Here is a 54,722-nt window from a genome sequence, read left to right on the forward strand (position 1 = left end):
GCGCGCTCTGTTCGGGCTGGAGGCGAAGTCGGCGCAGGACGTGATCGATCCTTCCGGGCTGGTGCACAGTCAGGCGCTGCAATCGCCCGATGGTGCATTTCGCGTGACGCTGAACGCTTCGGATGCACGGGAAACGCTGTCGTCCCGCTTTCTGGGGCAAGGCATGGGCGGCGGCTACCAGCATATCGCGCTTGATACGGACGATATCTTTGCAACTGCGCAGGCGCTGCGGGATGGTGGCGCGGCGGTGCTGGCGATCCCGGCCAACTATTATGACGATCTGGCCGCGCGCTTCGGCTTCGACGGGGCACTGGTGACGCGAATGGCAGAGCTGGGCATCCTTTATGACGAGGATGCGGAAGGCACGGGTTACTGGCAGCTTTACAGCCGCGCCTTCGACAAGCTGTTCTTCTTCGAATTCGTCCAGCGCGACCCCGGCTATGGCGGCTATGGCGCACCCAATGCCGGGGTGAGGCTCGCCGCGCAGAACCGGTTCCGGGATGAAGGCCCGTTGGACTGACCGGAAGAGCGCCTTTTAAAGCCGCTATATGTGTCCTTGTGCAACTCGGCATGCGCAGCTCGACCGCGTTGTGCGGGTGTGCCAGTCACGCTCGCGATAGCTGTTACGCTGAGCAAGTCGCGCAGCGCAACTTCTCTCCACGGCGGGCGCCCCCTCGATCCGCCAACTTCCGTCTCCATCAACCGGTCGGCGGTAAATGAGATGATCTCACGCAAAAGATCAAACGCATGGTGACCAACTGCACTGCCGGCCGGTGGCTGCAGCGCATTATGGAAAGCACGCGTCGCTCCGGCAACGCACCGTCGAAATCTGAACCATCAACCCGGACACGACCCCCGCACAGTTTGGCTGTGTAGGGCAATTCAAGATCATGCAGTTTGTCGCGATATGGCATAAATTCTGGAAGGGGGCGCTGATGCCTGCCTACCCCAACTGCCATACGCCGCTTGACTGAGATTTCAGTTATTAGTATGAGTGTTTTAGTTTTAATTGATTGCTCAGGGAGTGCGCGTCGCTCAACGTTCGGTTTTATAGCCTGATCGCTTGAGAACGTCGCTCGCATAGCGATCGCCAAACACAACCAAGGCCGCAATCTTACAACGCGGCTGCCTGAGGAGCCTGAATCCAACCATGGATAGAGACGCGATTGCGATAAGCCTCGATCTGATCAATCGCCATTACCAGGAGCCGAACCGGAATCGGTACGAAAGCAGATATTTCTGGGAGGAGCTCTACACGCTGATCGCTGCATCCGGCTTCTCGGCGATCGAGATTCCCTACGAACCGGTTTGGCAATTTGGCGGGCGCAGCGGCGTGCCGTTCAACCGATATTGTGTGAACACCAAATATGAGAGCGCAGACAATTATCGCGCGCTGCTGAGCGCCAGCGGGATCGCCCATGTCACCGGCATAACCTTCGATCCCAACCTGTTCATGCGCAACGATAATCTGAATTTCTATTTCGGCGCGACCAACCATTTCGCGAACGAGGCCCTTGCCCATGCAGCGGACATGGGCGCCGAATATCTCGCCATCAGCCCTTCGCCCTTCCATGGGCGCATCGCGCAATATCATCCTGATCTTGAGAATATGAAAGAGGCCTTTACCGAGCGCACGATCGAGCTGCTGGCGGGTCTTGCCGCCAAGGCGGGGGAGCTTGGCGTCACGCTGGTCCTTCGCAATGAGTATTGGAGTCTGTTCGGCGGCGAGCGGATCCTGCCACTGGCGGATGCTTTGCCCGACAATGTGAAGCTCGACTGCGATACGGCCAGCCTGTTCGTCGCCGGTGTCTCGTCAACGAATTTTCTTGAGGCGCAGATCGACCGGATCGGTTGCGTCCATCTGACCGATACCGACTTCGTCGATGCGCAGGAGGTCTGGAAAACCCCCAACCCGGAATTCCCGAGCAATCACGCAACGCAAGTCTTCCGCGATCCGGGAACTGGTTCGGTCGATTTGGTGCAAATCGCTGCCTTGCTCGACAGGTTGAGCTACCGGGGGCCGGTCATCTGTAGCGCCCGCCAGACGAGAGATCCCTTTCGCGCTCTGCTGAGAACCCGTGCCTTGCTCAACCAATTACAGAAATAAGACGGACGGAGACGCCGCGATGCCCAATATTCGCTATGCCAACATGTGCCACTGGAAAACGATCCCCTACAGGAAGATCGAGAACTTCCGCGAATTCTATTATGAAGACAAGTCCAACAGCGCCTATTATTCCGATTGGGACAATATCCTGAAATATCAGTCGGCGCTTGGCTTCGAAGGGATTGAAATCGCCCCTTGGGATCTGGCGGACATATTGCCGCTGTTCGGTTCGCCCGAAAATTTCACCGCCTTTGCGAAGGATCGCGGGGTGAGCGTGATCGGCATGTTCCACGGCGCGCATGCTTCCCATGCGCAGGATCATTTCGACGAGGCCGTTCGCGCCGGGCGCGAGGCGGTCGATACGATCGTGCGGTTCGGCGGCACCTATATGAACACCTGTCCGACGCAGAATTATTACGGTACGGGACCGTTGAGCAGGGAAGAAGTGCGGCAATGCGCCAAGGTGATGAACGAGATCGGCCGTTACGCGACCGATCACGGGGTAAAGATCGGCCTGCATAACGAGTTCTTCTGCGCGATCAACCTACCCAATCACCGCGAGCTGATCGAACTTACCGATCCGAAGCTGGTTCATTACTGCGTCGACACGGCGCAGATTGCAATCATGGGCGAAGACCTGCTGAAATTCTACGGGGACTATCACGAACGCATCAGCACCTTCCACCTCAAGGATACCGCTTCTGCAAAGCTCCCGGACAGCGTGCGCTACGCGCAGGACCCGGAGATTGCCGATGACGGCACGCGCTGGTTCTGGGAGCCGGGCCAGGGCGAACTTGACCTCAAGGGTCTGTATCGCCTGCTCAAGCAGCATGAGTTCAAGGGCTGGATCTCGATCGAATATGACGGCTCGCCCGATCTGCTCGCTTCAATGGCCATGACACGCTATTATCTCGATAACGAATTGCGGCCGATCTACGACTGAGCGTCAGTCGGCAGACTGTCGGGTATCATCGGGACTTGGGGCAAAAACCTTGCGCGAAGAGAGAGGGCTTGGGAATATGTCGATATTGCCAGCCCTCCCGACGCCGGGGTAGCTCCTCGTCTGGCCCGGCGCCGCGGCTCTATTTTTACGATCCGGACGGGCAAGGTCGCTCTCGATGCAATGTCCGGGCTGCTGCGGTGCACGCTTTCAGGCCACCAGCGCGCCATGAATGCAGAGGCCATATGATCTGGGCAGGCTTCACGGCGGACCGATCCGGAGCGTTCGGAGTGAACTGATCGTGGAAACCCGCTACGGCCTTATCCGGGACGCGTGGCTTGCGAATTGCATGGTGTTTTGCGGCATATGCTGCGCAACGGCGGAGCGATTTCGCCAGCCAGTCACCACGCCTGCCTGGAAAGGCATTGCGGATGCCCACGCGCCGTTGCCTCTCTCTCTCTCTCTCTCTCTCTCTCTCTCTCTTTCGCGCGCTCGTGCACAAGTCCCGACATGACGAGATCATGCAGGTCTCCGCGCGGATAGCCTTGATGCCTGAATCTGTGGCAAGGCGGCGGACAGCAGGGGTGTCTTCACGACCTGTCGCGGTAAATTGTCAGAAGAGAATCATTGCCTTCCACGGATCTATGTCTTCCGTCTCGGTCATGGCTTGATCGACGAAAATTATCGCATTTCCAGCCTGTTCTGGATACATCGAAGAGCAAGCATCCTATGTGATGAAGAACATGAAAGGAGAGGGGCCTGCATTTCGAAGCATCTCCTCTCTTCATGCATTTCACCTTGCCTTTGCGGCGATGTCCCCACGGATGCGATCGTGCTGACCATCCATCGGCCAGAAGAGGATGACAGCGATCTGGACGATCATGATGCCGATCGGCCAGCCATAATAGGACCAGCGGATCGCTGCGCGTGCGCCATCCGTCACCGCTTTGGGATCATAGCCCGCAATGCCCAGCACATAGGCGATGATCGCCGTGCCCAGCGCCATGCCTACCTTGGTCGCCAGGCTGATCCCGGAGGACAGCAGGCCTTCGTTGCGGACGCTGAAAGTCCATTCATGATAGTCGACCGCGTCCGCCGCCATGGTGAAAATGGCGGTCATGGTCAGGCTGACGAGGATCGCTGCAATGAGAAAGGTCGTCAGGAACAGGACGTGTCGGGCCTCTATCCATGGGAGCAGCAGGTGCAGCAGGATGGCGAGCGCCAGCGCTGTGATACAACCCTTGCGGATGCCGGTCCGCTTAAAGATCATCGGCGCGAAGAAGGCGCTGAGCAGCAGTGTGCCCGAGACGGCGGGCAGCAATATGCCGATCATCCAGGGAGCTTTCATCACCTCGATCGCGAAGAAGGCGGTGACGGAGATCACGCAGCCGAAACGCAGGAAATTGAGCGTGCAGAAGAGGAAGGTGACGAGCCAGGCGCGATTGCGCACCATCGCGCCGACCTGTGGCCAGACCGCCCCGTTGCGGGGGCCCTCGTCATGATGCCGTTCCCTGCAACTGAAGAAGAGATTGAGCAGCGCGGCCAGCGTCAGTCCCGCGAAGATGATGGCCACAAGTGCAAAACCAAGCCGTTCATTGCCGCGACCCAGCAGACCAACCAGCGGCATGGTGGCGGCGGTCGCCAGTATCACGGAGATGGACGTGCCGATGGCGCGCGCGCTGCCCAATTGCATGCGGCTGCCGTGGTCGGCGGTCATCATCGGCATCAGCGCCGAAAAGGGCACCGCCAGAAAGCTGTAGAGAATGCCGAGCAACGAGAAGGTGACATAGGCATAGGCCAGTTTCGCGCCGGTGGAAGCGTCAATCGTGGTAAAGGTCAGCACCAGCAGGATCGAAAAGGGAATGGCGGTGAACAGGAAATAGGGCCGGGTACGGCCCCAGCGCGTCCGCGTCCGGTCGACCAGCAGCCCGACGCCCAGATCCACGCCCGCATCGAACAGGCGGGACAGGAGGAAAAGCGTGCCCACGGCCGCCGCCGGCAGCAGCGCGACATTGGTGTAGAAGTAGAGCAGGAAAGCGCCAACGGCGTTCCAGCTGAGGCCGCAAGCGAAATCACCCAGGCCATAGCTGATCTTTTCCCATGGCTTGAGATTGTCGTTAGAGGGCGAGGCCATGGTCGCTCCCTCCGGCATGGCACGCCTTGCAACGGCACTCGTCATAGCGCGTTCCTCACCATCACCTGGCTCCGTGCGCGCGGAGCCTTTTTTCTGTTGAGGGCCAGCCTGGCTCTGGCCCGGTAACCATGTCGAACGTCAAAGGCCGATGGCGGCCCGCACCTTGGCGATGGATTGAGCCGTCGGCATGGTTGGCTGATATTCAAGGCCGATCGCCCCGTCATAGCCGAGCGTGCGGAGCTTCGCGACGGTCTGGCGCCAGTCGATTCTGCCCGTTCCCGGCTCGTTGCGGCCGGGATTGTCGGCAAACTGGACATGCTGCACCAGATGCATGCGGCCCTTCAGCACCTGCTCCATATCCTCGCCCATGACGTTGGAATGGAAGACGTCATAGAGGAGGCGCAGATTGGGGCTGTTCACTTCCTCGATAATGTCGAGCGCGAGCGTGGTACTCGACAGGAACATGCCGGGATGGGATACGATCGTGTTAAGCGGTTCCAACAGCAATATCACGCCCGCTTCCTCAGCCAGCGTCGCGGCCTGCCGCAACGCTTTGACCGCTTCCGCCCGTTGCTCTTCCACGCTGACGCCCTCGCGGGTAAAGCCGGACGCGATAACCAGGGGCGGCCGGCCCAGCATCTTGGCGGTTTCCAGCGTCGCCTTCACGGCCGCCAGAAATTCTTCATGTTGAGCGGGGTCGACCAGGCTGCGGCGCGGACCGACGCAAAAGCTGGTCAGCTTCACTCCTGTTTCCTCCAGCGCGATCCGGATATCCTCCAGGGGCTTGTCGTCCCAGAGGTGGAATTCGACGGCGCCAAGGCCAGATGCCTTGGCCGCGCGGATGCGATCGGCGAAGTCGGGTGCATCGTCCTTGAACAGCCATTCGATGCAGGCGGAGGGAAACATGGATCTTCTCCTTGGGCGCTCCTGATCGCAGGAACTGGGTCCGGTAGAAGAAGGAGAGGCAGTCCCGCCGGCCTAGCCGGGACTGCCTCCGGTCCGATGGATACTATAGAATGTTCATCAGAAACGAACAGTGCCGCGGACGCCATATGTGCGCGGCGATCCATAAACATAGTTGATCAGCAGCGAGCCCCCCGCATTCACGTAGCCGGCAAAGGCGATGGGACGATAGTTTTCGATATTTCGGACGAAGCCCTGAATGCTGAAGCGATCGCCCGGCGAAACCCATTCCAGCGTGAAGTCAGTCTGGGTGAAGGCCTTCTGCCGGGTCGCCAGATCGTTGCTGGGCTGCAGATAATAATCCGACTTGAAGCGGCTGAACAGGCTGGCCGTGACCTTCTGATCGCCGAAATGGAAATCATGGTCATAACCAAGCGCAATCGTCCATTTGGGCGACTGCACCGGCGTATTGCCGCTGAGGTCGAAAGGCTGAAGGCCGGGCGCGTCAGGATCGCTGTCGGTCAGCGTGCCGGTCAGACCAAGCAGGTTTGCGTAGAATTTGGTCAGCTTGGCATTCAGATAGTTGACCGTCGCGGTAAAGCGATCGTTGCGCGACAGCAGGACGGTCGTGTCGGTTTCGATGCCCCAGACCCGCGATGCGCCGGCATTGACGACTTCGGCGCCGACGTTGGTGTCTAGGAAGATCGGGATCTGCTGATCCTTATAGTCATAATAGAAGGCAGCGGCATTGAACTGGATCGTGCGGTTGGCGAAACTGTTCTTCGTACCGATTTCATAGGCAGTCAGCTTTTCTGCCCCGAAGGAGCTGACATTGTCGAAGCCGCCAGCCTTGTAGCCGGTGCTGACCTTGCCATAGACGAGATGGTCGCGCGACGGGGTGTAATCGACGCCCGCGGTCCAGGTGACCTGCCCGTCGTCCAGCGGCGTGGGATGGAAGCCGAGCGATTCATCGGCAGGCGGAGGCGTGGGGCCGCGGCCGAAGCGCGGGCCATAATTGATGAAGAGCGCGCTTTTCTTGTCTTTGGTATAGCGGATGCCGCCGGTGACGCTCAGCTTGTCTGCAATCAGCGGAACGGTTGCTTGAGCAAAGCCGGCCATCGACCTGTTCTTTACATAGGGGCGGTAGAAATAGTTGAGGTAGCTGCCACCGGCCGCCAACGGCAGGAACAGCCCCTGCGCCATATATTGGTTCTCGCGGAAATAGAAGGCGCCGACCTGATAGATGACGCCGCCATCCTCGCCGCCCGAGAGGCGGATTTCATGGCTCTGCGTCTTGGAATTCTTCTCGTAATTCTGGATGAAGACGGTCGGGACATAGCCGTTGAGCGGCTGGCTGACGTCGGACTGCACGTCGCGATAGCCGCCGATATAGCTCAGCGTACCGATCGACCCCACATCGACGTCGAGGCGGCCGCGCACGGCATACTGCTTGATCCGGGTAAAGCCCAGGTCGCCCAGCGGGAAGGATTTGCGCGGCGGATTGAACTGAAGATTGCGCGGTACGCCGCCATTTTCGAGCTGCGGCGTGGAAGGGATGGGATCGATCAGCCCGCCCGCATAGGCCGGGTTGGTGAGCACGCCATTATTTGCGACGACGATGCCATATTGCGCGACGCCGGTGGTGTCCACATTGACATATTCGCCGGCCAGATAGGCGCGGATGCCGTCCGCCGGTTCGGCATAGATGGAGAGGCGGGCGGCGTCGGTATTGCCCGCGCTGCCACGACCGGCTGGAGCGTTGTTGAAATAACCGTCATGTTCATTGTGCATGCCGCTGGCGCGGATCGCAACCTTGTCGCCCAGGGGCAGGTTGACGGCCGCCTCGCCCATGATCGCGTCATAATTGCCGTAGCTCGCCGAAGCATAGCCTGAAAACTCGCCCAATTTGGGCTTTGCGACGACGATATTCAGAGCGCCGGCGGTAGCGTTGCGACCATAAAGCGTGCCTTGAGGGCCGCGCAGGATTTCGATTCGCTCAAGGTCGAAGAAGCTGGCGTTCAACGCAATCGGGCGATTGATATATTCGCCGTCGATATTGATGGTCAGCGCCGGATCGGCGGTTTCGCTATGATCCTGACTGGAAATGCCGCGCACCGAAATCTTGGTATATTGCGTATCGTTGGTGATGTTGAGATCCGGCGCGAGGCGAGACAGGCCGTTGACGTCGCTGACACCGGCCTTGAGCACTGCGTCGCTATCGAACGCGCGCATGGCGATCGGCGTGTCCTGGATGTTGGTGGCCCGCTTCTGCGCGGTGACGATGATATCGGCAATCCCCATGTCATGGCCTTCGTCCGGGCCATCGCCTTGAGCCAATGCGCTGCCGGCAAAGCCGATGCACGCGACGCTTGCCATGAGAATGGTCATGGTTCGAATGTGACGCATTAATCCTCCCTTATGCTTCCCCTATTTAGGGACATTTACGAATTGCAATGTCAGTTTTAATATGAACCCCTGGCGCAGGTCAAGGAATATAAGAACCGTAAGTCTAATTCGGACACAGGCCGGATCGAACATTCCTGAATGGCGCCGGGTCAGATTGAAGAAGGCCAACAGTTTCATCGCTTGCGATCGTGCTGATCGCAATCCTAGGCGTCGCCGGCATGGATGCGCTCGACGAAGGGATGCCTCTGGCGCGGCTGTCTGAGCAGGGGCACCGCGCCATCCAGGTCCTGACCGTAGGCTCCATGGATCAGCCGCTCAATGCGCACGGCAGCGGCATCGACCCTCCGGTAATCTTGACGCTCCGGCTGTGGATGACCACCGCCGATGGCATCGGTTCTCGCCCTGTTCGGACGCGCCCACCCACCCAATTCGCGATTCGCCATGCGAACGACAGCGGCCGGCGTCAGCCTTATGTCAGCGCATAGGGCATATTCCGTCAGTTCCGGCCACCAGTTCAGGCGCGGGACCTTGGCTCCGGCACGCATACCTGCCACGCTGAAGCGGTTTTCAACCCATGACCGCTAGGATCGACGGCCAATTTGGCTATGGCTCTGGGGTCAGTGGAACCGCATGCAGGATCCGGGGTCTCACGCCACATCGCGGCAGATGCGATAAACGGAGGGAACTCATTTTCGTCTCGCGCTCAATTAGCGCGATTTTATCAAGGTTCGGCATCGAACCGTCAGAAGATCAGCTTCACCGTCATCCCCGCGACCAGCGCGTCCGGGTAGCGATCAATCGCCCCCACGCGGTGGATATATTGAAGGTTCGGGCGGATCAGCAGCTTCCCCGTCGCCTGCCATCCATAGAACAGTTCTGCACTCATCTCATCCTTCTGCACATCGACCGTTTGACCCAGCGCTATCTCGTCGCGCTGACGGTCGGCAATGCGCGGATTGACGCGGGCATAGACGAGGCCAAGACCGAAATTGTCCCTGGGCCGGCTGTCCCACAGGCCGCGCGTCACAAAGCCGCCGCTCAGGAAAAACGGCACGCGCGCCGTATGCCGGTCGGACAGGGTGACCGTGCCGAACAGGGACAGGCCGCGATCGCCCGGACCGAAGCGGGCGATCATCTTTTCGCCCATGATCCACGCGCTCCACCTTTCCTGACGCATGGCGGGGGAAAGGCCGGACAGGACATAGCTGTCGTCGTTGATATCGTCCCGCACATCGGGCTTATCGGTGGTATCGACAAGGCCGCCGACCCGGATCAGGCCCGGAAGTCCGCCCTCCTGCTGGCCGAATTTCCAGCCCAGTTCGACCGGCAATACGAAGCTGTCGAAGCGCGGCGCCAGCTGCCAGCCATTGCCGGTCTGGGCGCGAATGCCGTTCACTTCGAAGGCGGCGACGGTGACGGTCAGGCCTCTGGCGATTTCCCGTTTCGCGCGGACGCCCCAGCGCGGGATCGGAAAGCCGGAAAAGCCGCTATTGTAGAACAAGGTGGTCGGGCGCGGGCAGAAGGCGAAATTCTGGAACTGGCAGCCCGAAGGCAGCGTCGCGAAATCGTCGCCCGTATGGTAAAGGCCGAACTTCAGGGCGGTCTTGCCGTCGTTCAACTGCTGCTCATAGCTTAATTCCGCGGGACGCAGATCCTGCCCGCCGCCGAACAGCTCCTGAACCTCGAAAAGGTTGCCGATACGGGTCGCGGTAAGATCCTGTCCCTTGCGGTGGATGATGGTGGCGATAATCTTGCCGCCCTCCAGCCCAAACGCCTTGCCGGTGTCGACCGTGGCGGAAGCGAGCAATTGCTGGGTATAGGCCGCACCCTGATCGCGCCCGCCGGTGATGGAGGCCGCGCTTTCCGAGATGTAGGAGAAGGTGAGGGTGACGCCCTTGTCCTTCAGACGCGTGCGCCAGCCCGGCTTTTTCTCCGCTTTTGCGGCGGGAAGCTGGCCCTGATGGGCGGGCGGCCCTTGGCGAACCGCAACGGGCGCGGCGGCCGCCCCGGCCGGGATGACGATGGCGGGCGGTGTATCCGCGATCATGACGCCGCGCTCCGTTCGGTGGCGCTGGCAAAGTCGGCCAGCATGCGGGCGCTGTCGGGCTGGACGCCGGTGAACAGGGCGAAGGCGTGGGCCGCCTGCATCACCGCCATGCCGCCGCCATTGAGTGTCCGGCAGCCCTTGGCCGCCGCCGCTTCGAGCAGTGGGGTCTGGAGCGGGAAATAGATGATGTCCGACACCCATTGGTCTGCGGTCAGCAGATCGGGATCGAAGGGCAGGCCGGGATGGCTGAGCATGCCGATGGGCGAGGTCTGAACCACGCCATCGGCGCGAGCAATGGCTTCTTCTGCCGTCGCGGCGACGGTGACGGTCGCTTGCGGGAACAACGCTCCCAGTCGCTCCACGAGTGCCGTCGCCCGTTCCGGGGCGGGGTCGAAAACGGCAAGGCGGGTCGCGCCGAGGTCGAGATGGGCATAGCCTACTGCCGCCGCTGCGCCCCCAGCGCCGATCAAGGCGATCTGCCCGCGCAGGCGATCGCCAAGACCCGCGAGGAAGTGCGCGCGATAGCCCGACCAGTCGGTGTTGTCGCCATGCGCCCTGCCGTTGCGGAAGAGGATGGTGTTGACCGCGCCCAGCGCCCTGGCAGCGTCGGACAGGCTGTCGAGATGCGGGATCACGGCCTGCTTGAAGGGATGGGTGACGTTGAGACCGTCAAAGCCCATCGCCCGAAGCATCGGCAGCAACCGGGGCAGGTCCTGCGCCGCATAGTCCATCACCTCGCCGTCGAGGATGCGATAGACCATGGTGAGGCCCAACGCGCGGGCTTCGGTTTCGTGCATTTGGGGGCTGCGCGATCCGGCAATGCCGCTGCCAATCAGGCCACAGAGAATGGACGCGAAGGGTCGCCCCGTATCGCGGACGGGTTGATGGATCATGGTCATGGTCCTCGAAATTGCGTTTTAAGCGGTCTTGGGCAGGCGGATCAGTGCTGCGCAGATACCGGCAAGGACGACCGGCACCGCGAAGATGCCGAAGATCACGGCCAGCGACACCTTGGCCGCCAGCAGGAAGCCGCCCAGCATCGGTCCGATCACCGCGCCGATCCGGCCCACGCCCATGGCCCAGCCGATGCCGGTGCCGCGCGCTTCGGGGGGATAGAGGCTGGTAGCCAGCGGGTAGCAACCGTTGAAACCGCCCTGTACGAACACGCCGATCAGGAAGGCGGTGGCGAGCGTCGCGGCGAGTGGCATGGCAACCGAACCGAACACCACCAGCGCAGCAGCGGCGAGGACCATATAGGTCAGGATCAGCTTGCGCAGGTCGAAGCGCATGGCGACAAGGCCGATCGACGAGGTGCCGAAGAAGGCGCCGATATTGTATATCGCCCCGGCATAGATGGCATCCTTGGCGGGCAGGCCGGCCTCTACCGCGAGCTTGGGGATCCAGCTGATCACGAAATAGAGCGTCATGAAGCTGAAGATGATTGCCAGCCACAGCAATATGGTGCTTGGGCCGCGCCCTTCGGTCAGCAGGCCGCGCACGCCGGCATGGCTGGTTTCGCCGACATGGCGTGGCGGCAGGGCGTCAAGCTGGGGCTGGCCGACGGAAGCGAGCAGGCGGTTTGCCTTGCTGAGAGCGCCCTTGGGCTGACGGCTGAGCAGGAAGGCGATGGATTCAGGCAGCAGCAGCCAGACGAAGGGGATAGCTATGGCGCACAGGATCGCCGCGCCCAGCAGCATCGCTTGCCAGCCATGTGTCGAAACCTGACTGGCGACGACGAAGCCCGTGATGGTCGCGCCGACCGGATAGCCTGCTTGCAGGAAGCCGACGGCAAAGGTGCGATGCCTGGCGGGCGCATATTCGGCGGTCAGCGCCGCCATGCTGGCCAGTACCGTGCCGATGCCGATGCCGACGACGAAACGGCTTGCGATGAGCTCGACGATCGATGTCGCTATGCTCGATCCGAACATCGCGGCGGTCATCATGATGAGCGAGGCGAGGATCAGCTTGCGGCGGCCGAAGCGGTCGGCCAGCGGCGCGATCAGCAGGCCGCCCGCCGCCATGCCGGCGAGTCCCGCGCTGAAGACAATGCCCAGACTTTCGGGGCTGACATTCCAGTCGGCGGAGAGCGCCGGAGCAACATAGGACAGGATCAGAACGTCCATGCCGTCCAGCATGTTGAGGATGAAGCAGATGGCAACGACCAGTATCTGCCGCGCGGTCCAGCTGCTTTCCAGCGGCGACGGGTTTCCGCTGTCCACGGTGACATAGGGCCGCACGGACACGCTGCCGGTTGCCGAATAGCTGGCCATGGTAGAACGCCTTTCATCCTCTCTGGGGCTGCAAGCCCTTGCACTGATACCGGCCCGGTGTCCTGTCGGCTTCTATTCTGCGGGTTCGATCCTCATGACTCTTTCCGCATTGGCCAGCCAGCAGGCGAAACAAAGTATCTTATGCCCTTATGTTATGCCTTCTTCGGGCGGGGCAGGCCCAGCAGAACAGTGCGGGCGATCTCCTCAAACGTCTCCCCTATGATGGCGCGGGGCGATTCCAGATTGCGGTTAATATACACCGGCAGCACGCCGGGGTCTGCAAATTCCAGAAAGCGGACCGTGTCGGCATGCGGCTGCATCGCCGTGAAGCTGTCGACCAGCGCGATGCCCATGCCGTTGGCGACGAAGGCTACCGCGGTTTCGGCGAAGCGGATATAGGTGGCGACGTTCAGTTCCCGGCCTGCCTTGGCGAACATGTCCGCGATGATGCGGCCATGCGGCGTGTCGGGGCGGAAGGATTGCAGTTGTTCGCTGGCGATATCGGCAACGCTGATCCGATCGCGGTCCGCCAGCCGGTGATGACCTGGGACGGCACAGACCATCCGCCCGGCGCCAATCCGGCTGGAGAGGATGTTGGGATGGTCGATCGGGAAAACCGTCAGGGCATATTCGCCGCGCTGAAGGGCGAGATAGTCGGCTGCCTGTTCCACCGACAATATGTCGAACTGGATGGTAAGGCCCGGATAGTTGGCGGTCAGCCGCCCCAGCATCTGCGGCAGGACGGAATGTCCCAGCGAGGGCGATGCGCCGACGCGAAAGGTCTTGTCTTCACCCGTGGCCAAACGCTGAATGACATGCGCGAGATCGTCGAAGCCCTTGTAGATTCGTTCGACCTCTTCGAACAGGATGCAGGCTTCGCGCGTGGGGACCAGCCGTCCGCGCGTGCGGTCGAACAGGCGGAAGTGCAGCTTGTCCTCCATATGCGCGAGCATGCGGCTGAGGCCGGGCTGTGATGTGCCCAGCAGGCGCGCGGCGCCGCTCACGGTCTTGGTGATCATGACCGCGCGGAATATCTCGATCTGCCGGACGGTGAGCATGGGCCTTCGCTTGTTTTCGCAAATCTGAATGGCCGTGCTAAACCAATGCGTGCCTTTATTGTAGTGGAAAGCCGGTCATGCGCCGTCCGGGCATGCCTGTGGCGAGGGCGCGCGTTTTTGCCGGTCGCAGCTCATGAGGTGGCAGGCGGCATCCTTCCCGGAGGGGGCGGTCGGCTTGCGCTGCCATGGCGGTGTCCAGCCGGGAGGAGCCGAACCGCAAAAAGAGGGCGAGGATGGACTCGCGTCAGGCATCGCGGCGACCGATATTTGCGCGCAGGCCAGAGCGGCGAGCGCGAACGCGCTATACCGCATGGCTGAAACGCCGCTCAGCGGGTTGCAGATAGCTGTCGAAGCAGGCGGCGATGCTGCGGGCATAGGGCAAGGCGTCGGGAAACAGCATGATCTCCTCGCCACTCAGGCGGATCAGGCCCAGTTCCTCGAAGCGCGACAGGTCGGGCAGGGAGATGGACGGGTCGAGCCGCACATGCCCCCGGCAAAGCAGTGCTTCGATGATCCGGCCGCGGCGCTGGTCCTCGACGGTGCGGAGCGTGCCGCGAGTGCCGGAAATATGCCCCGCTTCCACCTTTTCGCGCCAGGGACCGGCCTGTTTCTCGTTCTGGACGATGAGATCGGGGAACTGGCTGATCGCGCTGGCGCCCAGACCCAGCAATATGTCCGCCGGATCGTCGGTGAAGCCCTGAAAATTGCGCCTCAGTCGTCCGGCTGCGGCGGCTCTGGCGATGCTGTCCTGCGGCTGGGCGAAATGATCGAAGCCGATCGCGGCATAGCCCGCCGCGGCGAGCGTCCGATGACCCTGTGCCGCCATGGTGAAGCGGGTGGCGAGGTCTGGCAGCGCGCCGGCTTGGATGCGGCGCTGGCGCGGCAGCAGTTGCGGCATATGGGCATAGCCGAACAGGGCGATGCGAGCCGGGCGCAGCCGTACGCTTGCCTCGATCGTGGCGCTGAGGTCTTGAAGTGTCTGGCCCGGCAGCCCATACATCAGGTCGAAGCCGGTCGCGATACCTGCCAGGCCGAGCTGGTCGACGGCGCGCTCGACCGTTTCGATCGGCTGGATACGGCCGATGGCCGCCTGAACATGCGGGGTGAAAGTCTGGACGCCCAGATTGACCCGGTCGACCCCCATGGCCGACATGGTTGAGATCCATTGTCTGTCGAGGCGGCGAGGATCCAGTTCGACCGAGATTTCGGCATGATGGGCGTCGAAGCAGAGCAGCAATTGCTGGAGCAGGCGGACGAAATCGACCAGCGGCAGCGAATTGGGGCTGCCGCCGCCAAAGGCGATGCGCTGCACCCGGCCGTGTCCGTTCAGCCGCCCCGCAATCAGCGCGATTTCGCGCTCCAGCGCCTCGACATAGGCGGCAAGGCGATGCGAACGGTTGGCAGCCCCCGTGTTGCAGCCGCAATACCAGCAAATGTCATGGCAATAGGGAATATGGACGTAAAGGGAGAGCGCGGCGTCCGCCTCCACCCTATCCAGCCGGTCAGCGAGATCTGCCTCGCCCACGTCGCCGCTGAACTGTGCGGCGGTGGGATAGCTGGTGTATCGCGGCACAGGCCGGGCGAGCAGGTCGGGGTGATATGTCCACATCATTCCAACTCAGGAACGCGCCGAATACCCTACCGAAAGCCACGAATTTCCGTGACTTTTGGGGCGTTGCCGAACTCTATTCGGTAACGCGGGAGATTTCGCGACAAAAGGCGCGATGGACATGGTGATAACTCCCTCAGAGGAATCTTTAACGCTTCAGCTGGCATCGGTCGGAAGCGTTGAGAGCAATGTAGCTGAACGGTTGCTTGTCCGTCTTGATTTATCTCAAATTCAATTGGTGATGCTCCAAGTGTTTAGTCCCAGGATGTGATGGCGTAAATTGTCGTCATCAAGGCGGAGGGAGCTATGGGCCAGCTTCTCCACGGCCGCGCCAAGGCCACGCACGCCGTTCGATGCGAGCTACAGTGATCGCAAGGCTCGGTCGCCAATCTCGCGAAGCATGCCGGGTCAGCGAGCAAACCTTGGCTTGAGACATCCTTCGCGAGACTGGAATGAGTTTTGGCCGCTGGCGGCGGCAGTTCAGCATCCTGCTCGCAGTCAAATGGCTGCGGGCGGGCGGGAGCGCTGCTGCGATAATGGTGCCTGCGGAGAGGAGTCAGGGGCGGCCTTTCCTTGGTGCCGCAGCGATCCACATTTATTTCACAGCAAGTCCCTTCCCTTGTGGCTAGACCCCGATGGCTGCGCCTCGTGACCTCAGTCCTGATGCCTCTCATACGATCAAGACATAGGCTGCACCGAGGAGGGCGCAGGCCAGGAGAACGGGGATCATGCCGATCTTGAACCTGAAGACGGCGATCGTCGCGCCGAGCATGAGCACGAGCGCTGCGACATTCAGCGAGGAAAGCACCGGAACGTCGAACCCCCCGCCGGTAAAACCGACCGTGCGGGTGCGTGTGAAAAGCGTGTGGATCGCGAACCAGACGGCGAGATTCAAGATGACGCCTACGACCGCTGCCGTGATTGCCGTCAGCGCCGAGGAGAGCGCGCGATTGCCGCGTAGTCGCTCGACGAACGGCGCGCCGGCGAAGATCCACAGGAAGCAGGGCACGAATGTTACCCAGGTGGTAAGGATTGCCCCGAGCGTTGCCGCGAGGAGCGGGGACAATCCTGTCGCTTCCCGAAAAGCGGCGAGGAAGCCGACGAACTGCGTGACCATGATCAGCGGCCCCGGCGTGGTCTCGGCGAGGCCGAGGCCATTCAGCATCTCGCTTGGTTGCAACCATCCATAGGTGCCGACGGCCTCCTGAGCGACGTAGGCGAGAACGGCGTAGGCGCCGCCGAAGGTCACGACAGCCATCTGGCTGAAGAATGTGGCAATCTTTGTAAAGACATTGTCCGGCCCTGCGAGCGCCAGCAGCGCTATCACGGGGGCGAGCCACAGGACCAGAAGAACTCCCGAAATCTTGAGCGACCAGGCCAGGTTAGGCCGGGCATGCTCGGGCAGGCCTTCGCCAAGCGCCGTATCCGCGTCGTGGACGATGTTGCCACCTGACGATCCGTGCCCGCCCCCGCCCTTGAAGGCTGTCAGGCCTGCCCATCCTCCAAGGTAGCCGCCGATCCCGGCAAGCAGGACAATCAGCGGAAACGGCGCGTCCAGGAAGAAAATGGCGACGAAGGCAGCCGCTGCGATTCCTCGCATCACGTTGTTCTTGAGCGCTCGAGATCCCACGCGCACCACCGCTTGGACAACCACGGCGAGGACGGCAGCCTTCAAGCCAAAGAACAATCCCTCGATAAGCGGCGTCTGGCCGAAGAGCACATAGACATAGCTAAGACCAAGGATGGCGAGAAAACCGGGCAGCACGAACAGGGCTCCCGCGACCAGACCGCCCTTGGTCTTATGAAGCAGCCAACCGATATAGGCGGCAAGCTGCTGTGCTTCAGGACCGGGAAGAAGCATGCAGTAGTTGAGGGCATGGAGGAAACGCTCTTCCCCGATCCACTTTTTCTCTTCCACCAGGATACGATGCATGACGGCGATCTGACCAGCAGGTCCGCCGAAGCTCAGGGCTGCAATGCGCGCCCAAACTCCCACCGCTTCGGCATAAGGAATGCCATGATTGCCGGCGCGTTGCGGCGGCAGCTCCGCTGTTGTGCTGACGACAGTAGTCATGGTGCAGGATTCCTCGTGCTGAAGAATGCATGGAACTGGTTGAGGGCCTCGCCGGCCTGAGCGATGCGCTGAAGATCGTCGTCCGACGTTGCGCACACGCCGGAAAGGATCGCGCCGAGGCCCGGCGTCTCCGGGCGGTTGAACTTGCCATCGGCGATGTCGAGGTCATGAATGATCTCGCCGATGGCGACCAGAGCAGGGTCATCCGCGAGACCGGCGCGCACCACGATGGTCTCGAAGCTGCACCGGCCGTCCTCGTGGGTGAACTCCGCCTCGGCCATGTCGAAGCGAAGCTCCCCCGTCCCCGGCAAATAGCTGCGAGCGTCGACAAACTTGAAGGTCGCTTCGGGATCCACGAACCGGCGAATCAGCCAGGCGCAAGCTATTCGATCGACGTGAACGCCGCTGCGCGTCACCCAGACTTTGGATTTAAGATCGAGCGGTTGCTCGCCAAGGGGTTGTGAGCGGCTGACGTCAGGATGTTCGTAGCGCTGCCGATCGAGCTCTTGGAGAGCCAGTTCTGCATCCTGACGGCGCGACGCTCCGAAGTAGTCGAGCGCGGCGACCTCGCCCATCCGCTTTTGAAGGCGCGCGATTTCGCTTCCGCTTGCCGGGCCCGTTTCCAGCAGGCGCCGGGCGCTTTGAGTGATCTCGTCGTAATCAGTGTTCCGAGCACCATCGAACAGGGCCTGAACGTCAATGTCGGTCATGCCAGCGAGAAAACTGGCTTCAATCAGGATTGCCTCGCCCCCGTTTGCAACAATCTCGTTCAGCAGTTCCTGGAAGGTTGCTTCATGCTCCGGCGCCTTGGGCAGAATATGAACCGCATTCTTGATAGCTACGGCGCCGATCGCTTGAAGCCTGCGCCAGATCTTTACGCGCAGATATTGTGGCTTCGTCGGCAGCTGGTGAAGCAGCGCGATCCACCCGGAATGAGGTGTTGCTCGAATCATGATATGAGAATATCTCAAAGGTGCATCTGTGGGAACAGGTATATCTTATAAAAAATGTGAGGGATTGGCGTTTCTCGAGATGCGCCATGGGGATGGCGGCTGTTTGCGCTGCGACTGCAGCACCAGCCCAGGGAGAGGAGGTGCAGGAGGGGCTGTCGATTTCCGGCGCGATGCGCCTGCGTTATGAAACCATCGACGGGCAAGCGCGGGTTGGTTTCAACAAAAGCGATGACTTGCTGAACCTGCGTACGAATGTGCTGGCGCGATACCGCAAGGCCGACATCGAGGTAGCCGTCGAACTTTACGATAGCCGGGTCTGGAGCGACCGGATCGGCACCCCTGTATCGACCAACGAGGTGAATGCATTTGAACCGGTTCAGGCCTACATCGCGGGGACCTTCCAAGAACCGCTGGGCGCTGGCTCGAAGATTGCAGTCACCGCCGGGCGCATGATGCTCAACCTTGGCTCGCGGCGCCTGGTCGCTGCCGATGATTACCGCAACACCACCAATGGCTATACAGGCATGAAGGCCGATCTTACCGCCCGCAATGGGTGGAAGGGCACCTTCATCTACACGTTGCCGCAGGCTCGCCGGCCCGACGCCCTGGATGATGTTCGTTCGGCCAAAGTGAAGCTCGACAGGGAAAGCTTCGACCTCGTGCTTTGGGGCGGCCAAATTAGCCGAGCAAAGACCATTGGCCTCGCGTCGCTTGAAGTCACTTATTTTCATCTGGGAGAGCGCGATGCCCCCGGTCGACCGACCCGTGACCGCTCGCTGGATACCTTCGGTGGCCGCATGATGTTCGAGCCGCGGTCTTCGCATTTCGACTATGAAATCGAAGCCTTCTTTCAGACAGGTTCGGTCAGCACCTCCACATCAGCATCTGCCCAGCGTCAGAGCGTGGCTGCGAACTTCATCCATGTCGATGGTGGATACACGTTCCCAGGCGCGTGGACGCCGCGTTTGTCGGTCGAATACGATCGGGCCAGCGGCGATAAGCCCGGCGGGAAGTTCGGTCGTTTCGATACCCTCTTCGGTATGCGCCGCGCCGACCTGGCGCCGGCAGGCCTATACAATGCCCTTGCGCGTACCAACATCGAAACGGTCGGTATCCGGTTGGAAGCAAAGCCCAGCAAGCGCCTCGACTGGTTCGCCGCCTACCGGCCCATGTGGCTTGCTGCCCGCCAGGACAGTTTCTCGTCTACCGGGGTTCGTGACGCCTCCGGGCGGTCAGGCGATTTCGCTGGTCACCAGTTGGAGGGGCGCGTGCGATACTGGCTCATTCCCAAACGTCTGCAATTTGAGTTCGACGGCCTGGTGCTTGCCAAGGACCGCTTTCTTCGGGACGCGCCAAACGCCACGGCAGGTAAGTGGACGCGGTATGTTTCCTTCAACCTGATCGCCACCATTTGAACTCTGGCATCAACAGGGCAGAATTCCAAAGAAGTACGGCACCCATTCGCTGCGCCGAACGAAGGCGTCCATCATCTACCGCGCGACCGGCAAGCTGCGCGCTGGCCAGATATTTCTCGGCCAAAGCACGGTCGAGAATATAGTGCGCTATCTCGGAATCGACGTGGAAGATGCGCTCGCGCTCGCCGAGCACACGGAAATCTGAACCACCGGTTCCTCGTCTTCAGAGGGAGCCGGCTACACGGCCCGGGTCAAAACTGCCGTTCGCGGTCTTGGTGCCGAAGGTCGGCTTCCGGCAGCAGTGGTCATTCAAGAGCTTCCAGCATCCCATGTCGGAACGAGCTTGCCGGTAATGGCCAGAGAGAAAACGATGGGGAGGCACAATCAGTCATGCCGGATCGGGGCAAAGGTGCACATTACGGCATCGTCGCAATCAAACAGTCTGATGGGCTCTGTTATGGAACGAGGCTCGACCGGCTCCAGTCTTTGCCGGTGGCATGGGTGTTGGCCGAGGGGCTTGGCCCATCCGCCGCGTTGAAGGATGTCCGTAATCGCTTCTGCCCAACCGATCCCTGTAACGGCAGATTCTGATCGGAACCATCACCCGGCCTCGTCCGTCTCCATCCCGGCGTGAAACGCGATGCGCAACGCTTCGGCAAGGCTCTTCACCTCCAGCTTCTGCATCAGATTTGCGCGATGGATTTCCACCGTCCTCGGGCTGATCCCCAGATCATAGGCGATGGTCTTGTTGGGCAGTCCCTCGACCAGCCCGTCCAGCACCTCGCGCTCCCGCTCGGTCAGCGCGTTGAGCCGCGCCCGTGCTTCCTCTGCCCGGGCATTGGCGCTGCGGTCGGCGACCGACACTTTCCGTGCCGCCTCGACGCAACCCAGCAGTGCCGCCTTCTCGAACGGCTTTTCGATGAAATCGCTTGCCCCCGTCTTCATCGCGCCGACCGCCATGTCGATATCGCCATGGCCGGTCATGATGACCACCGGCAACATCACGCCCCGCGCCCGCAGTTCGCGTTGCACTTCCAGCCCGTCCATATCGGGCATGCGCACGTCGAGCAGCACGCAGCCCGGCTCCAGATCGGCCGCCGCCTTCAGAAAGGGCAATCCGCCCTCGAACAGCCTGACCATATAACCGCTGGTCCTGAGCATGAAGGACAGGGAGCGCCGGATCGCCTCGTCATCGTCCACGACGTAGATGGGATAAGGTTCGCTCATGCTTCGTCCGCCGCGTCCAGAGTGAAGTGAAATTCGGTGCCGCCCCAGGGCGAAGGCTGCGCCCAGATGCGCCCGCCATGCCCCTCGATGATTGTCTGGCTGATCGACAGGCCCACGCCCATGCCCGATGCCTTGGTGGTGGTGAAGGGCGTGAACAGGGTGCGCGACATGTCGGGGTCAAGGCCCGTGCCGCTGTCGGCCACCACCACCTCGACGCGCCCGTCCTCAATCGGCACGGCGGACAGGCGCAGAATTCGCGCCGGGCTGGTCGCCATCGCCTCGACCGCATTTTTGACGAGGTTGATGATGACCTGCTGCAACTGCACGCGGTTGACCAGCACCCTGCCGACGCGCCGGTCGACGCTGATGTCCATATCGATTCCCCGGCTGTCCGCGCCGATGAAGGCCAGCGCCGCCCCTTCCGCCAGCAGACCGCGCAAAGGTTCGGGCTGGCGCATGGTTTCGCCACGCTTGATGAACTCGCGCAGCGAGCGGATGATTTCACCTGCGCGCAGCGCCTGTTTCGCGCTTTCCGCCATCGCCTCGCGCAGCATCTCGCGATTGACCGGCCCCTCCGCGTCCAGCAGGTCGCGCCCGGCCTCCAGATAGTTGGCGATGGCGGTCAAAGGCTGGTTCAATTCATGCGCCAGCGCCGACGCCAGCGTGCCCATCGCCGTCACGCGGCTGGCATGAGACAATTCCGCCTGCAGGTCGGCAACCCGCCGTTCAGCCTGCTGACGCTCGGTCAGGTCGCGGATGAAGCCGGTGAACAGCCGCCGCCCCTGATCCTGCACCTCGCCCACCGACAGTTCGATGGGAAAGGTCGACCCGTCCCGTCGCCTTGCGCTGGTCAGCCGCCCGATGCCGATGATCCGCTTCTCGCCGGTCGTGAGATAATGGTCGATATAGCCGTCGTGCCGCTCCCGGTCGGGGGAAGGCATCAGCATGGAGATATTCTCGCCCAGCACGTCGCTTTCGGCATATTGGAACATGCGCTGCGCCGCCGCGCTGAAGGACACGATCTGCCCATGCATGTCGATGACGATCATCGCATCGGGCACCGTCGCCAGGATCGACCCCAGCAACGCCTGTTCCAGACTATGCTCGCGCTGCGTCAAGCCGTCCGTTTCGTCGTCCGCTACCCCCATGACCGCATCATGCCGCGTCTTCAGTGCGCCAGCAAGACCGGCACGCGCACTTCATGCAGAATCGTACGGGTCACGCCGCCGAACACATATTCGCGCAGGCGGCTATGGCCATAGGCGCCCATGACCATCCAGTCGGGCTTGAGCACGCGGATCGCCGCCATCAGCGCTTCCGCCACCGTGCGTCCATCCTGCGGCCATGTGTGGAGCTGCGTGGCGATGCCGTGCCGGGCCAGATATTCCGGTGCATCGGTTGCCGGGAACGGATATTTGCCCGCTTCCTCGACGGTCACGACATGCACCTCCTGCGCCAGCTTCAGCAACGGCACCGCCGCCCGCAGCGCCGCAGCGGCCTCCTGCGATCCATCCCAAGCGACCAGAGCGCGGCCAGCGGCCATCAGCGCCCTGGCCGATTGCGGCACCGCCATCACGGGCGTCCGCCCCGCCAGTGCCAGATCGGCGCAGATGGGCATCGGATCGCTAAAATCCTTGCGCGTACCTTCGGGCAGTGTGGCGACGATGACGTCGCTCAACTTCGCCGCCGACAGCAGGCCGCGGACGATGTCGCCATCCACCTGCCGCCAGTCCCAGCTTACGCCCTCCCGCTGCAACCGCTCCTCCGTCCGCGCCCGGACCTTCTCGTCAATGGCGCGCAGCTCATCGATCATCGCGGGGGCCAGTGACGCCCCGCCATACATGTCGGCCGCGACGAAATCGGGCAGCATCGTCACCTGCACGCAATGGATGTGGCCATCACTTGCGCGGGCGATGTCGCACGCCGCCTGCAAACGGCTTTCTGCGCCCCGGTCGTCATGAATATGCAGCAGCACCGATTTCATGGCCCTGTCTCCCTAACGCTGACTTGACTTCATCTGGCTAGGCCTGTCGGCCATGGCGCCGCCATCCGGGATAGTCCTTATATCCTTTCCTTCCGCGAAATCCGATTGCAGGGTGATGACATGGACGACGATACGCCTTGAACTTGCCCGCACGCCCGATTTTCCCAACGGATCGGCGGCACGCAGCTATGTAATGCGCCTGCCGCTGGGGAATGACGGGCTGATCGATGAACAGGAATATCGCCATCACCCCGAGTTGGCGACGGTGCGGCGCTTCTGGCCCAACGAGCCGGATCGCCATGGCTGCCTGCTGCGCACCCATGATGGCTGGGCGCTGTCCTATGAACCGGGCGAGGAGGATGATGAAAATTTCTTTCGGCTGGATGCCCACGCAATCCTGCCGGGCAGCTATCTGACGCTGACCGAACCGGACGGAGCACGCCTGCCCTTCGTGGTGAAGGCGCTCGCTGACTGATTCCGCTGTCCTGTCGGCCGGCATACGGCCTGAGCGGAACGCGGCTCCCTCAGTGGTTCAAGAATAAACCTGCGGGGGCGGCAGTCACTTCAACCGCCGCCCCCGTCGCGGAGGATCAGAATTTCATCCCCATTCCGACGCCGAAGACGAACGGGTCCAGCTCCAGCTTGACCCGCTGCACCCCAGCCGCCGTGGTCGTCAGGCGCGCCGTCGTGTCGATATCGATATATTTGACGTCCAGATTTAGAAACAGCCTGTCCGTCAGGTCGATATCGACCCCGGCCTGCCCGGCCCAGCCGAAGCTGTCAGACATATGGACCGTCGTCGCGCCAACTGCGCCCTCCAGCGCGCCCGACGGCTTTTCATTATAGAACAGCGTGTAATTGACACCTGCGCCGACATAGGGCCGGATTCTGCTTTCCGGCAGAAAATGATATTGCGCGGTCAGCGTCGGCGGCAGCACCCAGGTCGAGGCAAGTCTGCCGATCGCGCCGGTCGTCCCGGTCCGCCCGCTGGCGCTATGCTTGGTGGTCGCGGCGATCAGCTCGAACCCGATATGATCGGTCGCCATATAGGTGATGTCGACTTCAGGCATCACGCTGTTGTCAACCTTGACCTTCTCGCCCGGAAAGGCGGGCAGCACGCTGCTGCTTTTCTCGTTGGGCGCCACCATGATGCCGCGCAAACGCACGAGCACATCGCCCTTCGCAAGCCGGGCGGAAGCCGCCTGCGCCGGGGCGGCCAGAAGGGCGCAGGCGGCCGCGCCGCCCAGCAGGATCGTCTTGATTGTCATGGACTTGTCTCCATCCCTGTTGTCATTGATGCCGCTCTGCCCGTCCTGCGCGCTTCCGGCATTGATCCTGCGCAAGCGGAAATTTGACCTTCCTCAATGCGGGAAAGCGCTCGTGCGGCGACCACATGGCGCATGTGGACCTCTCATTGGTCCACGCATTTTCCAGCGCAGGACAACTCTCTGCGTTCCTGCAAAATTCGCATGATCCGGCATTATCAAGGAGTTAATCAAAATTGCGAGAAAGAGGGAGCTGGACCCGGTTCGTCTCAGACGGAAGGGGCTGGACCGCATTTTTTAACGCGGTAGGGGTCCCGGACTTCTCAAGGTCTGCTTTAGGCAGGCGGCCAATTCCGTGCCGCTGCAGGCAGCGGTGCAGCGACGACCGCGTCAGATGTAGGATCACATCCTCCAGCGCAATGTCGCATCGTCCAGCGGAAACCGCGCCTGGACCCGGAGCGCGACAATAGCAGCCTCCTCCCTTGCCGAGAGGACGGCGCTGCGGCGCTCCCGTGGGCCTATCGGCAGGTCTTCGACCGACTGCCGCCTGCGCCGCTTCAGACGGTCTTTCCGTTGATCCCGCATCGCTTCGCGAGGTTTGCGACCGAAGCTTGTGATCGCTGTAGCTCGCCTCAAATGGCGTGCCTGGTGTTGGCGCGGCCGCGAATAGCCTGGCCCTTAGCTCCCTCGCTGTGATGATGACAATTTTCCATCATCACATGCTGGGACTAAACAACTAGCAAGGCCCGTCCGCTGGGTTGAGTCTTATCAAGAGCGGCTGCATCGGTGGAGAGTAATCGGTCGCGATATATCCGGAGATCACTTCGCCCGCGCGCAATCCTGCGTTTTTCCCCTTTATGAAGAAGCTGGAAATGCCGAAGAAATAATAGCCGACCGCGACTGAATCCCCACCATATGCCCCGACGATCTCTTGTTGGCCCCGAAGAGCCAGCGGGCCCCAAACAGTTTCCACGTGAAGAAGCCGCCATCCTAAACGGCCGCGCGTTCCACCCGCGCTGCTCTTGAAGGAAGACATCACCTCCCCCCATGCGGTTGCACCGACGGGTATCGCGATGCGTCCCTCCGCACAGACAGGCGCGTTGACCCGTAATCTAAACCGGTCTCCAGCCTTTGAATTTTTGCTGCTCACTTCATCGACTACGACCAGTTGTACCCCCGTACCGTTAGGCAGCCGTGGACCGTCCGGAACCAACCCGTTTTCGGCAAGTGGCCCGGCTACCACCAATTGCGCGTCGACACTATGAGCCAGAGAAAGACCGATTAGCCACGCGCCCAATTTATATGCACCCATCATTGCGTATCCCCGCCTGCTCCATCCGCTCCGGAGTGAGAGAAGTCGTTCCGACCTATTTCTTCCCCTAAACGTGGTTCTCCGAGGCGAGCTGATATGGCTGGAGCAGCAGGGATTGGTGCCATGACTTGCGCTTGCGAGGTAGCAAACGGAAGGTCTTCATCCAAGATGGCGATGAATGCTGTGCCCTTGGGAATAGTGGCGCTCGTTCCTGTCATGATGAAGCCGAGTGGCCACGAAGTAGCAACGGCACCGATGACGGCGGCGGTTCCCGTCACCCCTTTGTCGTTTGTCGAACCCGTCAAGCGAATAAGGCGGCCTCCAAAGTTCAGGTGGACGGCACGAGCTTCTACGAAGCCCGACTTCCCCCACATCCCTTTATTGTGAACCTCAGCTATCTCCCCTTCTCCCTGTGTCCCAGCCGGAATGATTACAAGCGAATTCAGCATCACAGGAGCTGCTGTTTCGATTGCGAAGCGTTGCCCAACATAAGCCCGCTTTTTCCTGGTGGTCAGATCAGCCAGTATCCGGACCGGTACGACAGTGCCGACGGGCAAATATCTCACGGGACTGACTTCTGCCAGCGGCGTGACGCTCAATTGCGCAGTTGTCGGACTGGAAATTACGCCCGCCATGGACAGCAAAACCAATGGAAGCTTCATCAAGGCCGTTCCCCCTTCGGCTATCGGTCGCCTGCCACGCTATTCGACTGAATTCCTTAAATTAACTGGGATTTTGATCTAGCCCTGATGCATTCGAACTAATCCTGATGGATAGCCGAATAGGAGCGCCGGGAATGAGCGGACGGTTCAGATGGTAGTGCTGCACGGGCAACATCGACCAGAAAATGGCGAACGGAGGTTGGTCGCCGAAGTCCACCCCTTACCGCCATTCACCGATAGGGACATTTACGGATAGGTCTGATTCCGCTGCGGAGTCATGCAGCGGACATGGATATGCGATTTGATCTGGCGCAAAAGGCGCTCGGCGATGCCCAGGTGGCGCGGATGATGACACCGGCGGCGGGCGGCTGCGGCGCAGGCTATTGTGATCGGTGCGAGGTGCGCGATCAGGCGGTCTGCGCCGATCTCGACGCGAAGGAGCGCGAGGCGCTCAACCGGATCGGGCGGCGGGTAACGCTGAAGGCAGGGCAGACGGTGATGTGGGAGGGCGACAGCTCCACCCTCGTCGCCAATGTGATCGAGGGGACGCTCAAGCTCTCCACCTCCACCGGCGACGGGCGGGAGCAGATTGTCGGCGTGGTCTATGCGTCGGATTTCATCGGGCGGCCCTTTGGCGCGCGAACGCCGCATAGCGTCACGGCGCTGACTGATGCGCGACTTTGCCTTTATCCTCGCGGTGCGTTCGACGGCTTTGCGCGGGAGCATCCGCAGCTGGAGCATCGCCTGTTGCAACGGACGCTGGACGATCTGGACCGGACGCGCGCGTGGATGCTGCTGCTGGGGCGGAAAAATGCGCGGGAGAAGGTAGCGACCCTGCTGCTGGACATGGGTCGGCGGTTGCGGGCGGATCGGGACGGGATAATCGAGTTGCCCTTGTCGCGGCAGCAGATTGCAGATGTGCTGGGGCTGACGATCGAGACCGTTTCGCGGCAGATCAGCGACATGAAGCGGATGGGCGTGATCGCGCCGATGGGACGGCGCGGAGTGCGGATTTGCGATGCCGACTGGCTGGGGAGCCTTGCGGAAGGGGAGTGAGGGGCGGCATTTGGCCGTTCGCCGCCGGCGTCAGGCGAGAGCCTATGCCGCGTGTGCCTGGCCGGCTCTCCCCCGACCGGTCCCGCAAGCGGGAGGGGAGGATGATGCGGACCGTTCGATAAGGACATTCCCCTACAGACCCGTCCCGCCACCTTTGACACAGCTCGACGCATGAGGGCGGCGACCGCGCGAAGGGCACCGCAAAGCCTTTGATGGGGGCAGTTATGGAACAACTGGTTTGGAAGACGGGCAGCTGGTTCGCGCTCGCGACGCTCGCCTTTCTGGCTATGCTGGCGGCGGCGGATTTCGGCTTTGCCGTGCATATGGGTATCGCCTGCGCGGCGGCGCTGGCCGCGGCCGTACTGACGATGCGGCATGCCGATTATGAAGCGATTGCGCGGGGATGGCTGAAAATGCCCGCCGATCAGGGCAAATATGACGACGATCCCATTCGCTGGGGCGTCATTGCGACCGTCTTCTGGGGATTGGCGGGGTTTCTGGCGGGGCTGTATATCGCCTTGCAACTGGCCTTTCCGGCCTTGAATCTGGGGCTTGAATATACCAGCTTCGGACGATTGCGGCCGTTGCATACTTCGGCGGTGATCTTTGCATTTGGCGGCAATGCGCTGATCGCGACCAGCTTCTATGTCGTGCAGCGGACGTGCCGGGCGCGGCTGGCCTTTCCGGCGCTCGCGCGGTTCGTCTTCTGGGGATATCAACTGTTCATCGTGCTGGCGGCGACCGGCTATATGCTCGGCATTACCGAGGGCCGCGAATATGCCGAACCGGAATGGTATGTTGATCTGTTGCTGACCATCGTCTGGGTCGCCTATCTGCTGGTGTTCGGCGGCACGGTGCTGCGGCGCAGGGAGCCGCATATCTATGTCGCCAACTGGTTTTACCTGAGCTTCATCCTGACGATCGCGATGCTGCACATCGTCAACAATCTCTCCGTGCCGGTGAACTGGCTCGGGTCCAAGAGCTACAGCGCATTTGCGGGCGTGCAGGATGCGCTGACGCAATGGTGGTATGGGCATAACGCGGTGGGTTTCTTCCTGACCGCGGGCTTCCTGGCGATGATGTATTATTTCGTGCCCAAGCAGGCGGAGCGGCCGGTCTACAGTTATCGCCTGTCGATCATCCATTTCTGGTCGCTGATCTTCCTCTATATCTGGGCGGGACCGCACCATTTGCACTATACCGCGCTGCCCGATTGGGCACAGACATTGGGCATGGTGTTTTCGATCATGTTGTGGATGCCGAGCTGGGGCGGGATGATCAATGGTCTGATGACGCTGAACGGGGCATGGGACCGTATTCGCACCGATCCGATCATCCGTATGATGGTGATGGCGCTGGCCTTCTATGGCATGAGCACTTTCGAAGGTCCGATGATGTCGGTGAAGGCGGTGAACAGCCTGTCCCACTATACAGACTGGACCATCGGCCATGTGCATAGCGGTGCGTTGGGCTGGAACGGCCTCATCACCTTCGCCTGCCTTTATTATCTGACGCCGCGCCTCTGGAAGCGGGAGCGGCTCTATTCGCTGCGGCTGGTCAATTGGCACTTCTGGCTCGCGACGGTGGGGATCGTGCTCTACGCCGCGTCCATGTGGGTCGCGGGCATCATGGAAGGGCTGATGTGGCGCGAATATGGGGCTGACGGCTACCTCGTTTACGCCTTTTCCGAAGTCGTGAAGGCGACCTTCCCGCTCTATCTGATCCGGGCTGCGGGTGGCCTGCTCTACCTCTCCGGCGCGCTCATCATGGCCTGGAATATCGGCAAGACGATCGTGGGCAGTCCGTTGCGAGAAGAAAAGCCGATGAACGACGCCGCCTATGATGCTGCGGCCGATCGGCCGCTGATTGCCCAGCCCGCCTGAAGGAGTATCCGAAGATGGCAACAAAATTCTTCGATCATGGCAGGCTGGAGCGGAATGTTTCTCTGCTGGGCATCGCTGCGCTGGTCGTCGTCGCCATTGGCGGCATCGTGGAGATCGCGCCGCTGTTCTGGATCGACAATACGATCGAGAAAGTGGAGGGCATGCGGCCCTATACGCCGCTGGAGCTTGCCGGACGCAATATCTACATTCGAGAGGGTTGTTACAATTGTCACAGCCAGATGATCCGGCCCTTCCGTGACGAGACGGAACGCTATGGCCATTACAGCCTCGCCGCCGAGAGCATGTTCGATCACCCCTTCCAATGGGGCTCGAAGCGCACCGGGCCGGATCTGGCGCGGGTGGGCGGCAAATATTCGGATGAGTGGCATGTCCAGCATCTGAAGGACCCGCGCGCCGTGGTGCCGGAATCGATCATGCCGGGCTATCGCTTCCTTGCGGATCGGGAGCTGAAACTGCCCGACATGCGCAAGGATCTGACGGCGCTCAACGATGTCGGCGTACCCTATACGACCGATGACATCGCCAAGGCCAATGATGATCTCAAGGCGCAGGCCGATCCGGATGTGGACGCCAGCGATCTGCTCAACCGCTATCCCAAGGCGCAGGCCCGCGATTTCGACGGCGATCCCGGCAAGCTGACGGAGATGGATGCGCTGGTCGCCTATCTCCAGATGCTGGGCACGCTGGTCGATGTGGAGAGCGCCAGGCCGCAGGAGGTCGAACGATGAGCTACAATGACCTGCGGCATTTTGCGGATAGCTGGGGGCTGGTCTTCATGGGGGTGACCTACCTTATCCTCATCGGCTGGCATTTCCTGCCCCGAGGGCGCCAGCGAAGCGCCGAAGCCGCTCTCGCCATCTTCGAACGGGAGGACGCCGATAATGGCTGAAGAAAAGCGCATCGACGCCGCCACCGGCACCGAAATCAAGCATCATGAGTGGGACGGCATACAGGAACTGGACACGCCGCTGCCGCGCTGGTGGCTCTGGACCTTCTACGCGACGATCCTGTTCGCGATCGGTTATATGATCGCCTATCCGGCCTGGCCGATGATCGATCGGGCGACCGGCGGCGTGCTGGGCTGGTCGAGCCGGGGGGCGCTGGAAAAGGAACTTGCTGCGCGGGAGAGGCAGATTGCGCCGATCCGGCAGGCGATTGCCGCAACACCCATCACCGCTTTGCCGGGTCGGCCTGAACTCATGCAGCAGGCCATCGAGGGCGGCCACGCGGCCTTTCGCGTGCATTGCGTGCAGTGTCATGGATCGGGCGCGGCAGGATCCAGGGGCTACCCCAATCTCAACGATGACGATTGGCTCTGGGGCGGCGACCTGGCCACGATCGAGAAGACGATTACCGATGGTGTGCGCAATCCCGATCATGACGCGACGCGCCAGTCGCTGATGCCCGCCTTCGGCAAGGATCAGTTGCTTGACGCGGCGCAGGTCGACGATGTGGTGGCGCATGTTCGCGCCATCAGCGGGCAGGATAAGGTCAGCCCGGCGTCGCGGCGCGGCGCGAAGGTCTTTGCCGACAATTGCGCGGTGTGCCATGGCCCGGCGGGCAAGGGCAACCGGGAGCTTGGCGCGCCCAATCTGACCGATGCGATCTGGCTTTACGGCGGTGACGCGGAGATGATCCGGGAGACCGTCTGGAACAGCCGCCATGGCGTGATGCCGCGCTGGGACGACAAGCTGGACAAGGCGACGATCCGGATGCTCGCGGCCTATGTGCACAGCCTGGGTGGCGGCGAGGCGGCGCCTGCGGCCAAAGCTGAAACGGGGCATTGATCCATGTTGATGGCCGGGTCCGGCGCGCTCTACGAAAAGCGCAAGGGCGTCTACCCCAAGGCGGTGGACGGCTTCTATCGCCGCCTGAAATGGGCGGTGATGGCGGTGACGCTGGCCATTTACTGGGGAACGCCCTGGCTGCGCTGGGACCGGGGACCTTATGCGCCGGATCAGGCGGTGCTGGTCGATCTGGCGCATCGGCGCTTCTACATGTTCGCGATCGAGATTTGGCCGCATGAATTTTATTATGTCGCCGGGCTGCTGGTGATGGCCGGGGTCGGGCTGTTCCTCGTCACCTCGGCGGTGGGGCGGGCGTGGTGCGGCTATGCCTGTCCGCAGACGGTGTGGACCGATCTGTACCAGCATGTCGAGCGCTTCATCGATGGCGACCGCAATGCCCAGATCAAGCTGGCCAAGACGCCATGGGGGGCGGCGAAGATTACGCGGCGCCTCGCCAAATGGGCGGTATGGCTGGCAATCGCTTTCATAACCGGCGGCGCATGGATTTTCTATTTCGCTGATGCGCCGACCCTTCAGGCGCAGTTCTGGAGCGGCGCGGCCGCGCCCGTCGCTTATGTGACCGTGGGTGTGCTGACGGCGACGACCTTCGTGCTGGGCGGCTTCATGCGCGAGCAGGTGTGCATTTACATGTGCCCCTGGCCGCGCATCCAGACGGCGATGCTGGACGAAAAATCGCTGATCGTCACCTATAAGAACTGGCGCGGCGAGAAGCGCGGGAGCCTGAAGAAAGCCGAGGCGCATCCGGGCGCGTTCGGCGACTGCATCGACTGCAACCAGTGCGTCGCGGTGTGTCCCACCGGCATCGACATTCGCGAAGGGCCGCAGATCGGCTGCATCACCTGCGCGCTCTGCATCGACGCCTGCGACAAGGTGATGGGGCAGATCGGGCGGCCAAGGGGCCTGATCGACTATTGCACGCAGGAGGATGCGGAGGCCGAGCAGCAGGGGCAGGCGCCCCGGCCGGTGCTGAAGACGCTGCTGCGGCCCCGGACGATCGCCTATTTCTGCGTCTGGGGCGGGATCGGCGCGGCGATGCTGTTTGCCCTGAGCGCGCGGACGCGGATCGACATCAGCGCGCAGCAGGACCGCAACCCGATTTTCGTGCGGCTGTCCGACGGCGCCATCCGCAACGCCTATACGGTGAAGCTGCGCAATATGGAGACGCGGCCGCGCATCATGGAGGTCGGTGTGGAGGGGCTGGCGGCTCCGCTGATATGGACCGATGCGGGATCGCGCGACGGGGCGCGTGCAACGCTGCGGACGACCGTGGCGCCCGACAGTGTCGCCAAGCTGCGCGTCTTCCTGGTGCAGCGCTCCGGCGGACCGGCGCGGCAGGATTTCCGTTTCACCGTGCGCGGCATCGATAGCGAAGGCGGCAGCGACAGCGAACCTGCCCGATTTGAAAGGCCTTGAGGATGAATGGCATTTCCCGTCCCCGTCGCCGGTTTACGGGGTGGCATATGACGGCGATCCTGATCGCCTTCTTTGCCGTGGTGATCGTGGTCAATGTGCTGATGGCGACGGTCGCCGTGCGGTCCTTCGGCGGGGCCGTGGTGGAAAACAGCTATGTCGCGAGCCAGAAGTTCAACGGCTGGCTGGCGCAGGCGCGGGCGCAGAAGCAGCTGGGCTGGCGTGATGGGGTGGCGCTGGATGCAGGGCGGCATGTGCGCCTGGCGTTGAGCCGCAAGGGCGCGGGCGTCAGCGCCGTGGCGCAGCATCCGCTGGGGCGGGCCGCGGACATTCCGCTATCCTTCCGGGAGGCGGCGCCCGGCCTCTATGTCAGCGATCGCACTTTGCCCGCCGGGCGCTGGCAGATCCGGTTCGATCTGCGCCATGGCGGTGAAGCGATGCATATTTTGAGGGAGGTCGGCTGATGGCAACCCAGCCGCTGACCCCGATCGATCCGTCGGTCGAGGTGAAGGAAAGCCTGTTCGCGGTGCCCGGAATCCATTGCGCCGGATGCATCGCCAAGATTGAAAATGGCCTGCTCGCCATTCCCGGCATCCTGTCTGCGCGGGTCAATATGGCGGCGAAAAGGGTGGCGATCCGCCATGATCCGGCGCTGGCGCCGCCTGATCTCAAGGCCGCGCTCGTCGCGCTCGGGTTTGAGGCGGAGCCGCTGGCCGACCCCGGCGTCGATATCGCGGGGGCGGAGAACCGGGCGTTGCTGAGGGCGCTGGCGGTAGCGGGCTTTGCGGCGATGAACATCATGCTGCTGTCAGTGTCGATCTGGTCGGGGGCGGAAGGGGCGACCCGCACGCTTTTCCACTGGCTGTCGGCGCTGATCGCCCTGCCTACGGTCGCTTATGCCGGGCAGCCCTTTTTCCGGTCGGCCTGGGCGGCGCTGCGGCAGGGGCGCACCAATATGGATGTGCCGATCAGCATCGGTGTCCTGCTGACAACGGGCATGAGCCTGTATGAAACGGCGGTCGGCGGCGCCCATGCCTGGTTCGACGGCGCAGTCATGCTGCTGTTCTTTCTGCTGGCCGGGCGGGCGCTGGACAGCGTGATGCGGGGCCGGGCGCGGGCCGGGGTGGCGGCGCTGCTGCGACAGACCGCGCCGGGCGCTCTGGTGCTGGAGGACGATGGGTCAAGCCGCTGGATCGAGGCGAGTGCCCTGCGGCCGGGAATGCGGATGCTGGTGGCGGCGGGAGAGCGGCTGGCCGCGGACGGTCGCGTGCTGGAGGGGGAGAGTGGGCTGGACATTGCCTTCCTGACCGGGGAGAGCGCGCCGGTGCGGGTCTATCCCGGCGACGCCGTGCAGGCCGGGTCGCTGAATGTCGACGGGCCGATCCGGGTCGAGGTGACGGCGGCCGGTGCGGATACCGTGATCGCCGATATTGCCCGGCTGATGGAGGAGGCTGGGCAGGGCAAGTCGCGCTATGTGCGGCTGGCGGACCGGGCGGCGCGATATTATGCGCCCTGCGTGCATCTGCTGGCGGGGCTGTCCTTTGCCGGGTGGATGCTGGCGGGGGCTGGCGTGCATCAGGCGCTGCTGATCGCGGTGGCGGTGTTGCTGATCACCTGCCCCTGCGCGCTGGGGCTGGCCGTGCCCGCCGCGCAGATCGTCGCCTGCGGCACGCTGATGCGGCGGGGCGTGCTTGTAAAGGACGGGTCGGCGCTCGAACGCATGGCGGAAGTGAGCGAGGCCGTGTTCGACAAGACCGGCACGCTGACGCTGGGGCGGCCGATACCCGTGAACCTCAGGCGCCTTTGGCGGGAGGATCGGGGAATCCTGCTCGCGCTCGCGCAGGCAAGCCGTCACCCGCTGAGCGTCGCGCTACGGCAGGCGCTGGAGGCGGAAGGGACGAAGCCTGCCTCGCTTGCCAACATCCGCGAGGTAGCGGGCGAGGGGGTGACCGCAGAATTTTACGGCATGGCGGTGTCATTGGGGCGGCCGCGCAGCCTGATCAATCTGTTCGGTCTGGCAAGCGAATATCGGCGCGGGGACCAGCCGACGCTGCTGCAATTTACCGACGCGCTGCGGTCGGATACGCCCGAAACGCTGGATGCTCTGCGCGGCATGGGAGTGAAGATACTGATCGCCAGCGGCGACCGGCCCGATGCGCTGGAGGAGATTGCCCGCGCTACGAGGACCACCGCGATCGGCCATTTGCGGCCCGCCGACAAGCTGGCGCTGATCGATCGGCTGCGCGCCAAGGGGGAAAAGGTGCTGATGGTGGGTGACGGCCTGAACGATGGTCCCGCGCTGGCGGCGGGGGATGCCAGCATGGCGCCCGCTTCGGCCAGCGACGCCAGCCAGTTGACCGCCGATGCGGTGTTTCTGGGCGACCGGCTCGCGCCGGTGGCGCTGACCGTGCATGTCGCGCGGCGGACAGTGGAGGTGGTGAAACAGAATTTTGCGCTCGCCATCGGCTATAATGCGCTGGCGGTGCCGCTGGCCATTGCGGGCAAGGTGACGCCGCTGGTGGCGGCGGTCGCCATGTCGACATCCTCGCTGATCGTGATCGCCAATGCCCTGCGTTTGAAAGGAGCCGCGAAATGAACGGGATCGGCCTGCTCATACCGATTGCGCTGGGTCTGGGGCTGCTGGGTCTGTGGGCCTTCTTCTGGGCCTTGCGCGACGGGCAGTTCGACGACGCAGATGGCGCCGCGAACCGGATATTGATCGACGAAGATTGACCGGCGCTTCCTGTCGCAGGCGTGACCGGCAGGCGGCGACAAGGGCGCTGGCTACGGTCTTGCGGCAAGACGTCCCGCCACGGGTGACGAACGGGCAAGGTCGAGCCGGAGATGGGCTGGCCGACCTTCGCTGCTTTGCTCCATGCGGCGGACGGTGAAGATGCGCGTAGCACCAGTTCGCTGACGGGCCGTCAGTGCCGCGCAGGCATAGCGGTCAATTTCGCCGCCCGGCGCGATTTCGCTGATTTTGGGGATTTTCCATGCCATCCACCTTCTTCTGTGATGCAATTTCATAGCGTTTTTGTGAAGCCCATGTCGGCCCATCGGACAGGGGCGGACGGCGGCGAATGCCTCATATTGGCGGTTTAGGAGGGATACTGGACCATGGCGGTGCTTGCCCTGCCGTCCGTCCCCGCTTAACGACCCCTCGATGCCCCGGCGCAAGGACATATGGAGATGCGGGATCGCCCCTCGGTCGATAGGGCAGATTCTGTCAGACGGTGGCATCGGGCCGGACGTCCATTGGCTGCCGGAGGAGCCGGACTTTACCTTTCTGGCGGACCCTTTCGGCTGGCGGGACGCAGCGGGGCTGCTCCATGTCTTTGTCGAACAATATGATTACCGCACGCGCCACGGCATCATCGAGGCGCTGCTGTTCGATGCGGAACTGCGGCTGGTCGAGCGGAGGCCCTGTCTGGCCGAGGACTGGCATCTTTCCTATCCGCAGGTCTTTGCAGGCGACGGTGCGGTCTGGATGTTGCCGGAGGCGCATCGCTCAGGCGCGTTGACCCTGTACCGCGATCATGGCTGCTTGCGCGACTGGCGACCGGAATGTCGGATCATGCTGGACTGCGTGCCGGTCGACGCCAGCATCCTGCACCATGAGGGGCGCTGGTGGCTATTCTACTCCCCCGCCACCGGCAAGTTTGCCAAACAGGCGCATCTGCACGTTGCCTGGGCGGAGACGCTCTCCGGTCGCTGGACGCCGCATCCGGGCAATCCGGTGCGGGTCGACCGGGCCTCGGCGCGGCCGGGCGGAACGGCGGTGGCGATCGGAGGCCGGATCATGCTGCCGGTGCAGGATTGCAGCGCGACCTATGGCGGCGGGGTGCGTCCCCTATGGATAGAAACGCTGGACGAGTGGCGTTTCGAGGCAGTGGCGGGCGATCCGCTTGAGCCGCCCGGTTCGGCGGGCGGCTATGGCGCGGGGATGCATACATTGGCGGCTTGTGGCGACGTCACGCTGTTTGATGCGAAGCGCATCGACACCTCGCTGCGCGGGCTGGCGCTGGACGTCAGGCGGCGGCTTGGCGGATTTGGCCGATGATCGCGCTGCCGGTCGCGGCGAAGCGGTCCCAGGAAAAGCGTTCCAGCATGTCGGCGCGGGCGGCCTGACCCATTTTCGATAGCCGCGCGGGGTCGGAGAGAAGCGCGGCCAGCGCCTTGGCCAGCGCGTCGATGTCGGCAGGCGGCACGGTGAGGCCGGTAATGTTCTGCCGGATTGACCAGGGCAACTCGCCGACCGCCGAGGCGATCACCGGTAGGCCCGCCGTCAGCGCCTCGTGCGCGGCGATGCAGAAGCCTTCGGAGCGGGAGGGCTGCACATAAAGGTGGAGGCTGGAGAGGAATTGGTGTGGGGCCGGTTCAAAGCCGGTGAAGGACAGCATGCCGAGACCCGCCCGATCCTTCAGTTCCTCCAGCCGGCTGCGTTCCGCGCCGTCGCCCGCGATGCGGATATCGAGCGGGGCGGGCGGCGTGAAGCCGTGGACCCTCAGGTGCGCAAGAGCCGCGATCAGCACGTCATGGCCCTTGACCGGATGCAGCCGCCCGAGGCTGCCGATGCGAAGCGTTTCGCCCGGCTGCCATGGCCGGGCCTGCGGCAAGGCGGGGTCGGCGGCGAAGATCGGCCAGCAGGTCAGCCGTTCCTGCGGCACGCGCAGGCGATCGGCGGTCAGCTTCGTCACCGACTGCGAGTCCCCGACCCAGAGCAGGGCGCGGGATTGCAGCAGGCGCATCAGCCGCCGGTTCCAGGTTTTGAGGAAGGCGGCATGCTGCCAGCTGATGACCGGCAGGCCCATTTGCGGGCCGAGGAGCAGGCCCAATATCGTGGCGCGGCTGAGCGAGGTCCAGATATGGGTCGCGCCCCAGGCCGCGATTTCGCGCTTCAGCCAGAGGGCGGCGGCGAGATGGTCGGTGAGGCCGCCGTCGCGGACCAGCGGGTCGAGGCCCGCTTCCATCATGGCGGGCAGGCCCCTGCGGTCGCGGGGGGTGAGGGCGAAGACGCGAACCTGCGCGCCCGCTTCGCGCAGGACGCGGGTGATGGCGGGGACGGGCTGCGCGCCGCCGCCGCCCTCCACCGAGTTGATGACATAGGCGATGCGCAGGGGGGCGATGCGCAGGGATTTGGGGCGCAGGGGTTCGGGCTGCATGACGCTCATTGGGCGAGGCTGCGGCGCCAGACCAGACCGGCGAGCAGCGCGCTTGCCAGCAGCGACTGACCCATCGCCTGAAGCCCGGCGCCCATCAGGCCCGCATGGTGCAGCAGCCATGGCAGCACCGGCAGGAAGATCAGGCTGGCGAAGAGGTTGGCGCTCATCGACAGGGCCGGATAGCCCATGGCGGAGAGGGCGGAGCTGCATGGCGGGCCGATCACGGCGATCATGCGCGCGGCGATCAGCACGACCATGACGCTGCCCGCCGCCTTGAAGGCGGAACCGGCGAGGAGGGTGACAATGGGGGTCGGGAACAGCGCCGCGACGATGGTGACGGGCGCCGCGGCGGCGAGGGCTATGCCGATCACGCGGCAGAGCGTCCGGCGCAGCGGCGCGCCGCCTTCGTCCGCCGCGACCATGCGGGCGAGTTCGGCATAAGCGGTGTTGCCCAATATCTGCGCGGGCTGGGCGATGACGACGGTGGCGCGCTGGGCAACCGCGAACAGGCCCGCCATGGCCGGACCCAGAACCCAGCCGACGATCAGCGGCGCGATGCGGCCCGCCAGTTCGCTTAAGGTGACGTCGGCGTTGCTGGCCACCAGAAAGCGCCAGATGCCCGGATTGTCCGCGCTGGCGCTGCCCTGTTCGGGGCGCTGCAATATCGCGCCGAGACGGCGATGCGCGCACCACAGGCCCATGCCCCATAGCACGGCGAATTCCGCCAGCGCGGCGGCGAGCCAGGCGGCGAGAAAGCCCTTGAGGCCCCAGCCCATCAGCAGCGCCAGCGACGCGCCCGTCAGCCGCACCAGGGGCTGGACCATATTGTGCAGGCCGATAAGGTCGAAGCGGTCGATCAGTTGCAGATAGCCGGCCGGGGCCGAGCGCACCGATCCCAGCACGGCAAAGCTGTAGGGAATGGCGAAGGCAACGGTTTCGGGCGGCCAGCCAAGGCGCGGGCCGACAAAGGGGGCCAGCGCCATGGTCGCGATGATGGCCGCCGCGCCGCCCGCCAGCTCGACCGTCGTGCCGAAGCGCAGCAGCCGCGCCAGCCGGTGCGGCGCGTCTTCCTCGCCCGCCTCCGCCCCGTAGCGGACGATCGCCTGCCAGGCGGGGAATTCGACGATGCCGCAGACCGCCGTCACATAGCCGTGAACCAGCACCAATATGCCATAGTCGCGAGGCCCCAGCGCCCGCGCGGCGATGACGAGATAGACGAGGCTGATCAGCCCGGCCCCGGCCTTTCCGCCCAGCACCAGCCCCAATCCCTTGAAAATGCGTCCGGCGGTCCCCGCGCTTTGCGTCATGATGGTGATGACGACCAGTCCTTTGCGCGCAGGGCAGTGCCATGGCCGTCGCGGGCGGCGAGCCTTTTGCCCAGAAAGCGATAGAAATACCAGTCCAATGCGGTGGCGGGGATGTAGCGGTAGAGCAGCCTTTCGGCCCGCGTCCAGCTGACCGCCTTTCGGCAGGCGCGCCGGTCGGATGGGAAGCAGACATGATCCGCATGATACAGGGCGGGGCCGTGGCGCATCACCCGGTGGACGATCTCATGATCCTCCAGCACATAGGGCCAGCGTTCCGCGTCAAAGCCTCCGGCGGCGCGCAGGGCTTGGGTGCGGAAGGCCTGGGCATAACCCCCGGCATGGCATTTGCCGGGAAAGCGGCGGCTCTTGCGCAGGATGAACGCGGCGCGCCGGCGGGATTCCGGCGTGGACGGCGGCCCGTAAAGGTCGATGGCCATGACGGCGGCGGCATCGGGATCGGCGTCGAACAGGGCGATGACGCGCTGAACATAATCGGGCGGATAATGGGTGTCGGCGTCGCAGATCGCGACGAGCGGGGTTTCCACGCGGGCGACGCCTGCCGCCATGGCGTGGATCTTGCCCGGCACCGGGCATTGGATGACGGCCGCAAGATCGCCCAGCGGCGCGGCATGGGTCGCCGCCTCATCCGCGCCCCGGTCGGTCGATCCATTGTCGACCAGCAGCAGGCGAAAGCGCCGGTCGCTCTGGGCGGCGAGGCTGTCTATGGTCGGGCCGATCCATCCCTGTTCGTTGAAAAAGGGCAGGATGATCGTCAGCTTCTGCGTCATGCCGCCCGGACTGCCGGGCGGTGCGCGACGCTCGCCCGGCGCCGTTGGGCGAGCGAAGCGATGACGTCGGCGGCGCGATCGGAGGAGGGACGGCCATCGAGGTCGAAACTTTCGTGGAACAGCCGGGCCTGAACGGCGCGATAATGGTTGTGATGTAACTGGTCCGCACGATCGAGCGCCGCGCCGAGTTCGCCAGGGTGGCTGATGACTTCGCCCGCCTGCCAATGGGTGAAATTGGGATCGCCCTGCCATTTGATGCCATGGCTGTTGAGGAAGATGCAGGGGCGCGGATGCAGCAGAAATTCATAGATCTGGCTGCTGGCGTCGCCCAGATAGATGTCGGCGGCCATGGTGTAGCTCATGTCCGTGGAGGCCCGGCTGCCGAGATCGAAATGAATGTTGTCGCCATGCAGATAGCGGTTCTCGATCGTTCCTGCGCGGTTGACGGTCAGCCGGTCGATGGTGAGGACGAAGGGGCGTTCGAACAGCATGACATGGGGCGCGAAGATCAGTTCGCGATCGTCATGACGGCCGAAAAAGTCGAGCACGTCCCGGCCATGGCGATACCATGAGGACAGATGCGGCGACACATGCGGGTTATAGAGCGCCACCGGCCGTTCGCGGGTGATATGAAGGGTCCGGCCTGCCTGCCGCACCATGTCGAACTTGGGATAGCCCACGATGCTGATCGTATCGGGATCGACCCCCGCCTCCACGATCAGGCGGCGGCGGATTTTTTCGCCCGAACAGAGCACATGGTCGAAGCGGGCGCTGGCCTTGTCGAAACCGATGGCGCGGTCCCCGGCGCCGTGACGGGTATGGACCATGAACAGATTGTCGAGACCATAGCGCGTCTTGAGCAGCAGCGACGTCTTTTCCGCGACCACCAGCATGTCGAGGCTGCGGAAGAAATCCAGATTGTCGCGGTAGAGCATCAGCTTGCCCGCCGGGATCAGCCGGCCCAGCAGGCCCGCGATCCGCGCCGATCGGGGGGCGAGCGTCAGACGGACATGCCGGATCGCGGACCCCAGCCATGGCCCCGCCAGCCGCTCGACTTCGGCCGCCAGCCGGTCATTGGTGGTGGCCACGATGACCTGCCCGTCGAACCCGCCCTTGGCGAGCGCGATGGCGATGGGCAGGCTGTGGGCGACCTGATGTATCTGGTCGTGATTGAACAGGAATCCGATGCGCATGGGGCACCGACGTCACGCTACCGATGCTACCTCAGTTGCCTTTTTGGGCGAATGTGAACTTTTTTTCAGACTGCGAACAGCTTGTTGATCGGGGCGCTGTTTTAACTACCCAGAGGCCAGGAAGCCACTTTTTCCGGAGTCGGCGGGCGGACAGAAACATGCATGTGAACGCCGATCAGGATGCCGATGTCGAAACGCTTTACGGCCTGCATCGGGCCGAGCTGCGGCGGTTGTTGCTGGCGCGGGTGGGCGATCCGGTGGAGGCGGAGGATCTGTTGCAGGAACTCTGGCTGCGTGCGCGGCAGCGCCCGGCGGGACCCGTCGACAATGGCCGCGCCTATCTGTTCCGCATGGCCCAGAATCTGGTGGTCGACCGGCTGCGGGAGCGACAGCGGCGCATGGCGCGGGAGCGGCGCTGGTCGGATCAGGAAAGCGATTTCACCCCGCCCGGCGTCGAGCCGTCCGACCGGCGCCAGACGGCCGAGGACCAGATCATCGCCCGGGAGGAGGTGGCCGCGCTGGCGTCCGCGATCGCCAACCTGCCCGACGGCGCGCGGCGGGCGTTCGAACTGCACAAGCTGGACGGGCTGAGCCATGCGGAGGTTGCGCAGCGGCTGGGGATCAGCAAGAGCGGGGTGGAGAAACATATGGCCGTCGCCATGAAATATTTGCGCCGCGCATTGCTGGGCTGAGGTAAACGGACGGGCGCGCCGTCTGTGCGAGGTAAAGGGAAGGAAGCGGTTCGGACATTGGGCGACAGGGTGATCGACGAAGCGCTGGCCTGGCAGGCCGAGCTTGCGCGCGACGACGCGGACTGGGAAGGCTATACGGCCTGGCTGGAGGCCGATCCGCGCCATCGCGAGGCCTTTGATTCCGTCGCCCTGACCGCCGCCATGGTGGACGAGCATAAGGACGGCGTCCGCGCCTTGCTGGAGGCGCAGGCGGCGCCGGTGTCCGTGTCCATTCCAGTGCCGCGACGGTCCCGCCGTTGGGCGATCGGCGGCGGTCTCGTCGCCGCGCTGGCGGTGGCGGTGGGCGTGCCGATGATGCAGGCGCCCGAAACCGTCACCAGCTATGCCGCCGGCGCCGGACGCAGCCGGACCGTGGCGCTGGCCAATGGCGCCGACATCATCCTGTCCCCTGCGAGCCGGATCGTCGTCCATGGCAGCAAGGCGGCGCGGATCGAGCTGGCGAGCGGCGAGGCCTATTTCGCCGTGCGCCATGATCCCTCGCGCACGCTGACGGTCGAGGCCGGTCCCTATCGCATCACCGACATCGGCACCCGCTTTTCCGTCAATCTGTCCGGCGGCGCATTCCGCGTCGGCGTGTCGGAGGGCACGGTCGCCGTCAGTTCCGATGAGGCGGACGGGCAGGTGCGGTTGCAGGCCGGGCAGCAATTGACCAGCGGGGCGGGCGGCGCCCTGGCGCTGGCGCCGGTCGCTGCGGCCGATATCGGCAGCTGGCGCGAGGGGCGGCTATCCTACAGCGATGCGCCGCTGGCCCTCGTCGCGGCCGACATTTCCCGCTATTCGGGCCATCGCATCATCGTCGATTCGTCGCTGGAGAACAGGCATTTTTCGGGCACGCTCGTCATTGGCGATGGATCGAGATTGTTGCCCGATCTCGCGGCCGTCATGGACCTTGCGGTCCATTCGCAGGGTGGCGGCGCCCTTCGCCTTGGCGGTGCTGCTCGCTGAGGGAAGTCCGGGGATCGGCCCGGCGCAGGCCAGGGAAAAACCGGCGGGGCAGGAACGGTTTAGTTTCGACCTTCCGGCGGGTCCGCTTTCAGCCAGCCTTTCGCGTTTTTCGGAGCTGACGGGGCTTTCCGTCGGCTATCCCGGTGCCCTGCCGGTGGTGACGGTGCGGCGGGTCAGCGGAAGCATGACGGCGGAGGCGGCGCTGCGCAAGCTTCTGGACGGCACGCATTTGCGCGCCGTGCGGGCCGGACCGCGGCTCTACCGGCTGGAGGAGGCGTTATCGCGGGCGGCTGAGCGGGCGCCGGTCCCGGCCGGGCTGCCGCCTGCGGGTCCGGGTGCGGACATCGTCGTGACCGCGCTGAAGCGGCCGCAATCGCTGGACGATGTGGCGCTGTCCGTCTCCCTCTTGGGACCCGATGGTCTGCGATCGGCCTCGCGCTCGCTGGCCAGCCGGGACATGAGCCTGAGCATGGAGGGACTGGCCATGACCAATCTGGGTCCGGGCCGGAACCGGCAGTTCATCCGGGGCGTCGCCGACAGCCCCTTTCTGGGGCAGAGCCAGTCCACCGTGGCGGTGCAGGTCGACGATGCCCGCGTGACCTATAACGCCCCCGATCCCGACCTGCGCCTGATCGACGTCGATCGGGTGGAGATATTGAAGGGGCCGCAGGGTCCGCTTTACGGATCGGGCGTGCTGGGCGGCATCTATCATGTCGTGACCCGGCGGCCGGAACTGGACGAGGCGTCCGGCTGGACGCGGCTGTCGGGATCGGTGGTGGATCATGGCGGCACGGGCAGCGGCGGGGAAGCCATGGTCAACCTGCCGCTGGTCGAGGGGCGGCTGGCGGTAAGGGCGGTCGGATACCGCTTCCTCGACGGCGGGTGGATCGACAATGAAGGGGTGGCGAACGACAGCAATGCGACCCGGACCAGCGGCCTGCGCCTTGGCCTGAAATGGGCGCTGTCGCCGGATTGGACGGTCGACGCGGGCTATGCGGTGCAGAATATCGCCTCACGCGACAGCCAATATCTGCTGGCGGCGGGCAGGGGACTGGAGCGGCCCGGCCATATTCCCGAACCCACGGACAATGACTTCATGCTGGTGCATGGCACGGTCACCGGGCGTCTGGGCGGCCTGCAACTGCTGTCGGCCACCAGCTATGTCAGAAATGCCTTTGGCTATGGGCTGGACGCCAGCGCCGCCGCCGCGGATTTCGGCCTGTCGGGCGCGGCCTGGTTCAACGACGACCGCCATTATTCGCTGTTCAATCAGGAGGTGCGCCTGTCATCCGGCAAGGGCAGCAGCTGGGTTGCGGGCGCATCCTATCTGCGGGCGGTGGCCAGCGACCGGGCGATCGTGACCGGGGCGAGCGGAACGCCGCGCACGGTCGAGCAGACCCACCGCATCGTCACGGAATATGCGCTGTTCGGGGAGGCCACCGTGCCGGTCATGGCGCGGCTCGACGCCACGCTGGGGGCGCGCCTCTTCTATTCGCTGGCGCAGGATGAAACGCGGGAGGCGGGCAAGAGGCGGGTCGATGAATCGACCGGCAAGATCATCCTGTCGCCCAGCCTGTCTCTGGCCTATCATCTTGCGGGCGGCGGGATAGTGTATCTGCGCTATGCGCGGGCGATGCGCCCGGGCGGCCTCGCGCCGTCGGGCATGACCGCGTCGGGCCATTTCGACGCCGATGAGCTGGGCACGTTCGACCTCGGCATGCGCCGCGGCTTCTGGGGAGATCGGCTGCTGCTGTCAGGCAGCGCCTATTATACCGACTGGCAGGAGATCCAGTCCGACTATCTGCTCGCCAACGGCCTGATCACGACCCGCAATGCCGGGCGCGGCCGCATCATCGGGGTGGAGGCGGCGGCGGACTGGCAGATCGGGGCGGGCTTTACCCTGACGCTGGGCGGGTCGGCGCAGGATGCGCGGCTGACCCGCACGGAAAACGGCACCGAACTGGAGGACCGCCGGCTGCCGATCACGCCGGGTCTGTCCGGCCGCGCCGCTCTGTCGCGCAGCTACAGGTGGGGCGGATGGAGCGGGCAGACCGCGGTTCAGGCCAATTATATCGGCAAGGCGCGGCTGAGTTTCGACGATGATCTGGATCGCGCCATGCAGCCTTATACGACCGTGGCGGTCAATTCGACGCTGGAGCGCGGGCCATGGACGGCAGGCCTGCGCATCGACAATCTGTTCGACTTGCGCGGCGACAGCTTCGCCTTCGGCAATCCCTTCTCGATCCGGGTCGCGCCGCAATATACGCCGCTGCGGCCGCGCGCGTTCACGCTTTCGCTGGCGCGGCGCTGGTGAGCGGCTTTACGTCGTAAATGGCGGTGTAGCCGACATGGTCCGACAACATGCTGCCGTCGGCGGCATGACCGAAGGGCACGTCGATGCCGCGCAGGGAAAAGGCCATGGTGCGCCCTGCGGCGAAGAACTCCCAGTCCCGCGCCCGATAGCGGGAATATTGCGCGTCGCCGCTCAGCGGAATGGCCTTGCGGGCGGCCTCGTCATAGGCGTCCGCCACCGTCGCTCCGGGCAGCCATTGCCGGAACGCGCCGCCGAGCAGGCCGCTGCGCCGGGCGGGATCATGCCCCATGTTGAAGTCGCCCGCGACGATCAGCGCGTCGCGGGGGTCGTGATTGCGGCGGATGAAATCGCCAAGACAGGCCAGTTGCACGCCATAGGCATGGTTCGACCGATCATTGGGCACACCCGATGCGCGGCGGCTGTTGAGATGGGTGGTGATGATGTCGACCGGATCGGCCCGTCCCGGCAATGTGATCCGGGCCAGCAGCGCGCCCTTGTTGGCCAGGCAGTCGAACCCCGCGCAGGCGAAGGCGGGGAAAACGATCCTGCGGCTGTCGGCGATGGGGTAGTCGGAAAGGATCTGCAAGCCGCTGCCGACGAATTTGGGCAGCCCTTCGCCGTGCCGCCAGCTTTCGGCGGCGGCAAAGGCGCGGTCGCTGGCGGTCGGCGCCTGACCGTTGACCGCGTCCTGATCCGCGCCGGTGGCGATGTAGCGATAGCCCGCATTGCGCCCGATCGCCTGCGCCTCTTGCGTGAAGGCTTCCTGCAGGACGACGACATGGGGGTTGCGGCCCTCGCTGCGCAGCAGGCGGAGCCTGGCCGCGATGCGGGTAAAGTCCGCGTCCCGGCCCCATGCGACGGGCCAGGGCAGGCCGTGGATGTTGTAGGTCATCACCGACAGGGTGCCGTCAAAGGAGCGCGGCGCATCGGGAAGGAAGGAACTGCGCGTATCGGCGGACGGCGCTAGAGCGAGCAATGCGGCAGCCGCCAGAACCCGAAAGGCTTGACCGAGGATGGACAAGGGCCGCTCTCCTGAAAGCATTGGGCATCTGACGGCGGCCTCAGGGCTTCACCTCAGTCCTGCGCGGAGAGAAAATCGCGCCCTTTGGCGACGCGCCGGCAACGCCTACCCATAATCGCAATTGAGCGCGGCCTTGATCTTGTGAGAATTTCAGCAGGATGAGGGAAGCGGGGTCAGGGCGTCTTCAGGAGCGGTTGGGCCGGCTGCGGCTCCTTGCGAAACAGTATATCGGCGCCGATCCCGAATGGCTGATTTCCAACGGGCGGCTCGTATCGGCGCTGTTTGCGGCGCTGGCCATCTATCTGGACCCGACCCGGCCCGCAAAATCGCTGAGCGACGTGCATATCGTTCTTGCGGCCTATGTGGCCTTTTCGCTTTTTCTGACCCTGCGTCCGCTGCGCAGGCCGCTGGGCAGTCCGGCGCATCTGCTCATCCACGGGCTGGACGTGCTGGCGCTGGGCTTGCTGGTCTATCTGACCGACGAGCTGGACAGTCCCTTTTTCCCCTTCGTGCCCTTCATCCTGCTGGCCACGACCATGCGCTGGGGGATGCGGGGCGCGGTGCTGGGCGCGCTGGCCATGGAGATGATGATGATCGCCGTGGGTTGGGGGGACCTGACGGACGGGGATTCGGAACTCAATGTCGTCATCATGCGGTCGGCCTATTTCCTCGTAGCGGCGGCGATGCTGGGCTATTTCGGCGCCTATCGGGCGCGCAGCAGCCATCGGCTGGGCCAACTCGCATCCTGGTCGGCGGCCCCCGCCAGTCTGGACGAGCCGGAATGGCTCCATGACGTGCTGAGCCATGCGTCTAGCGTGCTGGGCGCGTCCAAGCTGGTGCTGGTCTGGCATGATCGCGACGAGCCGAAGGGACAGCTGGCGATGTTCGGCCCGGCCGGGCTGTCGGTCGCGGATGATCCCGGCGAGCCTTTCTGGAAGGCGAGATGGCAGAGTCCGGGGCCCGCGCTTCTGCCGCCCAGGGCCGAACGCAGCGAATTGGAGATGATCGTCGCGGCCACGGGCTGGCAGGATCTGGCCGCGAGTCTGGACAGCTGCCACAGCGCTTCCTTCTGCGGGCTGCGCTATGCCGGGCGGCTGCATGTGCTGGACGCGCAATATCGGCATGAGGACGCCGCTTCACTGGCGCGGATCACGGCGCTGCGCATCGGCCATGAGCTGGAACGCTTCGCGCTGACGCAGGCCATCGCGGACAGCGCCCGCGATCAGGAGCGGGTCAGGTTGGCGCGCGATCTGCATGACAGCGTGTTGCAGGATCTGACGGCGGCGCGGCTCAAGCTGAAGGCGGCGGCCATGGCCGTGCCCGATCCTGCGCAGCAGTCGCTTCAGGCCGTCGGCGCGCTGATGGTCGAACAGCAGCGTCGCATCCGCCTGTTCGTCGAACGGAGCCGCAAGGCCGACATCGCCTTCCTGCGGCATCTTTCGGCCAGCCTGTCGCAAAATGTGAACGATCTGTGCGATCAATGGGGCTGCGACATCGATCTGCGCATTGATCCGCCCGGCATGGAGGCGCCTGCAACCGTCCACCGCGAACTGGCGCAACTCTTGTCCGAAGCGACCGCCAACGCCGTGCGTCATGGCGGGGCGACGCGGCTTCAGGTCGAACTGTGCCAGGTCGCGCATGGTCTGAGCCTCAGCATCGCCGACAATGGCTGCGGCATGATCGCCGGGGAAAGCTGCGCGCCGCCATGGCCCCGATCCCTTCACGCCAGAGTGGAAGATATGGACGGTAGCCTGGCCATCACCCGCTATGCCCCCGGTCTGGCGCTGCGGATCGAGCTTCCCTTCGCCATGGTTGATCGGCGGTGACCCCCTATCGCGTCTTTCTGGTGGACGATCATCCGGTTCTGCTTCGCGGCCTGGCCGACCTGGTCGCCATGGAGCCAGATTTTCAGGTCGTAGGCAGCACGACGGAGGGCAGCAACGCCTTCGCCATGATCGACCGGCTGAAGCCGGATCTTGCGGTGCTGGACATCAACATGCCCGACGTCAGCGGCATGGCGGTCCTGCGGCGGATCTGGAGCGCAGACCTGCCGGTGCGCACCATCTTCCTGACGGCGATGATCACGCCGTCCCAGGCCGCGGAGGCGCTGGCCCATGGCATATGGGGCATCTTGCTGAAGGAGGCGGCGCCCGACACGCTGATCGACTGCCTGCGCAGCGTCGCCGCCGGACGCCGCTGGTTTGCGGAAGAGGTGGCCGCCAAGTTGGCGCCCCTGCCGTCGCAGCAGGTTCCGCCGGGGCTTTCCGGCCTGACGCCGCGTGAAAGGGAAATTGCCGGACTGGCATGCAGCGGCCTGTCCAACCGGCTGATCGCCCGCCAGCTTGGCGCGGGCGAAGGCACGGTGAAAATCCATCTGCACAACATCTTCCAGAAGCTGCGGATCAACAACCGCACCGCCCTTGCCGCGCTCTATTATCAGAGGGAGGATGAGAGCGCCGCAAATGGGGATAGCTGGAAGGGGTAGGGCACAGCCCTTTCGAACTATATAATTTCATGGATTCCGGCGTTCGGCCCACAGCCCTTAATTTGCTCCTCAACCGAAACGAGATTGGGGGAAAGGCCATGGCGACGCAGATTCGGGACGCGCTTCCGCACCTGCCCTGCATGTTGAAACCGGACCTGTTATCGCTGGAGGATGCGATGGCGCTGGATATGGGGCGAGCCAACCGGCTCTATGCCGATCATCTCAATCGCCACATGTTGCAGATTTTCGGCATATTGGGCCTTGACCGGATGGACGTGCGGGCAGCGGAGGGCACCGTGCTGCATCTGGCCGACGGGCGGCAGATACTGGATTTTTCCACGGGCATGGGGGTCGTGGGGCTGGGCCATAATCACCCCCGCGTGATCGCGGCCGAACGCATGTGCCATGAGCGGCGGCTGCTCGACTGTTCCAAACTCTCGCCCAGCAAATTGCAGGCGGCGCTGGCCTATAATCTGGCGCAGATATTGCCGGACCCGCTGGACACCAGCTTCTTCACCACATCGGGCGCGGAGGCGAACGAGGCGGCGATGAAGCTGGCCGAACGCATCCAGACGCCCAAGGGCAAGCGCAAATTCCTGTGCATGCGCGGCGCCTTTCACGGCAAGACCCATGGCGCGCTGGCGCTGACGACGGCGACCGACGTGCACAAGGGTTTCCTGCTGGGCATCCCCAGGGAGCATGTCGTCTATGTCCCCTATGGCGACATCGATGCCTTGCGCGCCGCGATCGAGGCGGAGGGCATGGCCGGCGGCGGCAACGGCATCATCGCCGCCATGATCGAGCCGATCCGGGGCACCGCCTGCGAAGTGCCGCCGCCCGGCTATCTGCGCCAATTCGTGCAGCTTTGCCGGGAGCACGACATCCTCTCCATCTTCGACGAGGTGAAGGTGGGGACAGGCCGCACCGGCCGCTTTTGCGCCTTCATGCATGAAGATACGGTGCCCGACATCGTCACGCTGGCGAAGACTTTGGGCGGGGGCAAGGTCGCCATGGGGGCGGCGGTGACGTCGAAGGCGCTGTTCGAGCGCGCCTATGGCAATCGCGACGACTGCAATCTGCACAGTTCGACCTTCAGCGGCCTTGGCGAAAGCTGCGCGGTGGCGATCGAGACGTTGAACGCCCTTTATGACGAGGGCCTGATAGACAATGCGGCGGAAATGGGCGCCTATCTGGGGGCGCGGCTGGAGGGGTTGAAGGCGCGGCATCCCCGCACGCTGATCGATGTGCGCGGACGCGGGCTGTTCCGGGCGATCCGGCTGAATTTCCGCGAGGATCTGGTGGCGAAACTGATCGACGTGTCGAACAATCCGCTGTTCCTGACCTATCAGTCCGTGCTGATCGGGGCGGTGGCGCGGCAGCTTTATGAACGGCACAATGTCCTTGTCCATTTCCAGCCGGGGGCGCGGGACATATTGCACTTCATGCCGCCCTTCGTCGTGATGGAGGAGGAGATCGACCAGCTGGTCGACGGGCTGGACGAAATATTCGCCCGCGGGATCGCCGATTCCGCGTTGCGTTTCGTGGCGGAAAATGCCCGGCGCCTGATTGGCCGCCCATGGGCGAGGGATCACTGAACATGCTGCATGTCCCGGCGCGGGAGGCCCCCGTCCTGCCCTCCGTGGCCCCGCCTGCGCCCGATCGCATCTGCGCGCTGGGCTTTCCGCTGGTGGCGGCGCTGTTCTTCATCCTGTCGACCCGCCATGGCATCGGCATCCTGCCGGACAGCACCCGCTATATGGGACTGGCGGCCCGACCCTGGGATGCGCCGCTCTATCCGGCGCTGCTGTTCGGGCTGAGCGCGACCGGCGTGGACATAGCCAGGGCCGCATGGGTCGCGGGTCTTGTGCTGAGCGCGCTCAATGCCTTTCTGGTCTGGACCCTGTTACGGCAGGCGGCCGGGCGCCCCGGCCCCGCCGCGCTCGGCACGGTGCTGATCGTGATCGCGCCGCAAAGCGTGGCGCTGCATGCGCTCGCCATGTCGGAGCCGCTGTTTCTGACGATGATCCTTGCGACGATGCTGGCCTTGCTGCGCTATGTGCGGACGGACGACCGGCGCTGGTTGCTGGCGGCGGGATGCGGGGTGGGGCTGGCGTCGCTGGCGCGCTTTACCGGGCCGCCGCTGGGGGCGGCGATCGGCCTGTTCCTGCTGATCGATCCGCGCTGGCCGATGCGACGGCGGATCGGCGACGTCCTGACCGTCGCGGCGCCCTCCGCCCTGCTGTTTCTTGGCTGGGCGGCGCTTAGCGAATGGCTGGTCGGGCGGTCGACCGGCCGTCCGCTCGAATGGTATGGCAATATGACCGCGCAGGACTGGCTCACCAGCTTCAACGCGCTGACCGCCTGGATCGCGCCGGACAATGTGCCCTTTGCGCTCCGCAGCGCGCTGTTCCTGACCGCGCTGGCAGCCAGTGTGGCGCTATGGGTGCGTCATGTGCGGGCCATGCTGGCCGAAAGCCGGGTGGATGCGTCGGCGCTGGCCGTTCCCTTGGGGTTTTTCTTCTTCGCCTATCTGGGCTTCATTGTGCTGGCGACCTCGATCGAGGCCAATCTGCATCTCAACAGCCGCTATGCCTTTCCGATCTATTGCACCAGCATCATGACGATGACCATCGTTATGGCACGGCGCTTGCCCCGTGCCGGGTGGGCGCGGATTTCCCATGCCGGGCTGACGGGCCTCGCGCTCTGCATGATGGTCAGCCATATGCTGCGCACCGCCGAGCGGACCCGGCAGGCCTGGCGGGAAGGCGTGGGCTATGCCTCGCTGCAATGGACCGGATCGCCGACCCTGGCGGCGGTCGGAGCCTTGCCGCAGGGAGCTATTCTCTACAGCAACGGGCCGGATGCCATCGGTTATGTCCTGCGTCGTCCTGCGCGCAACATTCCCGCGCCGATCATGCTGCGCACGGGTCGGGAGGACCCGGATTTCCCCTATGCCGCGCAACTGGCCGAAGCCCGGTCGGCGCTGGCGCAGGGTCATGCCTATGTCGTGTTTCTGAACCGCGTCGACTGGCGCTTTTACATGGCCGGCGAGGCCGAGCTGGTGCGGCGCCTGAACCTGCGGCTCGTCGCGCGCAGGGCCGACGGCGCCATCTATAGCGGCAGCTGAACCGCAGGCCGCCCCGACCGGGAAAAGGGCAGCCAGACGATCGCGAACAGGGCGGTGGGCGCCCAGAGCAGCAGATGCGCCAGCAACAGCACGGCGGCTGCCATGTCCGGCGCGATCCCGCTGCGGGTGAAAGCCTCCAGCCCGAACAGCTCGAACGTGCCGAAATGGCCCGGCAGGCCGGGGACCAGCGTGCCCAATGTGCTGGCGGTGAAGGCGGCCATGGGCGCGATCCACCGGCCGGGCGCGCCGCTGAGGCTCACCCAGGCGCCGAGGAACAGCAGCGCTTCAAGCAGCCAGCAGGTCAGGGAGACGGCGGTGAGCAGCATGATCCGGCGGAAGGAGCGCAGCACCCGGAAGGCCGTCATCATGTCATGCAGCCCGTGCCCGATGCGGTGGAGCAACCGGCCTTTGGCGGCGGGCGTCACCGGCCATGGCGGGAGGCGGCCGAGGGCGAGGGGGGCGGCGACGATCGCCAGCATGGCCGCGCCGGTCAGCAGCCAGCCGCCGGGCGCGGGAAGGTGCCGGCCCAGCAGCATGGCGCAGAGCAGCAGCAGCGTCGCCAGATCATAGAAACGCTCGATCACCATCGCTCCCAGCACGCTGCCGGTCCGCAGCGCCATCGATCGCTGGAACCAGCCGAGACGGAACAGGTCGCCAGCGCGCAGCGGCAACAGGTCGCTGATGCCGAAGCTGGCGACGAAAGGGGCGGGGACGGCGCGAAAGGGCAGTTTCCGGCCGGCGACGGCCTGCAACAGCATCCAGAAACGCACTGACCGTAGCAGGAAATCGAGTCCATAGGCGAGAAGGCCGATGATGATCGGCAGGCCCGATGCGCGCCGCAGCATCGCCATGGCGGCATGCCAGTCGATCTGGCACAGGAAGAGGAGGAGCAGCAGGGCGCCGACGCCGCAATGCAGAGCGATGCGCAGGCCGGGCCTTAAGGTCAGGCGCCAGAAATGATCCTGCCGGTCGCTCATGACGGCATGCTATGGCAGCTTGGGACGGCGCGTCATGGGCGCGAAGGAATTACTCCGCTTGCTCCGTTCCCAGGGCATGGCGCGCCGCCGTCATGATCTCGCCGGACAGCGCCGGATCGCCGACCCCGCGTGCCAGCACCATGGCGCCGACCAGCTGGGCCATTCGCGTCAGCGCCTCCTCGCGGGACAGGCCGCTGGACATGGTTTCGATGATGCCGGTCAGCACCTCGAACCCGTCCCGATAGGCGTGGGCCAGCCCGCCGCCGCGCCGCGCCGCGTCGGGACCCAGGGCGATCAGGGCGCAGCCCGTTTCCGGCGCATCGCGATTGCGGGCGCTCAGATAATTGGCCGCTATGGCCGCCGCGGCCTTTTCCGGACCTGCCGCCTCCGCAATGGCGCGCCATTTATCGGCGCTTTTCGCCAGGGATGCGGCGCAGGCCTCGGCTGCGAGGGCCTCTTTCGAAGGAAATTGATTGTAGAAGCCGCCATGCGTCAGGCCGGATTCGCGCATCACTTCATTGATGCCGACGCCGTCCACGCCATGCGCCCGGAACAGCCGCGAAGCCGTCTCCACCACCTTGTCCCGGTTGCGGGCCGCCTGTTCCCTGCTGACCTTCATATCCATATCGCTCCGATTGGCCTCTTGATCTTATATATGATAATCGTCATTTAACGCCAGTCCGATTTTCGCCGAAAGGGATGTCATGCTGTCCAACCTAATCGCGCGCAGGCTGGCGGCGCGCCATGTCCATTATGGCTGGGCCGTGCTGGGCACGACCTTCCTGACCATGCTGGTGGTCGCGGGCGCGGTCGGCGCGCCGGGCGTGTTCATCGTGCCGCTGGAAAAGGAATTCGGCTGGAGCGCGGCCGATATTTCCGGCGCGCTGGCGATCCGATTCCTGCTCTTTGGCGGCATGGGGCCGTTCGCCGCCGCCTTTATGAATCGCTTTGGCGTGCGGCGGATGATGCTGATTTCTTTGAGCATCATCATCATCGGCCTGCTGCTGTCGCTGGGCATGAGCCGATTGTGGCAGCTTGTGCTGCTATGGGGCGTCGTGATCGGAATAGGCACAGGGCTGACCGCCATGGTGCTGGGCGCGACGGTCGCGACGCGCTGGTTCACGCAGAGACGCGGGCTGGTCATGGGCCTGTTGTCGGCCAGTACGGCGACGGGCCAACTGGCCTTCCTGCCGCTGCTGGCCAGCCTGACCGGCCATTTCGGGTGGCGCGCGGCGGTGATGCTGGTGTGTGGCGTGATCCTGCTGGCGGCGGTGGCGGCCCTGTTGTTGATGCGCGATCGCCCCTCCGACCTTGGCCTGCCGCCCTATGGCGAGGCGGAGATTCACCCCGCGCCATCCCAGCCCGCCAGTCTGGGCGCCCTCCTGATGACGCCGCTGCATGTGCTCAGGGACGCTGCGCGGGTGCCGACTTTCTGGATCCTCTTCTTTTCCTTCTTTATCTGTGGCGCCAGCACCAATGGTCTCGTCCAGACCCATTTCATTTCGCTTTGCGGTGACTATGGGCTGGCTGCGGTGGGCGCGGCATCGATGCTGGCGATGATGGGGCTGTTCGACTTTGCGGGCACGCTCGGGTCTGGCTGGCTGTCCGACAGGTTCGACAATCGCTGGCTGCTATTCTGGTATTACGGGCTGCGCGGGTTGTCGCTGCTCTATCTCCCGTTCAGCGATTTCTCGCTCTACAGCCTGTCGATCTTCGCCATGTTCTACGGTCTGGACTGGGTGGCGACCGTGCCGCCGACGGTCAGGCTGACCGCCCAGCGTTTCGGTGCGGAGCGGGCGAACATCGTGTTCGGCTGGATCTTCGCCGGGCACCAGCTTGGCGCGGCGAGCGCGGCGCTGGCGGGCGGCCTTTCCCGGACGGTGTGGCAAAGCTATATGCCCGCCTTCGTCGCGGCAGGCATTTTGTGCCTGATCGGCGCGGCGCTGGTGTTGATGATCAATCGCGGGCGCAGCAAGGCTTTGGCCCCCGCCTGAAGGAAGGGATGATGCTGAACGGCTGGTATGCCCAGCGCAACGGGCCGGACGGTTTCATCACGCCCGCCGGGCTGCCCGCGCAGATCGAGGTGCAGCAACTGGCCTCGGCTCGG

At 63.9% G+C, this 54,722-nt stretch carries 47 protein-coding genes and 3 pseudogenes; 24 read left to right on the top strand and 26 right to left on the bottom strand.

Annotated elements, in window-relative coordinates; all coding sequences use genetic code 11:
- The 3 genes from ACFC3J_RS07765 to ACFC3J_RS07775 form a co-directional block, all read left to right on the top strand.
- Nucleotides 1-520 (top strand): VOC family protein (locus ACFC3J_RS07765; protein WP_375195613.1); only part of this gene is annotated, 520 nt, incomplete at its 5' end.
- Nucleotides 521-1,150: 630 nt separating this feature from the next.
- Nucleotides 1,151-2,107 (top strand): sugar phosphate isomerase/epimerase family protein, encoded by a 957-nt coding sequence (locus tag ACFC3J_RS07770; RefSeq protein ID WP_375195614.1) that lies wholly within the window; start codon nt 1,151-1,153, stop codon nt 2,105-2,107.
- Nucleotides 2,108-2,126: 19 nt separating this feature from the next.
- On the top strand, nt 2,127-3,050 hold the full coding sequence (locus tag ACFC3J_RS07775; RefSeq protein WP_375195615.1) for a sugar phosphate isomerase/epimerase family protein: 924 nt from the start codon (nt 2,127-2,129) through the stop codon (nt 3,048-3,050).
- 790 nt (nt 3,051-3,840) lie between these two features.
- Here ACFC3J_RS07775 and ACFC3J_RS07780 read toward each other — a convergent pair.
- From ACFC3J_RS07780 to ACFC3J_RS07830, 11 genes and pseudogenes are all read right to left on the bottom strand, one after another.
- A complete protein-coding gene (locus ACFC3J_RS07780; protein ID WP_375195616.1) occupies nt 3,841-5,226 on the bottom strand; it encodes an MFS transporter in 1,386 nt (461 codons plus the stop codon).
- Nucleotides 5,227-5,319: 93 nt separating this feature from the next.
- On the bottom strand, nt 5,320-6,087 hold the full coding sequence (locus tag ACFC3J_RS07785) for a hydroxypyruvate isomerase family protein (RefSeq protein WP_375195617.1): 768 nt from the start codon (nt 6,085-6,087) through the stop codon (nt 5,320-5,322).
- 117 nt (nt 6,088-6,204) lie between these two features.
- Nucleotides 6,205-8,472, bottom strand: a complete 2,268-nt coding sequence (locus ACFC3J_RS07790; RefSeq protein ID WP_375195618.1) for a TonB-dependent receptor — start codon at nt 8,470-8,472, stop codon at nt 6,205-6,207.
- A gap of 224 nt (nt 8,473-8,696) precedes the next feature.
- Nucleotides 8,697-8,807: pseudogene (locus ACFC3J_RS07795) on the bottom strand (IS5/IS1182 family transposase); the annotation flags it as partial.
- Between the two features lie 425 nt (nt 8,808-9,232).
- The gene (locus ACFC3J_RS07800) at nt 9,233-10,537 is read right to left on the bottom strand and encodes a carbohydrate porin (protein ID WP_375195619.1); all 1,305 of its coding nucleotides are present in this window, start codon (nt 10,535-10,537) and stop codon (nt 9,233-9,235) included.
- Nucleotides 10,534-11,436, bottom strand: coding sequence for a shikimate dehydrogenase (locus tag ACFC3J_RS07805; RefSeq protein ID WP_375195620.1), 903 nt, complete (start codon nt 11,434-11,436; stop codon nt 10,534-10,536). The genes ACFC3J_RS07800 and ACFC3J_RS07805 overlap by 4 nt, the downstream gene beginning before the upstream one ends.
- A gap of 18 nt (nt 11,437-11,454) precedes the next feature.
- Nucleotides 11,455-12,807 carry an MFS transporter gene (locus ACFC3J_RS07810; protein WP_375195621.1) on the bottom strand — a complete coding sequence of 451 codons (1,353 nt, stop codon included), beginning with the start codon at nt 12,805-12,807 and terminating at the stop codon, nt 11,455-11,457.
- A gap of 152 nt (nt 12,808-12,959) precedes the next feature.
- On the bottom strand, nt 12,960-13,865 hold the full coding sequence (locus tag ACFC3J_RS07815) for a LysR substrate-binding domain-containing protein (RefSeq protein WP_375195622.1): 906 nt from the start codon (nt 13,863-13,865) through the stop codon (nt 12,960-12,962).
- Nucleotides 13,866-14,166: 301 nt separating this feature from the next.
- A complete protein-coding gene (gene hemN, locus ACFC3J_RS07820; protein WP_375195658.1) occupies nt 14,167-15,474 on the bottom strand; it encodes an oxygen-independent coproporphyrinogen III oxidase in 1,308 nt (435 codons plus the stop codon).
- A gap of 670 nt (nt 15,475-16,144) precedes the next feature.
- Nucleotides 16,145-17,548 (bottom strand): chromate efflux transporter, encoded by a 1,404-nt coding sequence (gene chrA, locus ACFC3J_RS07825; RefSeq protein WP_375195623.1) that lies wholly within the window; start codon nt 17,546-17,548, stop codon nt 16,145-16,147.
- Nucleotides 17,545-18,501, bottom strand: coding sequence for a chromate resistance protein ChrB domain-containing protein (locus ACFC3J_RS07830; RefSeq protein WP_375195624.1), 957 nt, complete (start codon nt 18,499-18,501; stop codon nt 17,545-17,547). The genes chrA and ACFC3J_RS07830 overlap by 4 nt, the downstream gene beginning before the upstream one ends.
- Before the next feature lie 140 nt (nt 18,502-18,641).
- Between ACFC3J_RS07830 and ACFC3J_RS07835 the strand changes: the two genes are divergently transcribed.
- On the top strand, nt 18,642-19,916 hold the full coding sequence (locus ACFC3J_RS07835; RefSeq protein WP_375195625.1) for an alginate export family protein: 1,275 nt from the start codon (nt 18,642-18,644) through the stop codon (nt 19,914-19,916).
- A gap of 31 nt (nt 19,917-19,947) precedes the next feature.
- Nucleotides 19,948-20,121, top strand: a pseudogene (locus tag ACFC3J_RS07840) (integrase); the annotation flags it as partial.
- A gap of 395 nt (nt 20,122-20,516) precedes the next feature.
- Here ACFC3J_RS07840 and fixJ read toward each other — a convergent pair.
- Genes fixJ through ACFC3J_RS07855 form a run of 3 tightly spaced genes read right to left on the bottom strand, consistent with a single transcriptional unit; the run spans nt 20,517 to nt 23,127 of the window.
- On the bottom strand, nt 20,517-21,143 hold the full coding sequence (fixJ, locus tag ACFC3J_RS07845; protein ID WP_375195626.1) for a response regulator FixJ: 627 nt from the start codon (nt 21,141-21,143) through the stop codon (nt 20,517-20,519).
- Complete coding sequence (locus ACFC3J_RS07850; RefSeq protein WP_375195627.1) at nt 21,140-22,291, bottom strand: sensor histidine kinase; 1,152 nt, start codon at nt 22,289-22,291, stop codon at nt 21,140-21,142. Before ACFC3J_RS07850 ends, fixJ begins: the two co-directional genes overlap by 4 nt.
- Nucleotides 22,292-22,311: 20 nt before the next feature.
- A complete protein-coding gene (locus tag ACFC3J_RS07855; protein WP_375195628.1) occupies nt 22,312-23,127 on the bottom strand; it encodes a universal stress protein in 816 nt (271 codons plus the stop codon).
- Nucleotides 23,128-23,242: 115 nt separating this feature from the next.
- Here ACFC3J_RS07855 and ACFC3J_RS07860 point away from each other — a divergent pair, with 115 nt between their 5' ends.
- Nucleotides 23,243-23,602, top strand: a complete 360-nt coding sequence (locus tag ACFC3J_RS07860; RefSeq protein WP_375195629.1) for a hypothetical protein — start codon at nt 23,243-23,245, stop codon at nt 23,600-23,602.
- A 115-nt stretch (nt 23,603-23,717) separates the two neighbouring features.
- On the opposite strand, the gene ACFC3J_RS07865 is transcribed toward ACFC3J_RS07860, so the two are convergent.
- The 4 genes and pseudogenes from ACFC3J_RS07865 to ACFC3J_RS07880 form a co-directional block, all read right to left on the bottom strand.
- A complete protein-coding gene (locus tag ACFC3J_RS07865) occupies nt 23,718-24,395 on the bottom strand; it encodes an OmpW family protein (protein ID WP_375195630.1) in 678 nt (225 codons plus the stop codon).
- Between the two features lie 316 nt (nt 24,396-24,711).
- Nucleotides 24,712-25,105, bottom strand: a pseudogene (locus ACFC3J_RS07870) (IS481 family transposase); the annotation flags it as partial.
- Nucleotides 25,106-25,128: 23 nt separating this feature from the next.
- Nucleotides 25,129-25,707 carry a hypothetical protein gene (locus ACFC3J_RS07875; RefSeq protein WP_375195631.1) on the bottom strand — a complete coding sequence of 193 codons (579 nt, stop codon included), beginning with the start codon at nt 25,705-25,707 and terminating at the stop codon, nt 25,129-25,131.
- Nucleotides 25,704-26,366, bottom strand: a complete 663-nt coding sequence (locus tag ACFC3J_RS07880; RefSeq protein WP_375195659.1) for a hypothetical protein — start codon at nt 26,364-26,366, stop codon at nt 25,704-25,706. The genes ACFC3J_RS07875 and ACFC3J_RS07880 overlap by 4 nt, the downstream gene beginning before the upstream one ends.
- A gap of 288 nt (nt 26,367-26,654) precedes the next feature.
- Between ACFC3J_RS07880 and ACFC3J_RS07885 the strand changes: the two genes are divergently transcribed.
- From ACFC3J_RS07885 to ccoS, 9 genes are all read left to right on the top strand, one after another.
- Nucleotides 26,655-27,422 carry a Crp/Fnr family transcriptional regulator gene (locus tag ACFC3J_RS07885; protein WP_375195632.1) on the top strand — a complete coding sequence of 256 codons (768 nt, stop codon included), beginning with the start codon at nt 26,655-26,657 and terminating at the stop codon, nt 27,420-27,422.
- A 224-nt stretch (nt 27,423-27,646) separates the two neighbouring features.
- A complete protein-coding gene (ccoN, locus tag ACFC3J_RS07890; protein ID WP_375195633.1) occupies nt 27,647-29,305 on the top strand; it encodes a cytochrome-c oxidase, cbb3-type subunit I in 1,659 nt (552 codons plus the stop codon).
- A 14-nt stretch (nt 29,306-29,319) separates the two neighbouring features.
- Nucleotides 29,320-30,054, top strand: coding sequence for a cytochrome-c oxidase, cbb3-type subunit II (gene ccoO, locus ACFC3J_RS07895; RefSeq protein ID WP_375195634.1), 735 nt, complete (start codon nt 29,320-29,322; stop codon nt 30,052-30,054).
- A complete protein-coding gene (locus ACFC3J_RS07900; RefSeq protein ID WP_375195635.1) occupies nt 30,051-30,215 on the top strand; it encodes a cbb3-type cytochrome oxidase subunit 3 in 165 nt (54 codons plus the stop codon). The genes ccoO and ACFC3J_RS07900 overlap by 4 nt, the downstream gene beginning before the upstream one ends.
- Nucleotides 30,208-31,113 carry a cytochrome-c oxidase, cbb3-type subunit III gene (gene ccoP, locus ACFC3J_RS07905; protein ID WP_375195636.1) on the top strand — a complete coding sequence of 302 codons (906 nt, stop codon included), beginning with the start codon at nt 30,208-30,210 and terminating at the stop codon, nt 31,111-31,113. Before ACFC3J_RS07900 ends, ccoP begins: the two co-directional genes overlap by 8 nt.
- A 3-nt stretch (nt 31,114-31,116) precedes the next feature.
- Entirely contained in the window at nt 31,117-32,547 is a 1,431-nt protein-coding gene (gene ccoG / locus ACFC3J_RS07910; protein ID WP_375195637.1) for a cytochrome c oxidase accessory protein CcoG, read from the top strand.
- Between the two features lie 2 nt (nt 32,548-32,549).
- Nucleotides 32,550-33,008: a FixH family protein gene (locus tag ACFC3J_RS07915; RefSeq protein WP_375195638.1), complete on the top strand. Its 459-nt coding sequence runs from the start codon at nt 32,550-32,552 to the stop codon at nt 33,006-33,008.
- Complete coding sequence (locus ACFC3J_RS07920; protein ID WP_375195639.1) at nt 33,008-35,140, top strand: cation-translocating P-type ATPase; 2,133 nt, start codon at nt 33,008-33,010, stop codon at nt 35,138-35,140. Before ACFC3J_RS07915 ends, ACFC3J_RS07920 begins: the two co-directional genes overlap by 1 nt.
- Entirely contained in the window at nt 35,137-35,277 is a 141-nt protein-coding gene (gene ccoS, locus ACFC3J_RS07925; protein ID WP_375195640.1) for a cbb3-type cytochrome oxidase assembly protein CcoS, read from the top strand. Before ACFC3J_RS07920 ends, ccoS begins: the two co-directional genes overlap by 4 nt.
- A gap of 51 nt (nt 35,278-35,328) precedes the next feature.
- On the opposite strand, the gene ACFC3J_RS07930 is transcribed toward ccoS, so the two are convergent.
- A complete protein-coding gene (locus ACFC3J_RS07930) occupies nt 35,329-35,544 on the bottom strand; it encodes a hypothetical protein (protein ID WP_375195641.1) in 216 nt (71 codons plus the stop codon).
- Nucleotides 35,545-35,707: 163 nt separating this feature from the next.
- Between ACFC3J_RS07930 and ACFC3J_RS07935 the strand changes: the two genes are divergently transcribed.
- The gene (locus ACFC3J_RS07935) at nt 35,708-36,604 is read left to right on the top strand and encodes a formyl transferase (RefSeq protein ID WP_375195642.1); all 897 of its coding nucleotides are present in this window, start codon (nt 35,708-35,710) and stop codon (nt 36,602-36,604) included.
- Here the strand turns inward: ACFC3J_RS07935 and ACFC3J_RS07940 are convergent.
- Genes ACFC3J_RS07940 through ACFC3J_RS07955 form a run of 4 tightly spaced genes read right to left on the bottom strand, consistent with a single transcriptional unit; the run spans nt 36,573 to nt 40,994 of the window.
- The gene (locus ACFC3J_RS07940) at nt 36,573-37,706 is read right to left on the bottom strand and encodes a glycosyltransferase family 4 protein (RefSeq protein WP_375195643.1); all 1,134 of its coding nucleotides are present in this window, start codon (nt 37,704-37,706) and stop codon (nt 36,573-36,575) included. The genes ACFC3J_RS07935 and ACFC3J_RS07940 overlap by 32 nt on opposite strands.
- A 5-nt stretch (nt 37,707-37,711) precedes the next feature.
- On the bottom strand, nt 37,712-39,013 hold the full coding sequence (locus tag ACFC3J_RS07945; protein WP_375195644.1) for a lipopolysaccharide biosynthesis protein: 1,302 nt from the start codon (nt 39,011-39,013) through the stop codon (nt 37,712-37,714).
- Nucleotides 39,010-39,801: a glycosyltransferase family 2 protein gene (locus ACFC3J_RS07950; protein WP_375195645.1), complete on the bottom strand. Its 792-nt coding sequence runs from the start codon at nt 39,799-39,801 to the stop codon at nt 39,010-39,012. Before ACFC3J_RS07950 ends, ACFC3J_RS07945 begins: the two co-directional genes overlap by 4 nt.
- Nucleotides 39,798-40,994, bottom strand: coding sequence for a hypothetical protein (locus tag ACFC3J_RS07955; protein ID WP_375195646.1), 1,197 nt, complete (start codon nt 40,992-40,994; stop codon nt 39,798-39,800). The genes ACFC3J_RS07950 and ACFC3J_RS07955 overlap by 4 nt, the downstream gene beginning before the upstream one ends.
- A gap of 164 nt (nt 40,995-41,158) precedes the next feature.
- Here ACFC3J_RS07955 and ACFC3J_RS07960 point away from each other — a divergent pair, with 164 nt between their 5' ends.
- From ACFC3J_RS07960 to ACFC3J_RS07970, 3 genes are all read left to right on the top strand, one after another.
- The gene (locus ACFC3J_RS07960) at nt 41,159-41,686 is read left to right on the top strand and encodes an RNA polymerase sigma factor (RefSeq protein ID WP_375195647.1); all 528 of its coding nucleotides are present in this window, start codon (nt 41,159-41,161) and stop codon (nt 41,684-41,686) included.
- A gap of 69 nt (nt 41,687-41,755) precedes the next feature.
- Nucleotides 41,756-42,691: a FecR domain-containing protein gene (locus ACFC3J_RS07965; protein ID WP_375195648.1), complete on the top strand. Its 936-nt coding sequence runs from the start codon at nt 41,756-41,758 to the stop codon at nt 42,689-42,691.
- Entirely contained in the window at nt 42,636-45,005 is a 2,370-nt protein-coding gene (locus ACFC3J_RS07970) for a TonB-dependent receptor domain-containing protein (protein WP_375195649.1), read from the top strand. The genes ACFC3J_RS07965 and ACFC3J_RS07970 overlap by 56 nt, the downstream gene beginning before the upstream one ends.
- Here ACFC3J_RS07970 and ACFC3J_RS07975 read toward each other — a convergent pair.
- Nucleotides 44,977-46,026 carry an endonuclease/exonuclease/phosphatase family protein gene (locus ACFC3J_RS07975; RefSeq protein WP_375195650.1) on the bottom strand — a complete coding sequence of 350 codons (1,050 nt, stop codon included), beginning with the start codon at nt 46,024-46,026 and terminating at the stop codon, nt 44,977-44,979. The two genes, ACFC3J_RS07970 and ACFC3J_RS07975, sit on opposite strands and share 29 nt — an antisense overlap.
- A 158-nt stretch (nt 46,027-46,184) precedes the next feature.
- On the opposite strand from ACFC3J_RS07975, the gene ACFC3J_RS07980 reads away from it, so the two are divergent.
- The 4 genes from ACFC3J_RS07980 to ACFC3J_RS07995 all read left to right on the top strand — a co-directional run bounded on the left by ACFC3J_RS07980 (nt 46,185) and on the right by ACFC3J_RS07995 (nt 51,638).
- Nucleotides 46,185-47,852, top strand: a complete 1,668-nt coding sequence (locus ACFC3J_RS07980) for a histidine kinase (RefSeq protein WP_375195651.1) — start codon at nt 46,185-46,187, stop codon at nt 47,850-47,852.
- On the top strand, nt 47,849-48,511 hold the full coding sequence (locus tag ACFC3J_RS07985) for a response regulator (RefSeq protein WP_375195652.1): 663 nt from the start codon (nt 47,849-47,851) through the stop codon (nt 48,509-48,511). The genes ACFC3J_RS07980 and ACFC3J_RS07985 overlap by 4 nt, the downstream gene beginning before the upstream one ends.
- A gap of 98 nt (nt 48,512-48,609) precedes the next feature.
- Nucleotides 48,610-50,106: an aspartate aminotransferase family protein gene (locus tag ACFC3J_RS07990; RefSeq protein WP_375195653.1), complete on the top strand. Its 1,497-nt coding sequence runs from the start codon at nt 48,610-48,612 to the stop codon at nt 50,104-50,106.
- 2 nt (nt 50,107-50,108) lie between these two features.
- The gene (locus ACFC3J_RS07995) at nt 50,109-51,638 is read left to right on the top strand and encodes an ArnT family glycosyltransferase (RefSeq protein WP_375195654.1); all 1,530 of its coding nucleotides are present in this window, start codon (nt 50,109-50,111) and stop codon (nt 51,636-51,638) included.
- Here the strand turns inward: ACFC3J_RS07995 and ACFC3J_RS08000 are convergent.
- The gene (locus tag ACFC3J_RS08000) at nt 51,623-52,615 is read right to left on the bottom strand and encodes a lysylphosphatidylglycerol synthase transmembrane domain-containing protein (protein ID WP_375195655.1); all 993 of its coding nucleotides are present in this window, start codon (nt 52,613-52,615) and stop codon (nt 51,623-51,625) included. The two genes, ACFC3J_RS07995 and ACFC3J_RS08000, sit on opposite strands and share 16 nt — an antisense overlap.
- Nucleotides 52,616-52,664: 49 nt before the next feature.
- Nucleotides 52,665-53,240 carry a TetR/AcrR family transcriptional regulator gene (locus tag ACFC3J_RS08005; protein WP_375195656.1) on the bottom strand — a complete coding sequence of 192 codons (576 nt, stop codon included), beginning with the start codon at nt 53,238-53,240 and terminating at the stop codon, nt 52,665-52,667.
- Nucleotides 53,241-53,319: 79 nt separating this feature from the next.
- Between ACFC3J_RS08005 and ACFC3J_RS08010 the strand changes: the two genes are divergently transcribed.
- Nucleotides 53,320-54,609 carry an MFS transporter gene (locus tag ACFC3J_RS08010; protein ID WP_375195657.1) on the top strand — a complete coding sequence of 430 codons (1,290 nt, stop codon included), beginning with the start codon at nt 53,320-53,322 and terminating at the stop codon, nt 54,607-54,609.
- The last annotated feature ends 113 nt before the right edge of the window (nt 54,610-54,722 follow it).

The sequence above is a fragment of the Sphingobium sp. genome, from assembly GCF_041987595.1.
In the GTDB taxonomy this organism is placed as follows: domain Bacteria; phylum Pseudomonadota; class Alphaproteobacteria; order Sphingomonadales; family Sphingomonadaceae; genus Sphingobium.

Bases quoted from the DNA above. Each gene is read 5' to 3' on its own strand.
- ACFC3J_RS07790 (WP_375195618.1), bottom strand. From the start codon at position 8,472: ATGACCATTCTCATGGCAAGCGTCGCGTGCATCGGCTTTGCCGGCAGC.
- ccoP (WP_375195636.1), top strand. From the start codon at position 30,208: ATGGCTGAAGAAAAGCGCATCGACGCCGCCACCGGCACCGAAATCAAG.
- ACFC3J_RS07995 (WP_375195654.1), top strand. From the start codon at position 50,109: ATGCTGCATGTCCCGGCGCGGGAGGCCCCCGTCCTGCCCTCCGTGGCC.
- ACFC3J_RS07865 (WP_375195630.1), bottom strand. From the start codon at position 24,395: ATGACAATCAAGACGATCCTGCTGGGCGGCGCGGCCGCCTGCGCCCTT.
- ACFC3J_RS07785 (WP_375195617.1), bottom strand. From the start codon at position 6,087: ATGTTTCCCTCCGCCTGCATCGAATGGCTGTTCAAGGACGATGCACCC.
- ACFC3J_RS07885 (WP_375195632.1), top strand. From the start codon at position 26,655: ATGGATATGCGATTTGATCTGGCGCAAAAGGCGCTCGGCGATGCCCAG.
- ACFC3J_RS07775 (WP_375195615.1), top strand. From the start codon at position 2,127: ATGCCCAATATTCGCTATGCCAACATGTGCCACTGGAAAACGATCCCC.
- ACFC3J_RS08005 (WP_375195656.1), bottom strand. From the start codon at position 53,240: ATGGATATGAAGGTCAGCAGGGAACAGGCGGCCCGCAACCGGGACAAG.
- ACFC3J_RS07920 (WP_375195639.1), top strand. From the start codon at position 33,008: ATGGCAACCCAGCCGCTGACCCCGATCGATCCGTCGGTCGAGGTGAAG.
- ACFC3J_RS07945 (WP_375195644.1), bottom strand. From the start codon at position 39,013: ATGACGCAAAGCGCGGGGACCGCCGGACGCATTTTCAAGGGATTGGGG.
- ccoG (WP_375195637.1), top strand. From the start codon at position 31,117: ATGTTGATGGCCGGGTCCGGCGCGCTCTACGAAAAGCGCAAGGGCGTC.
- ccoS (WP_375195640.1), top strand. From the start codon at position 35,137: ATGAACGGGATCGGCCTGCTCATACCGATTGCGCTGGGTCTGGGGCTG.
- hemN (WP_375195658.1), bottom strand. From the start codon at position 15,474: ATGTGGACATATCACCCCGACCTGCTCGCCCGGCCTGTGCCGCGATAC.
- ACFC3J_RS07805 (WP_375195620.1), bottom strand. From the start codon at position 11,436: ATGACCATGATCCATCAACCCGTCCGCGATACGGGGCGACCCTTCGCG.
- ACFC3J_RS07990 (WP_375195653.1), top strand. From the start codon at position 48,610: ATGGCGACGCAGATTCGGGACGCGCTTCCGCACCTGCCCTGCATGTTG.
- ACFC3J_RS07940 (WP_375195643.1), bottom strand. From the start codon at position 37,706: ATGCAGCCCGAACCCCTGCGCCCCAAATCCCTGCGCATCGCCCCCCTG.
- ACFC3J_RS07900 (WP_375195635.1), top strand. From the start codon at position 30,051: ATGAGCTACAATGACCTGCGGCATTTTGCGGATAGCTGGGGGCTGGTC.
- ACFC3J_RS07955 (WP_375195646.1), bottom strand. From the start codon at position 40,994: ATGCGCATCGGATTCCTGTTCAATCACGACCAGATACATCAGGTCGCC.
- ACFC3J_RS07780 (WP_375195616.1), bottom strand. From the start codon at position 5,226: ATGACGAGTGCCGTTGCAAGGCGTGCCATGCCGGAGGGAGCGACCATG.
- ACFC3J_RS07880 (WP_375195659.1), bottom strand. From the start codon at position 26,366: ATGAAGCTTCCATTGGTTTTGCTGTCCATGGCGGGCGTAATTTCCAGT.
- ACFC3J_RS07930 (WP_375195641.1), bottom strand. From the start codon at position 35,544: ATGGCATGGAAAATCCCCAAAATCAGCGAAATCGCGCCGGGCGGCGAA.
- ACFC3J_RS07810 (WP_375195621.1), bottom strand. From the start codon at position 12,807: ATGGCCAGCTATTCGGCAACCGGCAGCGTGTCCGTGCGGCCCTATGTC.
- ACFC3J_RS07950 (WP_375195645.1), bottom strand. From the start codon at position 39,801: ATGACGCAGAAGCTGACGATCATCCTGCCCTTTTTCAACGAACAGGGA.
- ACFC3J_RS07860 (WP_375195629.1), top strand. From the start codon at position 23,243: ATGACATGGACGACGATACGCCTTGAACTTGCCCGCACGCCCGATTTT.
- ACFC3J_RS07770 (WP_375195614.1), top strand. From the start codon at position 1,151: ATGGATAGAGACGCGATTGCGATAAGCCTCGATCTGATCAATCGCCAT.
- ACFC3J_RS07935 (WP_375195642.1), top strand. From the start codon at position 35,708: ATGCCCCGGCGCAAGGACATATGGAGATGCGGGATCGCCCCTCGGTCG.
- ACFC3J_RS07800 (WP_375195619.1), bottom strand. From the start codon at position 10,537: ATGATCGCGGATACACCGCCCGCCATCGTCATCCCGGCCGGGGCGGCC.
- ACFC3J_RS07855 (WP_375195628.1), bottom strand. From the start codon at position 23,127: ATGAAATCGGTGCTGCTGCATATTCATGACGACCGGGGCGCAGAAAGC.
- ccoN (WP_375195633.1), top strand. From the start codon at position 27,647: ATGGAACAACTGGTTTGGAAGACGGGCAGCTGGTTCGCGCTCGCGACG.
- ACFC3J_RS07875 (WP_375195631.1), bottom strand. From the start codon at position 25,707: ATGATGGGTGCATATAAATTGGGCGCGTGGCTAATCGGTCTTTCTCTG.
- ACFC3J_RS07915 (WP_375195638.1), top strand. From the start codon at position 32,550: ATGAATGGCATTTCCCGTCCCCGTCGCCGGTTTACGGGGTGGCATATG.
- ACFC3J_RS07850 (WP_375195627.1), bottom strand. From the start codon at position 22,291: ATGGGGGTAGCGGACGACGAAACGGACGGCTTGACGCAGCGCGAGCAT.
- ACFC3J_RS07830 (WP_375195624.1), bottom strand. From the start codon at position 18,501: ATGATTCGAGCAACACCTCATTCCGGGTGGATCGCGCTGCTTCACCAG.
- ACFC3J_RS07815 (WP_375195622.1), bottom strand. From the start codon at position 13,865: ATGCTCACCGTCCGGCAGATCGAGATATTCCGCGCGGTCATGATCACC.
- ACFC3J_RS08000 (WP_375195655.1), bottom strand. From the start codon at position 52,615: ATGAGCGACCGGCAGGATCATTTCTGGCGCCTGACCTTAAGGCCCGGC.
- fixJ (WP_375195626.1), bottom strand. From the start codon at position 21,143: ATGAGCGAACCTTATCCCATCTACGTCGTGGACGATGACGAGGCGATC.
- ACFC3J_RS08010 (WP_375195657.1), top strand. From the start codon at position 53,320: ATGCTGTCCAACCTAATCGCGCGCAGGCTGGCGGCGCGCCATGTCCAT.
- ccoO (WP_375195634.1), top strand. From the start codon at position 29,320: ATGGCAACAAAATTCTTCGATCATGGCAGGCTGGAGCGGAATGTTTCT.
- ACFC3J_RS07980 (WP_375195651.1), top strand. From the start codon at position 46,185: ATGAGGGAAGCGGGGTCAGGGCGTCTTCAGGAGCGGTTGGGCCGGCTG.
- chrA (WP_375195623.1), bottom strand. From the start codon at position 17,548: ATGACTACTGTCGTCAGCACAACAGCGGAGCTGCCGCCGCAACGCGCC.